The following is a 55,816-nucleotide window of genomic DNA, read 5'->3' on the forward strand; positions in this document are numbered from 1 at the left end:
ATCAAGCGCCCACACTTATCGGCTGTAAATTTTTAAAGATCGATCGCGAAAGCGCCGTTAAAACTGCTCAACTACCGGCTTCTTTCTGCGTTGCTGCGTCAGCAGCAGAGAAACGAGATTATGAAGAATCTTTTCCGCCTCGTCAACCCCTTTTTTTCGCTCACCGCTTGAAAAAGCTTGCTGACTCCTGCGTCCGCCGGTTTCCGCGGCGGCCCTCGCTGCCCTGACGTCGGAGACATCGAACTGCGAAGGGGGCGAATCTTATCGCCCCCGCCGGCACTGTGCAAGGGGGTGGCGAAAATAATTTCGATCGCCGCTCGCGGCGATCGAATCTCCCGGGCATTTACTTGTTCTTGAACACGGGCTTGCGCTTCTCGACGAACGCAGCCATCCCTTCCTTTTGGTCTTCCGAAGCGAAGAGCGAATGGAATAGACGGCGCTCGAAGTGCACGCCTTCAGCAAGCGTCGTCTCGTAGGCGCGGTTCACCGACTCCTTCGCCATCATCACAGCGGGCAACGAGAATTCGCAGATGGTCGTAGCCGCCGCCACCGTTTCGTTCAGCAATTCCGCAGCCGGAATCACGCGCGATACGAGACCGGCGCGCTCCGCCTCCTCCGCACCCATCATCCGGGCAGTCAGGCACAGGTCCATCGCCTTCGCTTTGGACACCGCGCGCGGCAGACGCTGCGTACCGCCCGCCCCCGGAATCACGCCCAGCTTGATCTCCGGCTGGCCGAACTTCGCCGTATCGGCCGCGAAGATCATGTCGCACATCATGGCTAGTTCGCAGCCACCGCCGAGCGCGAAGCCCGCGACCGCCGCGATGATCGGCTTGCGAATCGAGCGGATCGTTTCCCAGTTGCGCGTGATGTAGTCGCCTTTGTACACATCCATGAAGGTGTAGCTCGCCATCATCCCGATGTCAGCGCCCGCGGCGAACGCCTTTTCGCTACCCGTGATGACGATCGCGCCAACGCCCTCATCGGCGTCGAACGCCTTGAGTGCCGCGCCCAGTTCGTCCATGAGCGCATCGTTTAGCGCGTTGAGCGCTTTTGGCCGGTTCAGCGTGATCAATCCGACCTTGCCACGCGTCTCGACCAGGATGTTTTCGTACCCCATAACTCCTCCTTCCATCAAAAGAAAGTCCCCGAAAAAATTTTTTACGCCGAACTTTGACTAATGCTAACATTGGCCAACCAACCGGTCGGTCAATTAATTGGCGCGGGCCCTGTCCAACCTCTCAATCAACGTTGAGCCATGACACATTCGCTGTTTGCCAAGCATGAGGGCGCGCTTCAAAAAGCGCTTGCCGCCATCGAGACCCGCGGCTACTGGAGCCCGTTCGCCGAAATGCCCAGCCCCAAAGTGTACGGGGAAACCGCCAGCGCAGATGGCGAAGGCGCGTTCAAGGCCCACCTGAATCGCGCCTTCGAACTCGACCAGCCGTCGACGGCCGAAACCGTCGGCAGCGAGGCCTCGCCGTTCGGCTTCGCGCTCGGCGCGCGCTATCCGAAGTCGACGGCCGACCAGTTGATCGAAGCCGCGCAGCAAGCCCAGCGCGACTGGCGCGCAGCCGGCCCGCAGGCATGGGCGGGCGTGAGCCTCGAAATCCTCGAGCGCCTGAACCGCGCGAGCTTCGAGATCGCCTTCAGCGTGATGCACACGACCGGCCAGGCATTCATGATGGCCTTCCAGGCCGGCGGCCCGCACGCTCAGGATCGCGCGCTCGAAGCCGTCGCCTACGCCTACGACCAGCTGCGCCGCATTCCCGCCGACGCGCACTGGGAAAAGCCGCAGGGCAAGAACCCGCCCCTCGCGATGCAAAAGCGCTTCACGATCGTGCCGCGCGGCACCGGCCTCGTGCTCGGCTGCTGCACGTTCCCGACCTGGAACGGCTACCCCGGCCTCTTTGCCGATCTGGCGACGGGCAACACGGTCATCGTCAAGCCGCACCCGGGCGCGATCCTGCCGCTCGCGATCACCGTGCGCATTGCGCGTGAGGTGCTGCGCGAAGCCGGCTTCGATCCGAACGTCGTGACGCTGCTCGCCACCGACCCCAACGACGGCGCACTCGTGCAGCAGCTCGCACTGCGCCCCGAGATCAAGCTGATCGACTTCACGGGCAGCACGCAAAACGGCGACTGGCTCGAGCGCAATGCGCATCAGGCGCAGGTCTACACGGAAAAGGCCGGCGTGAACCAGATCGTGATCGACTCCGCGGACGACCTGAAGGCCGTCGCCCGCAACATCGCGTTCTCGCTCTCGCTTTACTCGGGCCAGATGTGCACGGCGCCGCAGAACATCTATGTGCCGCGCGACGGCATCCGCACCGCTGAAGGCCAGCTGAGCTTCGAGGCCGTCGCCCAGGCGATTGCCGGCGCCGTGCAGAAGTTCGTCGCCGATCCGGTGCGCGCCGTCGAAGTGCTAGGCGCGATCCAGAACGAAGGCGTGACGGCTCGCATCGACGAAGCCCGCAAGCTCGGTACCGTGCTCTCCGACAGCCAGACGCTCGAACACCCGCAGTTCGCCGGCGCACGCGTGCGCACGCCGCTCGTGCTCTCGCTCGACGCAGCGCGCGACGCCGCCCAGTTCACGCGCGAATGGTTCGGCCCGATCTCGTTCGTGATCGCCACGGATTCGACTGCGCAGTCGCTCAAGCTGGCCGGCGAGACCGCGCGCGACCACGGCGCGCTCACACTTTCCGTCTACAGCACGGACGACGCCGTGATCGAAGCCGCACATGAAGCCGCCATCACCGGCGGCGTGGCGCTCTCGATCAACCTCACGGGCGGCGTGTTCGTGAACCAGTCGGCTGCATTCTCGGACTTCCACGGCACCGGCGCGAACCCCGCGGCGAACGCCGCGCTCGCCGACGCCGCCTTCGTGGCGAACCGCTTCCGCGTGGTTCAGAGCCGCGTTCACGTCGAACCGAAAGCGGCCCCCGCCGTCGCCAGCTGATCGGCCCACGCCGCTCAGCCGAATGGCGCCCGATTGCCCATCCCTCTAGCACGCAAGGCGTGAGCGCACTTCTGCGCTCGCGCCCCAGGAACCCGAGATGACCGAAGCCTATATCTGCGACGCGATTCGCACCCCGTTCGGCCGCTATGGCGGCGCCCTCAAGGACGTCCGCGCGGACGACCTCGCCGCGGTGCCGATCCGCGCCCTCGTCGAGCGCAATCCCGGCGTGGACTGGAGCGCGCTCGACGACGTGCTCTACGGCTGCGCCAACCAGGCCGGCGAAGACAACCGCAACGTCGCGCGCATGGCCGCGCTGCTCGCGGGCCTGCCGACCGACGCGCCGGGCGGCACGCTCAACCGCCTGTGCGGCTCGGGCCTCGACGCTGTCGGCAGCGCGGCGCGCGCGATCAAGGCGGGCGAAGCGCGCCTCATGATCGCGGGCGGCGTGGAAAGCATGACGCGCGCGCCGTTCGTCATGGGCAAGGCGGCTTCGGCGTTTTCGCGCGAAGCGGCCATCTACGACACGACCATCGGCTGGCGTTTCGTCAACAAGCTGATGAAGCAGCAGTACGGTGTCGATTCGATGCCGGAGACGGCGGAAAACGTCGCGGAAGAATTCGGCATCAATCGCGCCGATCAGGACGCGTTCGCGTTGCGCAGCCAGCAGAAAGCGGCCCGCGCGCAGAAGGACGGCACGCTCGCGCAGGAAATCGTCGCGGTCGAGATCGCGCAAAAGAAGGGCGACCCCGTGCGTGTGACGCTCGACGAGCACCCGCGCGAAACTTCGCTCGAATCGCTCGGCAAGCTCAAGGGCGTCGTGAAGCCGGACGGCACGGTCACGGCGGGCAACGCCTCGGGCGTCAACGACGGCGCCTGCGCCCTGCTGCTCGCCAACGAGGAGGCCGCCAAACAGTTTGGCCTGCGTCGCCGCGCGCGCGTGCTCGGCATGGCGACCGCCGGCGTCGCGCCGCGCATCATGGGGATCGGCCCGGCGCCCGCTACGCAAAAACTGCTCAAGCAGCTCGGCATGACGCTGGACCAGTTCGACGTGATCGAACTCAATGAGGCGTTCGCCTCGCAAGGCCTCGCCGTGCTGCGCGCACTCGGCATTGCCGACGACGATCCGCGCGTGAACCCGAATGGCGGCGCGATTGCACTGGGCCACCCGCTCGGCGCTTCGGGCGCACGTCTCGTGACGACGGCGCTCCATCAGCTGGAGCGCACGAACGGACGCTTCGCACTTTGTACGATGTGCATCGGCGTCGGCCAGGGCATCGCCCTCGCGATCGAACGCATCGAGCCATAACGCGCGCAGTATCGACCGGCCGCCGGGCGATGCATTCGGCGGTCTCAGACAGCTTTGCATGGGACCAGGAGACAACCGATGCCCTACGATGCGATCCGCGTCGAAATCGACGCATCCACCCGCGTGGCCACGATCACGCTGAACCGCCCGGACAAGCTCAACAGCTTTACGCGCGCCATGCACCGCGAGCTCGTCGCAGCGCTCGACGAGGTCGCCGCGGCCGGCGCGCGCGCCCTTGTGCTGACGGGCGCGGGCCGCGGCTTCTGCGCGGGCCAGGATCTCGCCGATCTCGACTTCACGCCGGGTGCGATGACCGATCTCGGCGACCTCATCGATGAGCATTTCAATCCGCTGATCAAGCGCCTGCAGGCGCTGCCGATGCCCGTGATCGCCGCCGTCAACGGCACTGCGGCCGGCGCCGGCGCCAATCTCGCCCTCGCCTGCGACCTCGTGCTTGCAGCGCGTTCCGCAAGCTTCATCCAGGCGTTCGTGAAGATCGGCCTCGTACCCGATTCCGGCGGCACGTGGTTCCTGCCCAAACGCGTGGGCTTGGCGCGCGCGCTCGGACTCGCCATGACCGGCGAAAAACTCAGCGCGGAAAAGGCGGAAAGCTGGGGCGTCGTCTGGCAAGTGACCGACGACGCGGAACTTGCGCAAACGGCCGGCGCGCTCGCCGCTCGCCTCGCGCAGCAACCGACGCGCGCCATCGTCGCCACGCGCGAAGCGCTGCGCGCATCGGCCACGAACACGCTCGACCAGCAACTGGATCTCGAACGCGACCTGCAGCGCGAGCTGGGCGCGTCGCATGACTACTCAGAAGGCGTGCAAGCCTTCATCGAAAAACGCGCACCGCACTTCGAGGGCCGCTGAGATGTCCACGCAAGCCTCGCAACTGCCTGACGACGACGGCCTGTCGCCCGACGAACTCGCTCGCGCCGCCGCGCAGGCGATGTACGAAGCCGACGGCTGCACGCGCGCGCTCGGCATGGAACTCCTCGAAGTGCGCGCCGGTTACGCGCGCCTGTCCATGGCCGTGCGGCCCGAGTTTCTCAACGGCCATCAGACCTGCCACGGCGGGATGATTTTCTCGCTCGCGGATTCGGCGTTCGCCTTCGCGTGCAATTCGTACAACATCAACACCGTCGCGGCCGGCTGCTCGATCGAGTTCCTGCGTCCGGTGCTGCGCGACGAGGTGTTGACCGCCGAAGCCGTCGAACAGGTGCTATCGGGACGCAACGGGGTCTACGACATCCGCGTGACGAATCGGGCAGACGAGACCGTCGCGCTTTTCCGAGGCAAGTCCGCGCAGATTCGCGGCAATGTCATTCCAGTCGCAACGTGAAGCGGGTTTCCCCTTCTCGATTCCCTACGCGTCACGAGTAAAGTTCTTAGATCCAGGAGACACCCATGAGTACCACGCTGCCGCTCGAACCCATCGAAAAGGCGAGCCGCGACGAGCTTGCTGCGCTGCAGCTCGAGCGCCTGAAATGGTCGCTGAACCACGCTTACGAGAATTCGCCGGTCTATCGCCGCAAATTCGACGAAGCCGGCGTACATCCGTCCCAGGTGCAGTCGCTCGCCGATCTCGCGCGCTTCCCGTTCACCACGAAGAAGGATCTGCGCGACAACTATCCCTTCGGCATGTTCGCAGTGCCGCAAGACCAGATTTCGCGCATCCATGCGTCGTCGGGCACGACCGGCAAGCCGACCGTGGTGGCCTACACGGCGCGCGACATCGACACGTGGGCGAACGTCGTCGCGCGTTCGGTGCGCGCAGCGGGCGCCAGGCGCGGCGACAAGGTGCACATCAGCTACGGCTACGGACTCTTTACGGGCGGCCTTGGCGCGCACTACGGCGCGGAACGTGCGGGCCTCACCGTCATTCCGTTCGGCGGGGGCCAGACCGAGAAGCAGGTCCAGTTGATCCAGGACTTCCGTCCCGACATCATCATGGTCACGCCGAGCTACATGCTCGCGATCGCCGACGAAATGGAGCGCCAGGGCATCGATCCGGCCACCTGTTCGCTGCGCATCGGCATCTTCGGCGCGGAGCCGTGGACCAACGACATGCGCCGGGCAATCGAGCAGCGCATGGGCATCACGGCCGTCGACATCTACGGTCTTTCGGAAGTGATGGGCCCGGGCGTCGCCTCGGAATGCGCGGAGACGAAAGACGGCCCGACGATCTGGGAAGATCACTTCTACCCCGAGATCATCGACCCGGAAACCGGCGAAGTGCTGCCCGACGGCGAATTGGGCGAGCTCGTCTTCACCTCGCTCACGAAGGAAGCGCTGCCCATCGTCCGTTACCGCACGCGCGACCTCACGCGTCTGTTGCCCGGTACGGCGCGCACCATGCGCCGCATGGAAAAGATCACGGGCCGTTCGGACGACATGTTGATCATCCGCGGCGTGAACGTGTTCCCCACGCAGATCGAGGAACTGCTGCTCAAGCAGCCGGCGCTCGCACCGCACTATCAGATCGTCCTGACGAAGGAAGGTCCGATGGACGTAATGTCGCTCAACTGCGAACCGTGCCCGGAAACCGCGCCCGACTACGGTGCGCTCGACGCGGCCAGCAAGGCACTCGCTTACGACATCAAGGCGCTGATCGGCGTGACGTGCAAGGTGAACGTGCTGGAAGTGAACGGCATCGAGCGCTCGGTTGGCAAAGCCCGGCGAGTCATCGACAAGCGGCCGAAGTAACCGCGGCCCGCAACGCGCAGTAAAAGAAAAAGCCGGCGCTCGCCGGCTTTTTCGCTTCACGAGTGCGGCGCAAGCGCCACCGCGATCACGAGTTCGGGAACAGCAGCCACATGCGGCCGCCCTGCTTCATCTTGCCGGCCAGGTCGCCGGCGTCGTCGCCCAAGCCCCAGAAGTAGTCTGCGCGCACGCCGCCCTTGATTGCCGTGCCCGTGTCCTGCGCGAACACGAGCCGGTTGAGCGGCGTATTCGTGAGCGGGCGCGTGGTCTGGAGAAACACCGGCGTGCCAAGCGGAATCGACGACGGATCGACGGCGATCGAGCGTTCCGGCGTGAGCGGCACGCCGAGCGCACCGATCGGACCGTCCGCGCCGCCCTGCGCGTCGCCCTCGGAGCCGCCCATCTCGCGGAAGAACACGAAGCGCGGATTGGTGTCGAGAAGCGCGTCCACGCGCGTCGGGTTCGCGCGTGCCCATGCCTTGATGCCCTGCATGGTCGCCTGCGCGGGCGTGAGTTCGCCGTGGTCGAGCAGCCAGCGCCCGATCGACTTGTACGGCTGGTTGTTGGTGCCGCCGAAGCCCACGCGCATCACGCTGCCGTCTTCCATCACGACGCGCCCGGAGCCCTGCACCTGCAGGAAGAACGCTTCGATCGGATCGTCCACCCAGACGAGTTCGTTGCCGCCCAGCGCGCCAGAACGTTCGAGCTGCGCGCGCGGCGGCATCGCGGCGCCCGGACGATAGCCGGACGGCCAGCGATACAGCGCGGTCTGGTAGATGCCGTGACGCGTGCGCGAACCGTGCAGCAGCGGCTCGTAGTAGCCGGTCACGAGGCCGTCGAGCGTGCCGTCGTTGTTGGCGAACTGATAGGGCGTGAAATACGTTTCGAAGAATGCACGTGCGCTCGAGGCGTCCAGGTCATCGAGCTGCGAGGCCGCAGTGCACGCGCGCTGCCAGCGAGGATCGCGCGCAAGACGCGTGCAGTTCGCGCGCAGCGCCGCGGTCACGCCGATCAGCGAGTCGTCCTGCCAGCCCGGCACCTGCTGCCAGGCGACCGGCGTGAGACGTTGCGCGGCGAGCTGCGAGGGCAGCGTGGGCGTGCCTTTGGGCGGCACGTTGTGCACGTAGCTCGGGCCGCCGCATGCGGCAAGCAAAGCCGCGAGCGAAGCCGCGCCCAACCAGCCGCCTAACCGCAGACCCAGGCGGCTCCCGCCACGCCGAAGCGCCGACCCCACGCAATATCGCACCTGTGTGAATCCCGGCATCACCGGGACATCGAGACCGGAATCGACGTCAAAATCACGCCTACAATACTGGCTCTCGATGGATGCCGCCATGTCAGAACTGCTCGACGAATACCCGATGCTCATGTTTGGTCTGGAAGCGCTCCTTGCGCTGTTCCTGCTGATTTTCATCGTTGTGTGGACCGCGTCGGGCAGGAAGAAGCAAGCCTCGCGCGACGATCGGCGTCAGAACTAGCAGACCCCGATTTCTCGCGGCGGTTCAATGCAACGTGCGCGGCATGCGCAGCACGAACTCGGGCACGGGCGCCTCGAAGCGCTCGGCGTCCTCGGCCACACAGAAGTACTCGCCGCGCATGGTGCCCACCGGGGTAGCGATCACGGCCCAGCTTGTGTACTCGAACTGCTCGCCCGGCTTCAGAAGCGGTTGATGGCCGACCACGCCCAGCCCCTTCACTTCCTGCACGTGATTTTCGCTGTCGGTGATCACCCAGTGGCGCGCGATCAGCTGGGCGCTTACCTGACCGGTATTGCGAATGGTCAGCGTGTACGCGAAGGCATATTGCCGGCGCTCCGGGTCCGATTCTTCGGGCAGGTAGCGCACCTGCGACGTCACGCTGAATTCGTACTGGCTCATCGTTGTTCCATTCGCTTTGGCGCGGCTGCTGAGTCCGTTGACTGAGACGCCCGCGCGGCAAGGCGCTCGCGGGCGCGCCGCGAGGCGCGGCACATGGTTTGGCATTCTGCTTGATGCAACGGGCACCCGCAACCCGGCGCCGCCCGCGGCGTCCGCCGGGAAACGCTCTGCCACTGACGGTAAAATACGGTTTTTCCGACAGTTTTCCGATTGCCGCCATGACGCAATTCCGCATCGCTCCCAGCATCCTCTCCGCCGACTTCGCGCGTCTTGGCGAAGAGGTCCGCAACGTCGTCGCTGCCGGCGCCGACTGGATCCACTTCGACGTGATGGATAACCATTACGTGCCGAACCTCACCATCGGTCCGCTGGTGTGCGAGGCGATCCGCCCGCACGTGAGCGTGCCCATCGACGTGCACCTGATGGTGCGCCCGGTCGACCGCATCGTGCCCGACTTCGCCAAGGCCGGCGCGAACCTCATCAGCTTCCACCCGGAAGGCTCGGACCATATCGACCGCACGCTCTCGCTGATCCGCGACCACGGCTGCAAGGCGGGCCTCGTGTTCAACCCGGCCACGCCGCTGAACTACCTCGACCACGTGATGGACAAGCTCGACCTCGTGCTCATCATGTCGGTGAATCCCGGCTTCGGCGGTCAGTCGTTCATTCCGGAGGCGCTCAACAAGCTGCGCGAGGCGCGCGCGAAGATCGACGCCTACACGGCCCGCACGGGCCGCGAAATCCACCTCGAAGTGGACGGCGGCGTGAAGGTCGACAACATCGCCGAAATCGCGGCGGCAGGCGCGGACACCTTCGTGGCGGGCTCGGCGATCTTCGGCAAGCCGGACTACAAGACCGTGATCGACGAGATGCGCGCGCAGCTCGCGAGCGCAGCAAGCGCTGCAAACGCAAAATGAACGCGCCCGTCAAGTTCACCGCGCCGCGCATCGAAGCGGCGCTGATCGACCTGGACGGCACGATGGTCGACACCGCCGACGACTTCGCCGCCGGCCTGAACGGCATGCTCGCGCAGCTCGATGCCGATGAAACCACGCGCGAGGAAGTGATGGGCTACGTGGGCAAGGGCTCGGAGCACCTGATCCGCAGCGTGCTCGCGCCGCGCTTTGCCGCGGACAACGTCGAGGCGCGTTTCGACGAAGCGCTCGCGCTCTACCAGGATGAGTACGCGAAGATCAACGGCCGCCACACGCATCTGTACCCGGACGTCGAAGCGGGCCTCGCGGCACTGCGCGACCAGGGCATCAAGCTCGCGTGCGTGACCAACAAGCCGCACCGCTTCGCCGTCGAGCTGTTGCAGCAATACGGCCTCGCGCAGTATTTCGACGTGGTGCTCGGCGGCGACAGCCTCGCGAAGAAGAAGCCCGACCCGCTGCCGATGCTCACCGCCTGCGAGCGCCTGGGCGTCAAGCCCGCGGCGGCGGTGGCGATCGGCGATTCGGAGAACGATGCGATCGCCGGCCGCGCGGCCGGCATGGCCACGCTCACGGTGCCCTACGGCTACAACCACGGCCAACCTGTACAAAAAATTGAATCGGATGGTATAGTTGCCTCGCTGCTCGACGCCGCCAAGGCGGTCGCAGCGCACAATGACTTGACTTAAGTTCTCAACTGAACGTCAACTATCCTCATGTTTCTGAATAAAAAACGGAGTCTGAGCACGATCGACCGGGGAGCCTGGCCCTGGCGTCGCTGGTCGCGCTAACCTCATCCGAGGTTCGCTGAAGTTGCGTATTCGTCCTTCTTCAGCACCGTTTTTTACTTCGCTGCGCACTCGCGCGTGTCTCGACTCTAAACTGTTGCGGTAACCCGTCGGCTGGTCTGGCCGTTGGCTTTCGTGGTCCTTGCGTGTCGTTTCGCCGTTCGCGGCGAGTTGCGCCGGGCGCGAGCGGCTACGCCCTACCTTCCGTCGATGTACCGCACGCCGGCCCGGCAAGCGCTTCATCATGAGCGCGATCCTGGGCCGCACGAGCGAGCGCCAGCGGCCATCAAGCACTCTAAAACAAACGCCTCGCGCTCACCGCGCGCCCCGTTTTGAGCCGCACTGGGCCCGCACCCGCCGCGACCGGCAGCACGAACAGGATCGGAACATGACCGAACTCGAATTTCAGTCCCTCGCCAACGAGGGCTACAACCGCATCCCGCTGATCGCCGAAGCGCTCGCCGATCTCGAAACGCCGCTCTCGCTGTACCTGAAGCTCGCGCAGCCCGAGCGCGGCGGCGCCAATTCTTTCCTGCTGGAGTCCGTGGTGGGCGGCGAGCGCTTCGGGCGCTACTCGTTCATCGGCCTGCCGGCGCGCTCGCTGATCCGCACGCGCAACGGCATTTCGGAGGTCGTGCGCGACGGCCAGGTGATCGAGACGCATAACGAAGATCCGCTCGAATTCATCGCGAACTACCAGGCGCGCTTCAAGGTCGCGCAGCGTCCGGGTCTGCCGCGCTTCTGCGGCGGTCTCGCGGGCTACTTCGGCTACGACGCGGTGCGCTACATCGAGAAGAAGCTCGCCGATACCTGCCCGACCGACGATCTCGGCCTGCCCGACATCCAGCTGCTGCTGACCGAAGAAGTCGCGGTCATCGACAATCTCGCGGGTAAGCTCTATCTCATCGTCTATGCCGATCCGCAAACGCCCGAGGCCTACACCAAGGCGAAGCACCGCCTGCGCGAACTCAAGCAGCGCCTGCGCACCACGGTGCAGCCGCCGGTGACTTCGGCAAGCGTGCGTACCGAAACGTTCCGCGAATTCAAGAAAGACGATTACCTCGCCGCCGTGCGCAAGGCGAAGGAATACATCGCCGCGGGCGAGCTGATGCAGGTGCAAGTGGGCCAGCGCCTCACGAAGCCGTATCGCGACAATCCGCTGTCGCTGTACCGTGCGCTGCGCTCGCTCAACCCGTCGCCGTACATGTACTACTACAACTTCGGCGAATTCCACGTGGTGGGCGCGTCGCCGGAAATTCTCGTGCGCCAGGAAAAGCGCGGCGAGGACCGCATCGTGACGATTCGCCCGCTCGCGGGCACGCGGCCGCGCGGCAACACGCCCGAGCGCGACGCCGAACTCGCGACCGAACTGCTCAACGACCCGAAGGAAATCGCCGAGCACGTCATGCTGATCGACCTCGCGCGCAACGACGTGGGCCGCATCGCCGAGATCGGTTCGGTGGCCGTCACCGACAAGATGATCATCGAGAAGTACTCGCACGTGCAGCACATCGTGAGTTCGGTGGAAGGCAAGCTCAAACCCGGCATGAACAATTTCGACGTCCTGCGCGCCACGTTCCCGGCCGGCACGCTATCGGGCGCGCCGAAGGTTCGCGCGATGGAACTGATCGACGAACTGGAGCCGGTGAAGCGCGGGCTCTACGGCGGCGCGGTCGGCTATCTCTCGTTCAACGGCGAGATGGATCTGGCCATCGCGATCCGCACCGGCCTCATCCACAACGGCAATCTGTATGTGCAGGCCGCCGCGGGCGTGGTTGCCGATTCGGTGCCCGAGTCCGAATGGCAGGAAACCGAGAACAAGGCGCGCGCCGTGCTGCGCGCCGCCGAGCAGGTGCAGGACGGCCTCGACAGCGACTTCTGAGCGGAGAAAAGACCATGTTGCTCATGATCGACAACTACGATTCGTTTACCTACAACATCGTCCAGTACTTCGGCGAGCTCGGCGAAGACGTTCACACGTACCGCAACGACGAAATCACCATCGACGAAATCGCGAAGCTCAACCCCGCGCGCATTTGCCTCTCGCCCGGGCCGAGCAATCCGCAGCACGCGGGCATCACGCTCGACGTGCTGCGCGAATTCGCAGGCAAGACGCCGATTCTCGGTGTGTGTCTCGGCCATCAGGCGATTGGCGAAGCGTTCGGCGGCCGCGTCGTGCGCGCGAAGACCATCATGCACGGCAAGGTGAGCCAGATCGAAACCGACTGCAAAGGCGTGTTCGCCGATCTGCCGAAGCACTTCAACGTCACGCGTTATCACTCGCTCGCCATCGAGCGCGAGTCGCTGCCCGACTGCCTCGAAGTGTCGGCCTGGACCGACGACGGCGAAATCATGGGCGTGCGTCACCGCGAGCTTGCGGTGGAAGGCGTGCAGTTTCATCCGGAATCGATCCTCTCGGAGCACGGCCATGCCCTCTTCGAGAATTTCCTGAAGCAAACCAAGAGCGCTTGACCCGGAGGCGACTAATCATGATTACCCCGCAGGAAGCGCTCCAGCGCACGATCGAGCATCGCGAGATTTTTCACGACGAGATGCTCCACCTCATGCGCCTCATCATGCGCGGCGAGCTTTCGCCCGTGCAATCGGCGGCCATCCTCACCGGCCTGCGCGTGAAGAAGGAAACCATCGGCGAGATCACGGCCGCCGCGACGGTCATGCGCGAGTTCGCGAATCACGTCGAGGTGAAGGACAACTCGAACTTCATCGACATCGTCGGCACCGGCGGCGATGGCTCGCATACTTTCAATATCTCCACGGCCTCGATGTTCGTGGTCGCGGCAGCGGGCGCAAAGGTCGCGAAGCACGGCAACCGGGGCGTCTCCAGCAAGTCGGGCAGCGCGGACGTGCTCGAAGCGCTCGGCGTGAACATCGACCTGCAGCCGGACCAGGTGGCCGCCTCGATCGCCGAAACGGGCATGGGCTTCATGTTCGCGCCCAACCACCATCCGGCGATGAAGAACATCGCCGCCGTGCGCCGCGAACTGGGCGTGCGCACGATCTTCAACATCCTCGGGCCGCTCACGAATCCGGCCGGCGCGCCCAATCAGTTGATGGGCGTGTTCCATCCGGACCTCGTCGGCATTCAGGTGCGCGTGATGGAGCGTCTTGGCGCTAAACACGTGTGCGTCGTCTACGGCAAGGACGGCATGGACGAAGTCTCGCTCGGTGCGGCCACGCTCGTCGGCGAACTCAAGGACGGCCAGATTCGCGAGTACGAGATCCATCCCGAAGACTTCGGCATGCAGATGGTCTCGAACCGTTCGCTCAAGGTCGAGAACGCCGAAGAATCGAAGGCGATGCTGCTCGGCGCGCTCTCGAACGAGGCTGGCACGGCGCGCGAAATCGTCGCGCTGAACGCGGGCACGGCGCTCTATTCGGCGAACTTGGTGGACTCGATCGCAGAAGGCATCACGCTTGCGCGCGAAACGCTCGCCAGCGGCCGCGCGCGCGCCAAAGTCGACGAACTGGTACGCTTCACGCAACAGTTCAAACGCTGATCCAGCACCGTTTTTTGCCTCCGAATATCATGAGTGACATCCTCGAAAAGATCATCTCGGTCAAGCGCGAGGAAGTGCGCGCCGCCGAGCAGAGCGCCCCGCTCGAAGAATTGCGTCTGCAGGCAAGCACGCGCGACCTGCGCGATTTCGTCGGCGCATTGCGTGCGAAGCATCACAACGGCCAGGCCGCCGTGATCGCCGAAGTGAAGAAGGCAAGTCCGTCGAAGGGCGTGCTGCGCGAAAACTTCCAGCCCGCCGAAATCGCGCGCTCGTACGCCGAGGGCGGCGCGGCCTGCCTCTCCGTGCTGACCGACGTACAGTTCTTCCAGGGCAGCGCCGCATACCTCGAAGCCGCGCGCGCCGCGTGCAACCTGCCGGTGCTGCGCAAGGACTTCATCGTCGATCCGTATCAGGTCGTCGAAGCCCGCGCGATGGGCGCCGACGCGATCCTGCTGATCGCCGCCGCGCTCCAGCCGGGTGAAATGCGCGATCTCGAAGCGCTTGCGCATTCGCTCGGTCTCGCGGTGCTCGTCGAAGTGCACGACCGCGCAGAACTCACGCACGCGCTCACGCTGAAGACACCGCTCATCGGCATCAACAATCGCAATCTGCGCACGTTCGAAACCACGCTGGATACGACCATCGGCATGCTCGACGACGTGCCTGAAGACCGCATCGTCGTGACCGAGTCGGGCATTCTCTCGCGTGCGGACGTCGAGAAAATGCGTGCACTATCCGTGCACACGTTCCTCGTGGGCGAGGCGTTCATGCGCGCCGAACAGCCGGGCGCGGAACTCGCTCGCATGTTCTTCTGATCGCGCAACGCCATGGGTATCGAACGCGAAATCAAGCTCGCGCTGCCGCGCGACCAGGTGGACGCGGCGCGGCGTCTCTTCGAGACGCGCGCCGGCAAGCCGGGTCGCGCCATCCGGCTCGAAAACATCTACTTCGACACGCCGGCGCTTGCGCTCGCGCGCGCAAAGAGCGCGCTGCGCCTGCGCCGCGCGCCCGAGGGCTGGCTGCAGACGTTCAAGACCGTGGGTGTGGCGCAAAACGGGCTGCACGCGCGGCACGAGTGGGAAATGCCGGTGGCGGGCGAAGCGCTCGAAATCGACCGGTTGCTGCACGAGTGCGATGAAGCCGGCGTTTCGACGGCGCTCTCGGATGCCGCCGCGAACCTGATCCCGCTCTTTCGCACCGACTTCACGCGCACGCTGTGGACGCTCGAAGTCGACGGCGCGCAGGTGGAAGCGGCCATCGATCAGGGCGAAGTCACCGCGGAAGTGAACGGCGAAACGCGGCACAAGCCGATTTGCGAAATCGAACTCGAACTGAAATCGGGCGACGAAGCGGCATTGCACACGCTCGCGGCAGAACTTGCGCAAGCGTTGCCAGGCCTCGCGCCGGACGACATCAGCAAAGCCCAGCGCGGATACAAGCTGCGCGAAGGCTGAGAACGGTGCGGCGCGGCTTCGGCGCGCCGCGCAACGCGCTCAATCACCTGTAGATAGCGGATAGCGCCGAAACAGTGCTGTTAGTTGCAACATCATCGCCGATGCCGCAAGAGGGCACCCGGCCGCGCTGGCGCCGGATTGAATCGCCGCGCAATTGCTGCGACACTTGCCGCCCATGACCTCCACGAAACGCCCGCGCGTCGCGATGCCGGTGCAAGCTTCGCTGTTCGACGACTTTCTGGCCGACGCAGCACAAGCCACGCTCGACGAGCCGCCGCTGCCCGAAATCGACCCGCGCCAGATCACGATCTTCTCGCTGTTCGGCGCCGACGAATTCCCGGCGCCCGAACGCACGCACGCCGTTATGCCCGCCCCCGCCATGCCCCACGACCCCACCGCGCCGCAGGCCGCCATCGACACCACGCGCCTCGAAGACCAGTTCGACGCGCTGCCCGCCGCCTGGCGCGAGCTGCTTGCGCCGTTCATCACGAGCGACGCCTACGCGCCGTTGTGCCGCTTCGTCGATGACGAGCGCGCCGCCGGCAAGACCGTCTATCCCGCCGACGTGTTCCGCGCGCTGCGCCTCACCTCGCCCGACGACGTGAAGGTCGTGATCCTCGGCCAGGACCCGTATCACGGCGACGATCGCGGCACGCCGCAGGCGCACGGCCTGGCGTTCTCGGTGCCGCCTTCGGTGCGCCCGCCGCCTTCGCTGCGCAACATCTTCAAGGAAATCGCGGCGAGCCTCGGCATTCAGGCGCCGACGCACGGCTGTCTCGACGCCTGGGCGCGCCAGGGCGTGCTGCTGCTCAACACGGTGCTCACCGTCGAGCGCGCGAGCGCCGCGAGCCATGCGAAGCGCGGCTGGGAGCGCTGCACCGACACGCTGATCCAGCAACTCGCCGCGCGCCACGAAAACCTCGTGTTCATGCTGTGGGGCGCGCACGCGCAGAACAAGCGCGCGTTGCTCTCGGGTGCGCATTGCGTGCTCGAAGCGCCGCATCCGTCGCCGCTTTCCGCGCATCGCGGCTTTCTCGGCTGCGGGCATTTCGCGCAGGCCAACGAGTATCTGCAGGCGCACGGCCGCCAGCCGATCGACTGGCGTTTGCCGGAGGAAGGCCTCGTGCTCGCCTGAGCCGCTTGAGCCGCTTGGGCCTCGCAACGCGACGACGCGCAATGAAAAACGCCACGAGATCGTTCTCGTGGCGTTTTTGCTTTTACAGCCGTCAAACAGGCAACAAGCGCGAACGTTACGCTGCAGCGATCGCCTCACGCGCGCCTGCGAGCGCGGCGCTTGCTGCGTCCGGGCCCATGTTCAGGCCTTCGGCGAAGATGAAGTTCACGTCGGTCATGCCGAGGAAGCCGAGGAACGACTTCAGGTACGGCGTCTGGCTGTCGTGCGCGGTGCCTTGATACTTGCCGCCGCGTGCCGAAACGACATGGACCTTCTTGCCGTTCACGAGGCCTTCGGGACCGTTCGCGGTGTAGCGGAACGTGATGCCGGCACGCGCGATCCAGTCGAAGTACGTCTTGAGCTGCGACGAGACGCCGAAGTTATACATCGGCGCACCGATCACGATGATGTCCGCTGCCTGCAGTTCCGCGATCAGCGCTTCGCTGCGTGCGGCGATGGCCTGCTGCTCCGGCGTACGCTGCTCGGCCGGCGTGAAGAACGCGCCGAGCACGGCGTCGTCGAGGTGCGGCAGCGGATCGGCTTGCAGGTTGCGCGTAACGACTTGCGCGCCCGGATTCGATTGTTGCAGCCTGGCCGTCAATTCGTTGACGAGCAGCGTCGACTGGGCGCCTTGCGAGCGGGCGGCGGAATTGATTTGCAGGATCGTGGTCATGGTGGCTCCTTCGGGTCTCAGTTGCGCAACGTTGCGCGAGTGAAGGCATTGTGTTTTTTTACCGCGCTCCGAAAAAGTAGTCCGCCGATGACGGATTGTTGCAACGATAGAACAATCGCGGGCATGAAAAAACGGCGTGGGATCCGTTACCCACGCCGCTTATGGCGCCGCGTGCCGCCGCGCCCTGTCCCAGCGGCTTACGCCGTCAGCCAGCGCTCGCGCAATGCGCGCGCGGGCGCACGCTTGTCCGAGGCGGCGAGCTTGTAGCGCGCGACCTCGGGCGCATCGAGGGTCAGACGCGCCACGCGAAGCTCGTCGCGGCGGAACGCGTGGATGTCGACCTTCGTGCCCGGCTGGTAGCGCGAGAGCAGCGCGTCGAGATTCGAACCCGTCACACGCAGGCCGTCGAGCGCTACGAGCGCGTCGCCAGCCGAAAGCCCCGCCTTCTGGGCCGCGCCGCCTTCGTAGACGACGGCAAGCGTCGCTTCGGCGCCGCCACGCAGCCGCGCGCCGAGCGACGGTTTCGCGCCGCGTTCGGGCTCCCCTTCGAGCGTCACGCCGAACGGTTCGAACAGCGCCGCGAGCGGCAGGTCGCGCGTGCCGCGCACGGCGTCGCCAAAGAGCGCGCCCAGTTCCACGCCGGTCGCCTCGGCGATCAGCGCCTCGACATCGTCCTCGCCCACGCCCACCGGCTTGCCGCGATAGAAGTCGCGCCCATAGCGCTGCCACAAGAGGCGCATGACGTCGTCGAGCGATTTGCGGCCGTTCGTCTGCGCGCGAATCGCGAGATCGAACGACAGCGCCACGAGCGAACCCTTGGTGTAGTAGCTCACGATCGCGTTCGATGCGTTCTCGTCCTGGCGGTAGTACTTCACCCACGCGTCGAACGAGCTTTCCGCGACGCTCTGCTTCAGTCGCCCCGCCCCGCGCAGCACGCCGGCGATCGTCTTGCCGAGCAGGCCGAAGTATTCGTCTGCGGAAATGAGGCCGCTACGCACGAGCATGAGGTCGTCGTAGTACGACGTGAAGCCCTCGAACAGCCACAGCAGCGACGTGTAGTCCTCGCGCGTGAGGTCGTACGGCACGAACGCCGCAGGCTTGATGCGCTTCACGTTCCACGTGTGGAAATATTCATGGCTGCACAGGCCGAGGTAGGTGCGATAGCCGTCCGACGTCTCGGGCTTGCCCTTCACCGGCAGGTCGGTGCGATTGCAGATGAGCGCCGTCGAGGCGCGATGCTCGAGGCCGCCGTAACCGTCGCTCACGGCCTGCGTCATGAACACGTAGCGCTCCATCGGCGCGCGCTTCGTGCGCGGCTCGAACAGCGCGATCTGCGCCTCGCAGATCTTCTTGAGGTCGGCGGCGAGACGCTCGATGTCGAGCGCGACCACGCGGCCCGCGATCACGATGTCGTGCGGCACGCCGTGCGCCTTGAAGCTCGCGAGCGTGAACTCGCCGAGCGTGACCGGATGATCGATCAGCTCGTCGTAATTCGTGGCCGTGTACTCGCCGAAGCCGTAACGCTTGGTGCCGCGCGCTTCCGTGAGCGCCGTGCCCACGCGCCAGTGGCGGTAGGCGTGCCCGTCCGGACGCTGAATATCGACCGCGTGCTGCGCCTCCTCATGGCCGAGCGCCGCGAGAAACACGCTCGTGCCGTTGAAGAAGCCCACCGTGTCGTCGAGATGCGCCGCGCGCACGGACAGGTCCCAGGCGTAGACCTCGTAGCGCAGCGTGAGCGCGCCCTTCACGGGCGCGGCCTGCCACGAATGCTTGTCGGTCTTCGTCACGCGCACCTTGCGGCCCGCGTCGTTGAAGGCGCGCAGCGTGACGATGTTGCGCGCGAACTCCCGCACCATGTAGCTGCCCGGAATCCACACGGGCAGCATGAAGCATTGGCCGTCCGGCGCGGGGTCTTCCACGGTGAGCGTCACCTCGAACAGATGCGCGGCGGGATTCTTCGGGACGATGGTGTATCGGATCGGCTTCATCGGCGGGATCGGTGAGAGATTCGGTCAGCAGACGCTGCAGTGCAAATTCAGTATGCCCGGCAGACAAAAACGGACAAAAAGCGCCGGGCAAAAAAGTACCGGCCGCGAAAGCGGCCGGCGGGTTCAGGCGAGGCGTCAGTGCGCGCCGTTCAGACCGCGCTCGAGCCGGTCGGCGCTGACGGCGCCCGGCAGGCGCGTGCCGTCCGCGAGGATCACGGTGGGCGTGCCGGTCACGTTCATCTTCTGGCCGAGCGCGAGATTGCTGTCGATGGCGGCCGTGTCGCACGTGCCGGCTGCCGTGGGCGCCTTGCGGTCGACCATCCACGATTCCCACGCCTTGCCACGGTCGGCCGAGCACCAGATCTGCTTGGCCTTCGCCGTCGAATCCGGCGAGAGCACCGGATACAGGAAGGTGTAGACCGTCACGTTGTCGACGGACCTGAGCGTGCTTTCGAGCTGATGGCAGTACGGGCAGTTCGGGTCGGAGAACACGGCCATCTTGCGCTTGCCGTCGCCCTTCACGACCTTGACCGCGTTCTCGAGCGGCAGCTTCGAGAAATCGACCTTGTTGATTTCGTTCAGGCGCGCCTCGGTGAGATTGCGGTGCGCCTTGGTGTCGATGAGTTCACCGGTGAGCACGTAATCGCCGCTGGCGTCGCTATAGACGATCTGCGTGCCGAGGTTGATCTCGTAAAGGCCCGGCATGGGCGCCTTGGTGATGCCCTTGATGTCGCTGGCGTCGATGCCGAGACGCGTCTGCAGCGCCGACTTGATCTTGTCGGTGGTCTGGTCGGCCTGGGCCGAGCAGCCGAGCGCCGAGGTGGCTACCGCGATCACGAGCGCGGCAAATCGAATACGCGTTTGCATGGGATGCATTCCTGATTCAGGCGCGCCGCGCAGGGGCGACGCGCGCAGAGTTCCGTTGAACGGCCGGGGCGGCATGTGCTGCGGGCGCGGCCAATATGTCCATTCTAAGCCGCACTGGCCTCGAGCAACCGAAATGCCTGCTTGCGCAGGCGAGCCCGTCGATACTAGCCGAGCGCCGAGGCCACGAGCCAGCGCTTGAGCAACGGCTGCGCCCCCACGAATGCCATGCCCGTATTGCGCACCGCGCGCGCGAGCGTGCCCGGGAACGAGAAAAGCCGCTGCAGGCCGTCGGTGGCCACGACGAGCTTCTGGATGTCCTCACGGCGGCCGCGTTCGTAGCGGCGCAGCAGCACGATGTCGCCGAGATCGCGGAATGCCTCTTTCTTCGTGACCACGTCGACGAGCGCGGCGACGTCGCGCAAACCGAGGTTCACGCCCTGGCCCGCCAGCGGGTGAATCAGATGCGCGGCGTCGCCGACCAGGGCGACGCGCGGCGCCACGAGCCGGTCGACGGTTTGCAGAGACAGCGGAAAACCGCGCGCGGGCGTGACGCATTCGAGCGCGCCCAGCTGGCTTTGCGAGACGCGCTCGACTTCGGCGGCAAGCTGCGCCGGTTCGAGCTTGAGGAGTTCTTCGGCATGTTCGGTCTGCGCCGACCAGACGAGCGATACGTGCCGATCGGGCAGCGGCAGCAAGGCGACGATCTCGCCCTCGCGGAACCACTGGTACGCCGTTTCGCCGTGTGGCTTTTCCGCGCGGAAGTTGGCGACCACGCCGGTTTGCCGGTAATCGCGCCGCTCGACCGTCGAGCCGATCTGCGCGCGCACCCACGAATGCGCGCCGTCAGCGCCGATCGCGAGGTCGGCTTCGATCGTGCGGCCATTGGCGAGGCCGATCACGGCCGCGTCGGGTTTCACGTCGAGCGTCTGCGCACGCGTGTCGATCCACGCGAGATTGGGCTGGAAGTGCAGCGCGGCGTCGAGCGCACGCTCGACGATCGACGACTCGGCAATCCAGGCCAGCTGCGCAACCGAGGCCTGATATGCCGAGAAGTGCAACTCCGCCGCGGCGTCGCCGAACACGCGCATGTCGTAGACGGGCGTGAGGCGCGCGGCGTCGGCGGCCTGCCAGACCCGCAGCCGCTCGAACAGCGCCTGCGAGCTGCGCGAAAAGGCGTACACGCGCGCGTCGAACACGGCTCCCGCAGGCAGCGGCGCGCACGGCTGCGCGAGCAGCGCCACGCGCAGGCCGCTCTGGGTCAGCGCGAGCGCCGCCGACTTGCCGACGAGGCCGCCGCCGATCACGGCGACATCAAAGGTCTGGTTGCTTGCAGTCATGCGCGCATTATAGCCGCGGGCGCTTGTGTGGCCGGGCGGGACGGGCGCGGTGTTGCGGCGCGGCAAGACGTTGCGGGAAGACGGCCCGCCAGCGCGGCGACACCCGCGGCTAACCCTCACCCGGACGAGGTTACAATTACGGTTTTCGTGACTCCCCGTCACGTCCCCCGACGTGCCACCTGCGCCGCCCCGCCCGCCGCTTCCGCTTTCGCGAGACGCCCGGCCCCGGGCCTTCGCGCGCGGCGAGCCGCACGTCACCACCCTGACATGCAGAGATTTACATGAGCCTCCAATGCGGCATCGTCGGCTTGCCTAACGTCGGCAAGTCCACCCTCTTCAACGCGCTGACCAAGGCGGGCATCGCGGCCGAGAACTACCCGTTCTGCACGATCGAGCCCAACGTCGGCGTGGTAGAAGTGCCGGATCAGCGCCTGAAGGCGCTCGCCGAAATCGTCAAGCCCGAGCGCGTCGTGCCGGCCGTGGTCGAATTCGTCGACATCGCGGGTCTGGTCGCGGGCGCGAGCAAGGGCGAAGGCCTCGGCAACCAGTTCCTCGCGAACATCCGCGAAACCGATGCGATCACGCACGTCGTGCGCTGCTTCGAAGATGAAAACGTGATCCACGTGGCGGGCAAGATCGATCCGCTCGCCGACATCGAAGTCATCAACACCGAACTGGCGCTCGCCGACCTCGCCACCGTCGAGAAGGCGCTCACGCGCTACTCGAAGGCCGCGAAATCGGGCAACGACAAGGAAGCCGCGAAGCTCGTGGCCGTGCTCGAAAAGGTGCGCGCGCAACTCGATCAGGCAAAGCCCGTGCGCGGGCTCGCACTGAGCGACGACGAGCAGGCGCTGATCAAGCCCTTCTGCCTCATCACCGCGAAGAAGACCATGTACGTCGCGAACGTGAAAGAAGACGGGTTCGAGAACAACCCGCATCTGGACGCCGTGCGCAAGTACGCCGAAGGCGAGAATTCGCCGGTCGTGGCCGTGTGCGCCGCGATCGAAGCGGAAATCGCCGACCTCGAAGACGAAGACAAGATCGCGTTCCTCGCCGATATGGGCATGGAAGAGCCGGGCCTCGACCGCGTGATCCGCGCGGGCTTCAGGCTGCTCGGCCTGCAGACCTACTTCACGGCGGGCGTGAAGGAAGTGCGCGCGTGGACGATCCATGTCGGCGATACGGCCCCGCAAGCCGCGGGCGTGATCCACACCGACTTCGAGCGCGGCTTCATCCGCGCGCAGACCATCGCGTTCGACGACTACGTCCAGTACAAGGGCGAAACCGGCGCGAAGGAAGCCGGCAAGATGCGCGCCGAAGGCAAGGAATATGTCGTGCACGACGGCGACGTAATGAACTTCCTGTTCAACGTATAAGCGACACCTTTTTCTACCCGTTTCCAAAAGACACTCTCATGGCCCAATACGTCTTCACCATGAACCGGGTCGGCAAGATCGTGCCGCCCAAGCGCCAGATCCTGAAGGACATCTCGCTGTCGTTCTTCCCCGGCGCCAAGATCGGTCTGCTCGGCCTGAACGGCTCGGGCAAGTCCACGCTCATCAAGATCATGGCCGGCGTCGACAAGGACATCGAAGGCGAAGCCACGCCGATGCCCAACCTGAACATCGGCTACCTGCCGCAGGAACCGCAGCTCGATCCGGAAAAGACCGTGCGCGAAGCGGTCGAGGAAGGTCTGGGCGACGTGTTCAACGCGCAGAAGAAGCTCGACGAGATCTATGCCGCCTACGCCGAACCGGACGCCGACTTCGACGCGCTGGCCGCCGAGCAGGCGAAGTACGAAGCGATCCTCGCGACGACCGACGGCAGCGCGGAACAGCAGATCGAAATCGCCGCCGACGCGCTGCGCCTGCCGGCCTGGGACGCGAAGATCGGCAACCTCTCGGGCGGTGAAAAGCGCCGCGTCGCGCTGTGCAAGCTGCTGCTCGAAAAGCCCGACATGCTGCTGCTCGACGAGCCGACCAACCACCTCGACGCCGAATCGGTCGAGTGGCTCGAACAGTTCCTCACGCGCTTCCCGGGCACCGTGGTCGCCGTGACCCACGACCGCTACTTCCTCGACAACGCCGCCGAGTGGATTCTCGAACTCGACCGCGGCCACGGCATTCCCTGGAAGGGCAACTACTCCAGCTGGCTCGACCAGAAGGAAGAGCGCCTGAAGCAGGAAGAAGCGTCGGAATCGGCGCGCCAGAAGGCGATCAAGAAGGAGCTGGAGTGGGTGCGCCAGAACCCGAAGGGCCGCCAGGCGAAGTCGAAGGCGCGTATCGCGCGTTTCGAGGAACTGTCGAGCTCGGAATACCAGAAGCGCAACGAAACGCAGGAAATCTTCATTCCGGCGGGCGAGCGTCTGGGCAACGAAGTCATCGAGTTCAAGAACGTCAGCAAGTCTTATGGCGACCGTCTGCTCATCGACAACCTGAGCTTCAAGATTCCCGCGGGCGCGATCGTCGGCATCATCGGGCCGAACGGCGCCGGTAAATCGACGCTGTTCCGCATGCTCACGGGCAAGGAGCAGCCGGATTCGGGCGAAATCGTGCAAGGCCCGACCGTCAAGCTCGCCTACGTCGATCAGAGCCGCGACGCGCTGGCCGCCAACAAGACCGTGTTCGAGGAAATCTCGGGCGGCGCGGACGTGCTCACGGTGGGCAAGTACGAAACGCCGTCGCGCGCGTACATCGGCCGCTTCAACTTCAAGGGCGGCGATCAGCAGAAGATCGTCGGCAACCTCTCGGGGGGTGAGCGCGGCCGTCTGCACCTGGCCAAGACGCTGATCTCGGGCGGCAACGTCCTGCTGCTCGACGAACCGTCGAACGATCTGGACGTCGAAACGCTGCGCGCGCTCGAAGACGCCCTGCTCGAATTCGCGGGCTCGGTGATGGTGATTTCGCACGATCGCTGGTTCCTCGACCGTATCGCCACGCACATCCTCGCGTTCGAAGGCGACTCGCAGGTCACGTTCTTCGACGGCAACTACCAGGAGTACGAGGCCGACAAGATCAAGCGCCTCGGTGAAGAAGCCGCACGTCCGAAGCGTCTGCGCTACAAGCCGATCAGCCGCTAGGCAGGCGCGATCGATAGCAAACAACGGCGGCCCGCGGGCCGCCGTTGTCGTTCTGGCAGGTTCAAGCACACACGGCATGGCGGTTGCTCGAAAGCCGCTACGCTTAGGCTCACTTGGGGCTTGATCAAGCCCAGCTCCCGCGAGGAATTCCGTATGGCGACGCCGCTGCGCAACCGTGTTGTCCTTATCGTGGCGATCGTCGTCGCGCTGCTCGTGCTCGCGGCGCTGGGCACGCTCTACGCGCTGCAGCGCGAGGCAAAGGCGTACGTGGAGCGCGCGCTCGCGCCCGTCGGCACGGCCGCGAGCGTGAACGTGGCGTTCAATCTCTCATCCGTCGAGCTCACCGACGTGCGCCTGAAGCCGCCCCCGAACTGGCCGACTGCCGACACGCTGCGCGCCGCCCGCATCACCATCACGCCCGACTTGCGCGCGCTGATCTCGCACCGCGTGCATATTCGCGACGTCACGGTGAGCGATTTCACGATGACGGTGCTGCGCCGGGAAAGCGGTTCGATCCTGATCCTGCCGAATCTGCGCGAAGCGATGGCGCAAAGCGCCGCGCCCTCGAACGGCGCGCAGGGCGAAAGCAGCCTGCCGCAGCAAAAGGTCATCGACCATATCGGCTTCGAGAACGGCACATTCGACTTCTACGACCGTTCGGTGAGCAATCCGCCGTGGCGCGTCACCGTGAACCGCGCGCAGGCGAGCGTCGACAATGTCCAGTTGCCGGCGCTTACGGAGCCCACCCGCGTTTCGGTCGTGGGCAATGTCGTCGGCCCGGCGCACACAGGACGCGTCACTTTCGACGGCTGGATGCAAATCGCGAACAAGGACTCGCAACTCCGCACGACGCTGCGTGGCGTGGATGTGCGCACGATCGATCCCTACCTGCTCAAAAAGGCCGGCGCGAAGGCCAATGTGACGGGCGGTACACTCGACCTCGATCTCAACTCGACCGTGCGCGGCTATCACCTGCACGCGCCGGGCATCGTCACGCTGCACAACCTGCAACTCTCGGATAGCGGCGACGCGGTGGACACCTTCCTGTCGATCCCGACGCGCGCCGCCGTGGCCGCATTGAAGGCGCACAAGGGTGAAATCACGCTGCATTTCGTGCTCGACGGCAACCTGCGCGACCCTAAATTCAAGCTGAACGAAAACCTGATGACGGAGTTGCGCGCAGGGTTTGCGCAAGCGCTCGGGGTGAGCGCGGAAGGGGTGGCGAAGGGCGCCGGGCAAACCGCAAAGGGTATCGCTGACGCGCTGCGCAGTCTGCTGCAGCCGGTGCCGGCGCCCGCTTCGAAATAGCGCGGGACGCCGGCTTTAGCCTGCCTGGATGAGCTGCTTAGACCGGCAAGCCGAGTTCGCGCAGCTTCGCGTCGGTGGTGGCGTTGCTCGTATGGTGCACGCCGTGCCAGCCGAGCGCCGTGGCTGCCTGGGCGTTGTGCGCGTTGTCGTCGATGAAAACGAGTTCCTCGGGCTTCACGCCCGGCAACTGTGCCTCGATGCGGCGGAACATCTCGTGGAAGATCGCCGGATCGGGCTTCACGAGCTTCACGTGGCCCGATACGACGATATCGCGGCAGCGCCGCAGGATGCCAAAGCGCTCCCACGCCCACGGAAACGTCTCGGCCGACCAGTTCGTGAGACCGAAGATCGGCATGCCCGCGGCCTCGAGGCGCTCGAACGTCGCGACGCCGCCGGCGAGCAAGCCGCCGATCATCTCGTGCCAGCGCTCGTAGAACGCGCGAATGAGCGCTTCATGCTCGGGAAACGCCGCGACCAGTTCCTCCGTGCCCACGGCAATGGGCTCGCCGCCGTCCTGGCGGACCACCCAGTCCATCTTGCAGACGTGCGTGAGAAACCACCGGCGCTCGTCGTCGTTGGGAATCAGCTTGCGATAGAGATACTCGGGACTCCAGTCCACGAGCACCCCGCCGAAATCGAACACCACGGCCTTGATCGTCATGCGCTTCTCGCTCCACTTGATCGTTATCCGATCGCTATCTGATCGTTGTCGGGATGCCAGGGAAATCAGATCGGCTGCGTGCGCTTTTCGAGCCACGCGAGCGCATCGCCGCTCACGTGCGGCGCCACGCGCACGCGCACCGTCTGGTGGTACGCATTGAGCCACTCGCGCTCGTCCGCACGCAGGAGCGCGAGATCGATGCATCGCGTGTCGATCGGGCAGAGCGTAAGCGTCTCGAAGCTCAGGAACTCGCCGAACCCGGTAGTTTCGGCGCGCTGGTTGAGCACGAGATTCTCGATACGCACGCCCCATTTGCCCGGCCGGTAGATGCCCGGCTCGACCGAGGTGATCATGCCTTCTTCCATGGCGGTCCAGGGCTCGGCCGGCGCGTAGTGCGAAATGACCTGCGGACCTTCGTGCACGTTCAGGAAGTAGCCCACGCCGTGACCCGTGCCGTGGCCGTAGTCCGCGCCCGCTTCCCAGATCGGCGCGCGCGCAATCGCGTCGAGCATCGGCGAGCGAATGCCGCGCGGGAATTTCGCGCGCGAGAGCGCCATCATGCCCTTGAGCACGAGCGTGAAATCGCGCTTTTGCTCCGCACTCGGCGAGCCCACGGGCACGACGCGCGTGATGTCGGTGGTGCCGTCGAGGTACTGGCCCCCCGAGTCGATGAGCAGCAGGCCATCGCCTTCGATCACGCTGTGCGACTCGGGCGTGGCGCGATAGTGCGGCATCGCGCCGTTCGCGTTGAAGCCCGCGATGGTCGCGAACGACAGCGACTTGAAGCCCGCACGGCGCGCACGCGCGGCGGAAAGCTTTTCGTCGATGGTCAGCTCGGTGATTCGCTCGTGGCCAAGCGCCGCCTCGAACCACGCGAAGAACTCGGCAAGCGCCGCACCGTCGTGCTCCATGGTCGTGCGCACGTGGTCGGCTTCGGCGGCGGTCTTGCGCGACTTGAAGAACGTGCTCGGATTGACCGATTCCACGAGCTTCACCGCCGACGACACCGCCTGCAGCAAGCCATACGTCACGCGGCGCGGATCGACGAGCAGCGCAGCCTTCGCGGGCAGCGCCGCGAGCGCGGCGGCGGCCTCGGCATACGGCGCGACGCGCACCTTGTCTTTCGCGAGCGACTGCACGAGCGCCTCGCTCACCTTGCCGTCGGCGACGAAGAGCGTCGCGTCGTCCGGCCCGATCAGCGCGTGCGCGACGAACACCGGGTTGTAATTCACGTCCGCGCCGCGCAGGTTGAAGAGCCAGGCGAGGTCGTCGAGCGTCGAGATGAAGTGCCAATGCGCGCCCTTCTCCTGCATCGCGCGGCGCACCTGATCGAGCTTGCCGGCGCGGCTCGTGTCGGCGTGCGGCGCGACGTGCTCGTACACGGGCTCGAGCGGCAGCGACGGGCGGCCTTGCCAGACATCGTCGAGCAGATCGAGGTCCGTGCGCAGCGCGACGTCACGCGCGTTGAGTGCCTCGGCCAGCGCGCGCGCCGAGGCGACCCCGAGCACCGCGCCATCGACGGCGACCGCGCCGCCCGCACTCACGTTCTGCGCGAGCCAGTCGATGTGGGGCGCGCTCTGCTGGCCGCCCATCATCTTCATGAGCTCGATGCCGGTGCCGGCCAGTTGCTGCTCGGCCTGCACCCAGTAGCGGCTGTCCACCCAGACGCCCGCGAAGTCCTTCGTCACCACGAGCGTGCCCACCGAGCCGGTGAAGCCCGACAGCCACTCGCGCCCCTGCCAGCGGCGCGGCAGGTATTCGGACAGATGGGGATCGGCGGAGGGCACGAGGGCGGCATCGACGCCCGCGCGCGTCATCGCGGCGCGCAGGGCGGCAATGCGTTCGGGAATCGAGGAGGTTTCGGGGAGTCGGGCGTTCATGTTTTCACCTGCGAAGAATTCGAAGCGGAAGATGGGGATCCAGCCAAAGGCGGCGCGTTTGAGGACCGGCTGCGCGCGACTAGCTGCGCCGGGCGCGCAATGCTACGCACACGCCCACGAAAACGAGCGCGAGCGCCGTGCAAAGCGGCCACTGGAGCAATTCGCCATCGTAGAAAAGGCCGGTCGCACTGCCCGCCGCGTTCGCGAGCGCCGCGCCGAGCGCGCCGGCCACAGCCGCCAGCGCGAGTCCGTGACGTGCGGCGCGGCGCAAGGGATGGAGCCACCACCCCGCACAGCCCACCGCCAGACCAAGAATAACGATACCGGGCCAGCCCATTAAGGACTTGTCCTATAGGTTTTCGGATAAGTCCGATAGGACCGCCGAAGCACGAGAGCTAGCATTTATAGCCTGATTAGACTCTATTGAAACTGGAAAACGGTCGGCTCGGCGCGTCCCGCGTAGCGGTTGAGTGTAGGGGGCGGGATTGCGCAAGGCAAGCGCGTCCGGGCCGCCCTAGCCGCACTCTCTCGTATGCGAATCGCCCTCGTCGAACCGGACACCCGTCAGGCCGAAACCCTCATCCGCCTGCTCATTGCGGGCGGGCACGCGTGCCACCACTTCCCGCTTGGCGCACAACTCTTCGAAACTCTCGAACAGGAAACCTTCGATCTGCTGATCACAGCATGGTGGTGCGGCGACGCCGGCGCAGACGACCTCATCCCCCAGGCGCGCAAGCTGCTGCCGGGTTTGCCCGCGATCGCGCTGATGCTCGCGCCGCATGAAAGCGAAATCGTCGCGAGTTTGCAGGCCGGCGCGGATGACTGCATCGCCAAGCCGGTGCGCGGCCCTGAAATGCTCGCGCGCATCGACGCGCTCCTGCGCCGTGCCGGCGTGCGCCGGCCGCGCAACCGCGTCCGCCACGGCTTTGGCGACTATCTTTTCGATTCCGGGCGCTACGAGGTGTCGTTTCGGGGTCACACCGTCACGCTCACGCCCAAGGAATACCGTTTCGCGCTGCTGCTCTTCACCAATGCATCGCGCCCCGTTTCGCGGGCGCGCATTCTCGAAACCGTCTGGAATCTGAACCGCGACGTTCGGTCGCGCACGCTCGACACGCACGCCTCCCGACTGCGCAGCAAATTGCAGCTCGGGCCCGAGCACGGCTGGCGTTTGACCACTTTGTACGGCTATGGCTACCAGCTCGAAAGGCTCCCCCTATCACCTACCGGAGTGTAGGACTCTGTCGGCGCGAATGTCGGAAGCGAGGAAAAGTTATAATATCCGCCTAAATCTCGCCCCCATGGTATGCAGCTTCTAACGATCGGAATCAATCACCACACCGCGCCCGTCGCCTTGCGCGAACGCGTGGCGTTTCCGCTCGAACAGATCAAGCCCGCACTCGCCCTGTTCAAGGAAGCGTGGTCCGGGAAGCGTTCGCTGAGCGCGCCGGAAGCCGCCATTCTCTCCACCTGCAACCGCACCGAGCTCTACTGCGCGACCGACGCGCACGGCTCGCGCGACCAGGCCGTGAGCTGGCTCTCCCGGTACCATGGCATCCGCGAAGAGGAACTTGCGCCGCACGTCTATACGCTGCCGCAGTCCGAAGCGGTACGTCATGCATTCCGGGTGGCTTCGGGGCTCGATTCGATGGTGCTGGGCGAGACGCAGATCGTCGGCCAGATGAAGACCGCGGTACGCACCGCGACCGAGGCCGGCGCGCTCGGCACCTATTTGAACCAGTTGTTCCAGCGCACCTTCGCCGTGGCGAAGGAAGTGCGCAGCACGACCGAAATCGGCGCGCAGTCGGTGTCGATGGCCGCCGCCGCCGTACGCCTCGCGCAGCGCATCTTCGACAAGATCGCCAACCAGCGCGTGCTCTTCATCGGCGCGGGCGAGATGATCGAGCTGTGCGCCGCGCACTTCGCCGCGCAGCAGCCGCGCGAACTCGTGATCGCAAACCGTACCGCCGAGCGCGGGCGCTATGTTGCGGAGCGCTTCGGCGGCCGTTCCATTCCGCTCTCCGATCTGCCAGCACGCATGCACGAGTTCGACATCATCGTCTCGTGCACGGCGTCCACGCTGCCCATCATCGGACTCGGCGCAGTGGAGCGCGCGGTGAAGGCGCGCCGTCACCGCCCCATTTTCATGGTCGACCTCGCGGTGCCCCGCGACATCGAGCCCGAAGTCGCCCAGCTCGAAGACGTCTTCCTCTATACCGTCGACGATCTTGGCACGATCGTGCGCGAAGGCAATGCCTCGCGCCAGGCCGCCGTCGCGCAGGCCGAGACCATCATCGAGTCGCGCGTGGCGAACTTCATGCAGTGGCTCGACTCGCGCAGCATCGTGCCGGTCATCCGCCACATGCACACCCAGGCCGACGCGCTGCGTCGCGCCGAGCTCGAACGCGCCCGCAAGATGCTTGCGCGCGGCGACGATCCGTCGGCCGTGCTCGAAGCGCTGTCGCAGGCGCTCACCAACAAGCTGATCCACGGTCCGACGCACGCGCTCAACACGTCGAGCGGCGATCAGCGCGATTCGCTCATCGAGCTGATGGGCGGCTTTTACCGCCACGGCCAGCCGGCCCGGACAGACGACGTCCCGCAGCCCGCGGCGGAGGTCGGCGCCTCGCCGCGCTCCGCCGGCTCTTCTGATTCGTCCAATTCGTCCGATTCCTCCGGTAGTTCGGACCGTTAGCGACGTTCGCGGTCGGGCGCGCGCCATGCGTGCCCTGCACGACCGGGCCGCGCGCCCGCCTCTTCTCTCTCGCAGTCCTATCCGGAGCCCGCTCCGCACCGCCCGATGAAAACGAGCATGCAATCGAAGCTCGACCAGCTGACTACGCGCCTGGCCGAGCTGAACGACCTGTTGAGCCGTCCCGACGTGACCTCGAACCGCGATCAGTACCGCAAGCTCACACGCGAGCACTCGGAACTGGGGCCCGTGGTCGAACACTACGGACAGTGGCGTCAGGCCAAAGACGACGAGGCCGCGGCGAAGGATCTGCTCTCCGACGCCTCGATGCGCGACTTCGCCGAAGAAGAGGTGAAAGCGTCGCGCGAGCGCATGGCGCAACTCCAGCACGAATTGCAGATGATGCTGCTGCCGAAGGACCCCAACGACGACCGCAACGTGTTCCTCGAAATCCGCGCGGGCACGGGCGGCGACGAGTCGGCCCTGTTCGCGGGCGACCTGCTGCGCATGTACCTGCGCTACGCGGAGCGCAACCGCTGGCAGATCGAGATGATGTCGGCGAGCGAGTCGGATCTGGGCGGCTACAAGGAAGTGATCGTGCGCATTGCGGGCGAGGCGGCGTACTCGAAGCTCAAGTTCGAGTCGGGCGGCCACCGCGTGCAACGCGTGCCCGCCACCGAAACGCAGGGCCGCATCCACACGTCGGCCTGTACGGTCGCGGTGATGCCGGAAGCCGACGAAATCGGCGAAGTCGAGATCAATCCCGCCGACCTGCGCATCGACACCTTCCGTGCCTCGGGCGCGGGCGGCCAGCACATCAACAAGACCGATTCGGCCGTGCGCGTGACGCACCTTCCGACTGGCATCGTCGTGGAGTGCCAGGACGACCGCTCGCAGCACAAGAACAAGGACCGCGCGCTCAAGGTCCTCGCGGCGCGCATCAAGGACAAGCAGTACCAGGAGCAGCACGCCAAGGAAGCGGCGACGCGCAAGAGCCTCGTAGGCTCGGGCGACCGCTCGGAGCGCATCCGCACCTACAACTTCCCGCAGGGGCGGCTCACCGATCACCGCATCAATCTCACGCTCTATCGCCTCGAAGCGATCATGGACGGCGACCTCGACGAACTGATCGGCGCGCTCGTCTCCGAGCATCAGGCAGAGCAGCTCGCGTCGCTCGGCGACGCGGATTGAGCGCGCAAGAGACATGAGCGAAGCCGTTACCGCCGAGGCGTTGCTGCGCGCCACGCCGCTGCCCGCGCTAGAAGCGCGCATTCTGCTGATGCACGTACTCGGCTGGCGCCGCACGGAACTCATCACGCGCGGCGATCAGGCGCTCGACGCGGCCCGCGTGGACGCGTACAGCGCGCTAGAAGCGCGCCGCGTACAAGGCGAGCCGATCGCGCAGCTCGTGGGGGCGCGCGAGTTCTACGGCCTCGACTTCGACGTGACGCCCGACGTGCTGATTCCGCGCCCCGATACCGAGCTGCTCGTGGAAACGGCGCTCGCGGCGCTCGAAGGCATTGCTCTGCCGCGCGTGCTCGACCTCGGCACCGGCAGCGGCGCGATTGCCGTGGCGCTCGCCTCGTCACGCCCCGATGCGCGTGTCTGGGCCGTCGATCGTTCGGCGGCCGCGCTCGAGGTGGCGGCGCGCAACGCCGCGAAGCTACTCGACGCCCAGCGTCCCGGCGGCCCGCTCGCGTTCGTGCCGGGCAGCTGGTACGACACGCTCGATGCGGCACTGCGATTCGACGCGATCGTGAGCAATCCACCGTATATCGCGAGCGGCGATCCCCATCTGGAACGAGGCGACCTGCGCTTCGAGCCGCGCGGCGCGCTCACCGACGAAGCCGACGGCCTCACCGCCCTGCGCGCGATCGTCGCGGGCGCACCTGCCCGGCTCGCGCCGGGCGGCGTGCTCTGGATGGAGCACGGCTACGACCAGGCGGCCGCCGTTCGGGCGTTGCTGGAAGACGCCGGTTTCAAGGACGTGCGCTCCGAGCGCGATCTGGCCGGCATCGAGCGCATCAGCGGGGGCCGTCTACCGTAGCCGCCCGACCAGGCACGCTCCCGGCAACGCCGGGCTTGCACGGGCGAAATCCGCTATCATTTCATCCTGCATTCCAACGTATTCAGCATCAATTCAATCGCAAGGTCAGTCATGGACACCCAACAACGCATCAAGCAGATCGTCGACGAAAACGCCGTCGTCCTCTTCATGAAGGGCAACGCGCAGTTCCCGATGTGCGGCTTCTCCGGTCGCGCGGTGCAGATCCTGAAAGCCTGCGGCGTCGATCAGTTCAAGACCGTCAACGTGCTTGAGGACGACGAAGTCCGCCAGGGCATCAAGGAATTCTCGAACTGGCCGACCATCCCGCAACTCTACGTGAAGGGTGAGTTCATCGGCGGCTCGGACATCATGATGGAGATGTACCAGAACGGCGAGCTGCAGCAGCTTTTCGCCGCGGCGTAAGCGCCAGCCACGGGGCGGCATCGGGCGCACGACGTTGCGCCTGTTCCGTCCCGAGCGCTCGGTGTGCAACGCCGGCGCTTTTTCACGAGGCGCCTTCGCCTCGACCCCGCCTCGCCTTCGCTCCGACTCCCGCCTGACGTGAATACCGCCGCCCCTGCCTCGTCCGCTATCGCACAACTGCCGCAACGCCGGCTGATCGTCGCGATCACGGGGGCCACGGGCGCGATCTACGGCGTGCGCACGCTCGACATGCTGCGACGGCTCGGCGGCGTCGAAACGCATCTGCTCGTTTCGGCGGCAGGCTGGCTCAACATCCAGCACGAACTGCAACTCAGCAAGGACGATCTGCACGCACGCGCCGATGTCGTGCATTCCGTGCGCGACGTCGGCGCGACCATCGCCTCGGGCTCGTTCGCGACCGACGGCATGATCGTCGCGCCCTGCTCGATGAAGACGCTCGCGAGCGTCGCCCACGGTCTCTCAGACAACCTGATCGCGCGCGCCGCCGACGTCACGCTGAAGGAACGCCGCCGTCTCGTGCTGCTCGTGCGCGAAACGCCGTTCAACCTCGCGCATCTGCGCAACATGACGGCCGTGACCGAAATGGGCGGCGTGATCTTCCCGCCGTTGCCGGCCTTCTACAACCAGCCGGCTTCGATCGACGAGATGATCGATCACACGGTCGCGCGCGTGCTCGATCTGTTCGCACTCGGGCCCGCGCTCTCGCCCGCCTGGCCGGGGCTGCGCGGCACCGACGAATAAGTGCCGGGCGTACATTTGCGCAGTGCGCCGATTATCAATACCGGCGACACAATCAATTCCCTTTCCCCCGGTTTAATTCGCGACGGTACGGTCTTATATTGATCGCAATACGATACTTTCGGACCGCCTTGGCGCGGTCAACCCGCGATCATGACCACCCGCACGCCTACCCTTTTCCTCTCGCACGGCGCGCCTACGCTGCCGATCGACCCGTCGCTGCCCTCTGGCGGCTTCACCGTGCTCTCGGAGCATTTGCCGCGTCCGCAGTCGGTGCTCATGCTCTCGGCCCATTGGGGCACGATGCGCCCCGTGGTCAGCACCGCCACGCAGCCTGAGACGATCCACGACTTCTACGGCTTTCCGCGCGCGCTCTACGAGATCCAGTACCCGGCGCCCGGAGCGCCCGAGATGGCGCAGCGCGCAGCGGCGCTGCTGCGCGATCAAGGCGTGCCTGTCGACGAGGAAGCGCACGGCCTCGACCATGGCGCGTGGGTGCCCATGCTGCTGATGTTCCCCGACGCGAACGTGCCCGTCGCCCAGCTTTCGATCCAGCCGCGCGCCGACGCCGCCCATCACTTCTCGCTTGGGCGTGCGCTGCGCTCGCTGCGCGACGAAGGCGTGATGGTGATCGGCTCGGGCCAGATCACCCACAACCTGCGCGAGGCGGACTTCTCGGCGCGGCCGGAAGACGCCGATCCGCGCGTGGCCGAGTTCACGCAATGGTTCGAAAATCACCTCGCCGCGCGCGACATCGACGCGTTGCTCGATTACCGCCAGCGCGCCCCGCACGCGGTGCTCATGCACCCGACCGACGAGCATCTGCTGCCCGTCTTCGCGGCACTTGGCGCCGCCGACGACGACTACACGCTCGGCGTGCAGTCGCTTGGCACCTACCAGCGCGCGCTCGCGATGACGAACTACGTATTCGGCAGCGCCGCCGTGCAATAAGGCCGCCGCGAGCCGCCACGCCGGCTCCGCTTGCGCTCCAAAAGCAAAAAAGCCCGCCTGAATCGCTTCAGGCGGGCTTTTTGTATTGCGCGACGTTTAGATGATGCTTAGTGCGCGCCGATGCCCTCGAGGACTTCGTCGTGCTCCTGGCGTTCCGCGAGGTACGGCGAGCGGTAGCCCGAATTCACGCCCCAGTAATAGAACACGAGCGAGACCAGCGCGACGACCAGCATGTCCCAGCCGTACGGAAGCAGACCGGCGCCGCCGAACTGCTTGCTGCCGACGAGCGAGAGCAGCGCCATGATCGGCAGGTATGCACACAGCCACCATGCGGCCTTCAGATCCTGGCCCCAGCCGTCAAAACCCTGCTTGCTCTGGAAGTAGAAGTACACCGGCAGCGCGACGACCATCAGCAGAATGATTTCGCCGGTCAGCGGCCACTTCGCCCAGTACAGGATCATCGATGCGCACACGAATGCGAACGGCGCGATCACTTTCATGAACGGCACGGAGAGCGGGCGCTCGATGTCCGTGGCGGCGCGCTTGAGCGCCATCAGGCTGATCGGACCCGTGAGGTACGAAATCACCGTCGCCACCGAGATCACCGCCGCGAGCGAACTCCAGCCGCGGAAGAAGAACATGAAGATGAACGACACGAGCAGGTTGAACCACATCGCGTTGCGCGGCACGCCGTAGAACGGGTGCACGTTGCCGAACATCTTCGGCATCGTGTTGTTGCGCTCCATCGCGTAGATCATGCGCGAGGTCGTCGCCATGTAGGTCGTACCGGTGCCGCTCGGGCTCACGAACGCGTCGACGTAGAGCAGGATCGCGAGCCAGTTCAGGTTCAGCGCGATCGCGAGTTCCGCGAACGGCGACTTGAAGTTGAACGTGTTCCAGCCCTTCGCGACGTCGGCCGGATTGACCGCGCCGATATAGGCGACCTGCAGCAGCACGTAGATCACGAGTGCGCAGAGAATCGAGCCGATCACTGCGAACGGCACGCTCTTCGCCGGATTGCGCGCTTCACCCGCGAGGTTGATCGGGCTCTGGAAGCCGTTGAACGCGAACACGATGCCGCTCGTGGCGACTGCCGTGAACACCGCCGACCAGCCGTACGGGGCGAACGAGGTCGTCTGGCCGAAGTTTTCCTGGTGGAAGCTACCCGCCATCAGGCCGATGATCGTCAGACCCGGGATGATGAACTTGAAGATCGTGATCGCGCTGTTGGCACGCGCGAACAGTTTCACGCCCCAATAGTTGAGCATGAAGTAGATGATCACGAGAATCGCGGAGAGCCCGAGCCCTGAATGCGTCAACGACCCGTCGACGAAGAGCGCGTGCGCCCAGGCATAGGGCCAGGTGCTCATGTACTGGATCGAGGCTTCGGCTTCGATCGGGATCACCGAGACAATGGCGATCCAGTTCGCCCACGCGCTGATGAAGCCCACCAGTGCGCCGTGCGAGTAGCGGGCGTAGCGGACCATACCGCCCGACTCCGGGAACATCGCACCGAGTTCGGCGTAGGTGAGCGCGATGGCCAGAATGACCACGGCGCCGATGATCCAGGCGCAAACCGCCGCCGGACCTGCAATTTTCGCCGCCTTCCACGCGCCGAACAGCCAGCCCGAACCGATGATCGACCCGAGGCCGGTGAACATCAGCGCGAACGGGCCGATGTTCCGTTGAATAGAACTTTTCACGTCTTCTCCTGTTTCGAGAGCAGCTCGACACCGCGTTTATCCCGTCTGTTGTGCGGGCGGGTTTGCTGCGGTTGTCGTACCTCCGCACAAAAGATTGCGCCTGTAGGCGCAACTTCTGCGCGGCGCGTAGTTTAACCGGTTGCACCATGGAAGGGCGTCGAAAACGACGGCCTAATACAAAAAAGTCATTTGCTTATCAAGCTTTGTAAGGGTTCGTTTCGACCCTGTGGCAAAAAAATACGAACTTTCCCGGGGACCTAGTTGACCTTCCTGCCATTTAGCCGTATAAAGTTCGGGCAGGATTTCAAGCGGCGAGTGTGAATTGGTCTTTCGTAGTTCGCCCATCAACGGTACTCCGGCTGGTCCCATACCCCTTCCTTGATTTTCGTGCACCTCTCGGGCTTCGGCCTTCATTCATTTTTAGGAAAGTAATATGGAAACCGGTACCGTCAAGTGGTTCAATGACGCTAAGGGCTTTGGCTTTATCACTCCGGACGGCGGCGGCGAAGACCTGTTCGCGCACTTCTCGGAAATCAAGGTTGACGGCTTCAAGACGCTGCAAGAGAACCAAAAGGTTCAATTCGAAGTGCGCACGGGCCCGAAGGGCAAGCAAGCTGCCAACATCAAGCCGGTCTAAGTACTGCGCTCATCGGTCTGCTACGGCTTTAGGATCTGAACGCAACTTCTGCGCAGTTCCTCGCTAGCAAGCTTACCGAAAAACCCCATGCTTCTTCCGGAAGGTGGGGTTTTTTCTTGCCTGGCGCTCTAGCGCGAGGTTTAGGCGCCTGGTGCGTTTAGCCGAAAAGGCGCTGCGCGTGAATGCCGAGACCCGTCGCCACGCTGGCGAGACGATCGCCGAACACGGCCTGTGACTGCGGAAACGCCTCGGCCAGCGCCTGCGTCAGGAACGCGAGGCCGGTCGAGCCGCCCGTGAAGTAAAGCGCACTCACCTGAGCCGGCGCGACCCCCGCTGCCTGCACCGTTTCGCGCGCGGCCTGCACGATACGCCGCGTCTCCTCGCGCCCCGCCTCGACGAGTTGCGTGTCGCCGAACGCAAGACGCAAGTCTGCCTCTACAGCCTCGAGGTCGATCATCGTCTCCCCGCCCGCCGAAACGCCGATCTTCGCCTCCTCCGCGCGCGCCGTGAGCGCGTGACCCAGACGCTCGTCGACCACCCGCATCAGCCGGTCGTGATGGCGCGTATCGGTGTACAGGTGGCGCATGAGCTTCAGCTCGGTCGCGCGCCTCGGTGTGTAGATCGTGTTGATGAGATGCCACGTCGCCAGATCGAAATAGATGCGGTTCGGCACCTCGCGGCCTTCGGGGTCGAGCGACTGGTAGCCCAGTTCGCGCAGGATGGTCGCGAGTTCGACGCGGCGGTCGAAGTCGGTGCCCGCCACGTGCACGCCGTGGTGCGCGAGTACGTCGTCCTTGCGTTCGAGCCGCGTCATGCGATCGGGCCCCACGCGCACGAGCGAGAAGTCCGACGTGCCGCCGCCAATGTCGGCGACGAGCACGAGCCCTTCCTCCGCGAGACGCGACTCGTAGTCGAACGCCGCCGCGATCGGCTCGTACTGGAACTCGATCTCGCGAAAGCCCACCCGGCGCGCCGCGGCTTCGAGCTGGTCCTGGGCGAGCTGATCGGCGCGCGGGTCTTCATCGACGAAGAACACCGGACGGCCCAGCACCGCGCGCGAGATCGGCGTGCCCGAGCAACGTTCGGCGCTGCGTTTCAGGTGCTCCAGAAAGATCGTGATGATCTCGGTATAGGGCATCGCGCTGCCGTCGCCGAGGTCGGTCGTGCTCTCGGCGAGCGGCGAGCCGAGGATGCTTTTCATCGAGCGCATCAGCCGGCCGTCGAAGCCGTCGATATAGGACGCGAGCGCCGCACGGCCGAATTCGCGCGTGTGTTCGTCGACGTTGAAAAACACCGCCGTGGGCAACGTGGTGTGTGCGCCTTCCACCGGCGCGAGGCGCATTGCGCCGTCGGCCGCTGCCGGGAGCGCCACCGCCGAATTGGAGGTTCCGAAGTCAATCGCGCAGAAGCTGGTCATGGCAAGAGCGCGCCGCAGCGAATGCGCGCGCAAGAGAGGAAAGGTCGGGGGGATCGGCTTTGTAGCACGAAAGCGCCGCGCGGGGCAACCGCGGGCCCACGATGCGACCCCGCAAGAAAAAACGCGCGGGCCATGCCGCGCGTTTTCGCTAAAGCTCGCAACCCCTCATAAGCGCGGGGTTTCTCCCGGCTCAGCCCTTGAACGGCTGCTTCCAGGCGTTCGCGTAGGCGATGTCGCCCATCGCCGAGCGCGTACGTTCCGCCTTTTCACGGTCGCGCAGGACAGGCTCCAGCTTCTCGGCTTCGCCGTAGTGGCCGATCGAGATGATCGAGAGCGGCTCCACGTCGTTGGGCAGCGCGAATTCCGTGCGGAACGCCTGGACGTCGAAACCGCTCATCTGGTGCGCCGCGAGACCCAGCGCATGCGCCTGGAGCACGAGCGACATGGCTGCGGCGCCCGCATCGTATTGCGCCGTGCGATTGACTTCGCCCTTCGCGTTGAGCGTGTGTGCCGTCACCGCGATCAGCACCGACGCCGGCGCGTTCCACTGCTGGTTGAACGGCACGAGCGTCGCGAATGCGCGCTTGAACGCGACTTCGTCGGCGCTGCGGTCGAACACGATAAAGCGCCACGGCTGCAGGTTGTAGCCCGAGGGCGCCCAGCGCGCCGCCTCGATCACCGCGTGCAGCGCCTCGCGGCTCACCGGCTCGCTCGAATAGGCGCGCGGGCTCCAGCGGCCGGCGATGAGTTCGTGAATGGGCACGGCTGTCGGTGCGGGTTTGTGCTTCGTCATGCCTTGTGTGTCCTTGGGGTGACGGGCGGCTTGCCCGGGGGTCATTAGAATAACCGCAGCGCGTGAAATCCGCTCAAACGCAACAGGCGACGCTGATGCGTCGCCTGTCGGCGTGCGCCGAAGTGCGAACCGGCGCTGTAAAGTCGCTATGGCCGCGTCAGGCCGTTTGCACGCCCACGGCGCGCGGCCCGCGGTTGATGCGCAGCACGAGGAACGACGCCACGAGGCACAGGCCGCCCGAAATCATCGACGCCACCGTATAGGTGCCGAGGCTCGAGCGCAGCAGGCCTGCGCCGAACGCCGCGAATGCCGCGCCGAGCTGATGGCCCGCCACGACCCAGCCGAACACGATCGGCGCGCGCTCCTTGCCGAACACATCGGTGGCGAGCCGCACGGTCGGCGGCACCGTCGCGATCCAGTCGAGGCCGTAGAACACCGCGAAAATCGGCAGCCCGAAGAAGTCGATGCCGAACGCGTGCGGCAAATAGATCAGCGAAAGTCCGCGCAGCCCGTAGTACCAGAACAGCAGCAAGCGGCTATTGAAACGGTCCGAGAGCCAGCCCGAGAGCGTCGTGCCGAACAGGTCGAAAATACCCATCGTCGCGAGCAGCGATGCACCCTGCACTTCGGTCATGCCGTAGTCGCCGCACATGGCGATGAGGTGCGTGCCCACGTAGCCATTCGTGCTGGCGCCGCAGATGAAGAAGCTGAAGAACAGCAGCCAGAAGTCGCGCGTGCGGCTTGCCGAGAAGAGCGCGTCGAACGCGATCTTCAGCGGATTCTGATGCGGCGCGGGCGGCGCGACGGGGGTGCTCTCGTCCTCGCCGAACGGGCGCAGATTCACGCTCGCGGGCCGCTCGGGCAGCAGGAACAGCACGAGCGGCAGCACCGCGGCGGCGGCCACCGCGACCACGAGCACCACCGACTGCCAGCCGTGCTTCTCCACGATCGCCGCGAGGAGCGGCAGGAACACGAGCTGGCCCGTGGCCGAACTCGCGGTGAGGATGCCCATGGCCAGCCCGCGGTGCGAGTGGAACCAGCGCGTCACGACGGTCGCCGAGAGCGAGAGCGCCGCGACGCCGGTGGCGCCGCCCACCATCACGCCCCAGATCAGGATCATCTGCCACGGATGCGTCATTAGCGCGGAAAGCGCCACGCCCGCTGCCATGGTGCCGAGCGCCGCGAGCAGTGTGGGACGCACGCCGAAGCGCTGCATGGCCGCCGCCGCGAACGGGCCCATGAGGCCGTAGAGCGCGATGTTCACCGAGATGGCGAGCGAGATCGTCGCCCGGCTCCAGCCGAACTGATGCTCGAGCGGCACCATCATCACGCTGGGCGTCGCACGCGTGCCGGCCGCCGCCAGCAACACCAGAAACACCACCGCCACGACGAGCCATCCGTAGTGGAAACGTCCGCCTATTCGCCTCGCTGCCCAGTCCATTGGTGCTCCTGTCGCGGCGCGCCGGGTTCGACATGCCGATGTTTTCGTTGGCATGACCGCTCGCCGCGACGATTCGCCATCGCTTTGATTGTTACCGATCGGTCACAAGTGTGTTGCGATAGTAGTTACCGCTCGGTAACATGTCAAGCAATCACCCTGATCGCGAGAAGCCCTCATGAAACACGAAGGCCACGAGGAAACCGCTAGCACCGCTTCCCGCACGCCCCGCCCCCGCGCGCAGACGGCTGGTGCACGCGCGCATGAGCACCTGTTGCGCGCCGCCGATGAGCTGTTCTATCGCGAAGGCGTGCGCGCGGTCGGCATCGAGGCCGTAGTCGAGCGCGCCGGCGTCAACAAGATGAGCCTGTACCGGCAGTTTTCGTCGAAGGACGATCTTGTCGTCGCCTACCTGCAGCGCTGCGACGTGCGCTTTTTCGAGCGCTTCGACGAAAGTCTCGCGAAGCATCCGGGTGAACCGGCAAAGCAGTTGGTGCAGTATTTCGAGGACCTCGCGCGCCGCGCCTCGGTGCCGGATTATCGCGGCTGTCCGTTCGTCAATGTCGCGACCGAATTTCCCGACGCCACCCACCCCGCGCGGCGCAGCGTCGACAACAACAAGACGCGCCTCATGGCGCGGCTCACCGCGCTCGCACAGGAAGCCGGAGCCAAAGACCCGGTCGCGCTCGCCGAGGAACTCGCGCTGCTCGTCGAAGGCATCTATGCCGCAAGCCAGACTTACGGCCCCGGGTGCGGCGCGATTCTCGCGGCGCCGCGCATGGCAAAGCTGTTGATCGAGGCGGCATGTCCCGGGCGCTAGCCGCCCGTAAAATGTCACGATGAACGAAACCGCTGCTCTGTCCCCCGACCACGCCGCCATTCTCGAAGCGACCCGCCACTGGCTCACGCGCGCCGTGATCGGGCTGAACCTCTGCCCATTTGCGAAAAGCGTGCACGTGAAGAACCAGATTCGCTACGTGATCAGCGAGGCGACCGATCTGGAAGGTGTCCTCACCGATCTCGAACGCGAGTTGCAAACGCTGGCACAGGCCGATGCCACCGAGATCGACACGACGCTCCTGATCCTGCCCCACACGCTTGCCGACTTCGCCGATTTCAATGACGCGACCTGGTTTGCCGAGCGCCTCGTGCAGCAGCTGCGGCTGGAAGGTACGCTTCAGGTCGCGAGCTTTCACCCGCGATTCCAGTTCGAGGGCGCCGAGTCCGACGACATCGAGAACTACACGAACCGCGCGCCTTACCCGATCCTGCATCTGCTGCGAGAAGCGAGCATCGAGCGCGCAGTCGAGGCGTTCCCCGACGCCGCCGACATCTACGAACGCAACCAGGAAACGCTGCGCAAGCTCGGCTTCGACGGTTGGCAAGACTGGATGAGCAAGCGCGACTGACGCCGCGCTGCCCGCAGGTTCAGCCTTCGATTGCCGCTTCGGCGGCCGCCTCGCCCTCGTCGGCGAAAAAGCGCTCGCGCAGGTCCGCCAGCCCGAACGTCTCGAGAATCTCGTTGAGCCGCTCCGCCGGACGGCGCCGCGGCAAATCCTTGTACTGGGCGATGATGAGTTCGTTCTTCATCGAGTGCTCCCAGCCCACCAGTTCCGTCACGCTCACCTGATAGCCGTGCGCCTCGAGTTGCAGACAGCGCAGCACGTTGGTGATCTGGCTGCCGAATTCGCGCGTATGCAGCGGATGGCGCCAGATCTCCGTGAGTGCCTGGCCGAGCGACTTGCCCTTGTTGCGGCGCAGTACTCCCGCCACCTCGGCCTGGCAGCACGGCACGACCACGATGTAGCGCGCGTGCTTCTTGAGTGCAAAGCGCAGGGCGTCGTCGGTGGCGGTGTCGCAGGCATGCAGCGCCGTCACGATATCGACCGTTGGCGGCAGCTGCGGCGAGGTGATCGAATCGGCGACCGACAGGTTCAGGAACGACATCCCGCCAAAGCCCAGCCGTTTGGCCAGTTCCTGCGAGTGCTGCACGAGCTCGTCGCGCGTCTCGATGCCATAAATGTGTGACCTGTCGCGCTGATCCTTGAAGAACAGGTCGTAGAGAATAAAGCCCAGATAGGACTTGCCCGCCCCGTGATCGACGAGGGTCACGTCGCGGCCATCCTGCTTGAGGTCCTTGAGCAGCGGCTCGATGAACTGGAACAGGTGATAGACCTGCTTCAGCTTGCGGCGGCTGTCCTGGTTCATCTTGCCGTCGCGCGTCAGGATGTGGAGCTCCTTGAGGAGTTCGACAGACTGGTTCGGACGGACTTCGTAAGTCTTGCTGGACATCGGCGTGATCGGATGAAAGGCGTGGTATGTCGCGAAACGTGCGACAGGCGACAGAAGGGTTGCAGTAATTCTGTCATTTTACGAAAAAAGCGAGTCCAGGCTGCCGAACCCATGAGAGCGGCCAGTGTCGTAATAGCGTCCCGGCACGCTGACCCACGTGCGGACAGCAGGGAGGGGTTGAATAGAAGAGACACGAGGATTTTGTCGTCCCCGATGCCCAAAAAAAGGACCAAAACGCAGCGCGACCGGCCGGCAACGAATCGACAGGCGCGCATTGGGAGGTCGCACCGGGAGTGCCGGTTGCGATGAATCAGGCTGGCGCAGTCCTCGCTGCGCAAAGAGCGCGCGACGCTGTGCGGCCTTGCATGGGGCATGCAATGAATACGATACCTGACGGAAACGCAGAGCAAAAATTCCAGGAACTGCTTACGAAACTCGTCACGGTTCCCGACTGGACGGAAAAGCAGCAACTGGAGCTGGAAATGGCGCGCGACATCTCGGTGGAGATGTTGCGGGTCGCGGAAAGCATGCGCGACGGCCCTTCGGATCTCGAGACCTGCCTGATTCTGCTGAAGTACGCGAAGGTGCTCGATTTCGTGATGTCGGCACTGGCGTCGCGCCGCGATATCAAGCCACAAACGCTGCGCGTGATTTTCAAGCTGGCAGGCCTCAAGGTCGACGAGGCCTATCCGGGCTGAAGCCGATGTAAATCTGACGCACACCCGGCGTGGCAGCCAGGCCGCCGACGCCGATACTCGATACCCGCACGGGCCGTTAGCGGCCCGGCCTCTTCTTTTTTGCCAACGCTTTTTCCGTCCGGCTCACTCTACGCGCACCTTGAGGCGCCACAGCGACGTCAGTTCGGCCGCGCGCGCACGATAGAGCGGATCGGTCGGATCCGACGCTTTCGGGTGCCGCGGGCGAATGTCCTCCCGGCCCACCACTTCGAGCCCCGCCTCCACGATCATCTCGATGAGCGATTCGCGCGTGCGCGACCCGAGATGCTCCGCGAAGTCGGACAAAATCAACCACCCCTCGCCACCCGTCTCGAGATGATCCTTGAGGCCGCCGAGAAAGCCGCGCAGCATGCGGCTCTCGGGATCGAACACGGCGTACTCGATGGGCGACGCGGGCCGCGCCGGCACCCATGGCGGATTGCAGACGATGAGCGGCGCGCGCCCCGGCGGGAACAGATCCGCCTCGACGACCTCGACCTGCGCGGCGTAGCCGAGGCGGTCAAGGTTCTCGTTCGCGCAAGCCAGCGCGCGGGCATCCTGATCAGTCGCGACCACGTTCTTCACGCCGCGCGAGGCGAGCACGGCGGCGAGCACGCCCGTGCCCGTGCCGATGTCGAAGGCCTTTTCGAGCGACGGCAGCGCCGTGCGCGCGACGAGATCGACGTATTCGCCGCGCACCGGCGAGAACACACCGTAGTACGGATGAATGCGCGCGCCGTGCAGCGCCGCGATCTCGACACCCTTCTTGCGCCATTCGTGGGCGCCGACCAGACCCAGAATTTCGCGCAGCGACGCCGCGGAAGCTTCGCCATCGGCCGCGCCCCACGCCTCTTCGCACGCGAGCCGGACGTCGGGTGCGCGGCGCAGGTTGATGCTGTAGTCGCCTTCGAGCGGAATCAGCACCATGCCGAGCGTGCGGGCACGCTGCGCCTGCGCCTGGCGATGCAGATGAAACGCTTCGAGCGGTGAAGCCGGCGCCTTGGGCGGCGCAGCCTTGCGGGGTTTGCGCTCCCCGCGGCGCGCCATGGCCTGCAGCAGCTGACGCGCGTTCTGATAGTCGCCGCGCCACAGGAGGGCGGTGCCTTCGCAGGCAAGGCGGTACGCAGCGTCCGCAGTCGTGCGATCGTCGGCGATGACCACGCGTTTGGGCGCCGGCACGCCAGCCTCGGAGCGCCAGCGCACCGTGCGCGGGCCTTCGGTGTCGGGCCAGGTAAGAGTGGGATGTTCGGTCATAGTCGGATATTCGGTGCGGCGGGCCAGTTCGTCGATTCGTACCTGGCCCGCGGGTTGGCGCCGCGGGGCGCCATCATATAGCAGAGCGACGCGGCGCGTTCCGCCACGTCGCCTTCGCAACGATGATCGCTCAGACGGGCGGGCGCGTCGACCAGGCCAGACGACGTAGGACGAAACGCGCCCGCCCGGCAGTAAAATGGGCGCCGACCGCGCCCCGTCAGGCCAGGCCCACCCGCACGAGACCATGCCAGCAACCACCCAGCAGACACGCCGCGCGCGCAAACCGCGCACGCGCCGCGCCAGCGCCGGTGCTGGGCTCGACGAAGGCTTTTACGCCGAACTGCTGCATATCGTCGGGTTGCAGGAGAGCGTTTCCGGCATGAGGCGCACCGTCGCGCGACCCGCGCCGCACGAGCGTTTGCCCGGCGCGCTGATCGAACTCGCGCTGTCACGCCTCGCCGCCTGCGACGGAGAGAGCCCAGGCGAGGGGCCGAAGGCCGACCATATGGAACTCGCGCTCCGGCTTTGCATCGCCTGGATCAGCCGCCTCGTATTTCTCAAGGTGCTCGAAACGCGTCTGCTGACGCTCCACGGCGACGATGCGGCCTACGCGTTCCTGAACGCCCAACGCATCCGCTCGTTCAGCGATCTCGACGCGCTGTGCGACACCGTCCTCGGCGCCGGTGACGACACGCCGCCAGCCCGCTTCGCTCACCTTCCCCGCTTCGACGGTTCGCGGTTCGCGCCGCAAGACCTGGACCGTAGCCTGCTCGGCATGAGCATGCTCGACGATCGCGCCACGCTGCCGCCGTACGAGGCGACCGTGCTCCCCGATGCGAGCGGCGAGCGGCACACGCTTGCCTATCTGCTCGATTTTCTCGCCACCTTCGACTTCTCCGCCGGTCTGGTGGCGCGAGAGCCAACCGTGGCGAACAGGCGTTGCCTCGATGCCTCCTCGCTCGGGCTCGTCTTCGAAAAGCTCAACGGATACCGCGACGGCGCCTGGTACACGCCCGGCAGCGTCGCGATGCAACTCGCCCGTCCCGCCATCACGCATGCGGCGCTCAATCGGCTGAATCGCGCCAAAGGCTGGCACTGCACGAACATCGATCAGCTATCCGAACTGATCGGTGAATCAAGCGGCGCATCGATCGGAAGCCGCGACGAAGCGCGCGCGATTCTGGACTCGCTGCGCATCTGCGATCCCGCCGTAGGCTCGGGGCATCTGCTCGTTTCAGCGCTCAACGAGTTGCTGGCGCTGAAAGTGCGCCTCGGCTTGCTGAACGCGCAGGACCGCGAAGCACTCAGCGCTTGCCGCATCGACGTCACCGCGGACCGGCTTTGCGTGACGCATGCGAACGGCGAACCGCTCACCCGCGAGCGCGATGGCATGAGCATCCGCAAGATCGAAGCCGCGCTCTTCAGTGTCAAGCGGGACATCGTCGAGCACTCGCTTTTCGGTGTGGATATCAACCCGGATTCGGTCGGCATGGCGCGCCTGCGGCTGTGGATCGAACTGCTCGAACACGCCGATTTCACCACTTCTCTGCCGAACCTCGAGACCAACCTCAAAGCAGGCAATGCGACGCTCAGCCGTTTCGACTTCGATACGCCGCTGCGCGGCTACGCTGAGCCAGTGGCGAACTATCGTGCCAGCGCGGCTAGACTGCGGGCGACGGCTACAGCCGCGGCGAGGCGCGCCGAAATCGCCCGATGCGCGCAACTGCGCGAAGCGTTGCGCCACGCCCTCGCGAACCACCAGGCCGACACGCCGCCCGAAAACGCCGCGGCGTTCGAATGGCGCATCGAATTCGCCGACCTCCTCACCGACGAAGGCGACTTCGAGCGCTTCGACGCCGTCATAGCGAACCCGCCCTATATCGACTCCGAGCGCATGATCAATCAGGGCCAGCGCGCGTTGCGCGAGCGGCTGGCGCAGCGCTGGCCGAGCGCGCGGGGCAACTGGGACCTCTACATCGTGTTCATCGAGCTCGGCCTCGCGCTCCTGAGGCCCGGCGGCGCGATGGCGTATCTCACGCCCGACAAGTGGCTCTCGAAGCCCTTCGGCAATGCGTTGCGCGCACGGCATCTGGACAAGATCGAACGCATCGTCAGGCTCGGCCGCGACGTATTCGAGCAGGCGCGTGTGGATTCGATCATCACGCTCTTTCGCGAGTCGGGCACGCCTGCCATCGCGACCGCGCGCATCGACCGCGAGACGCTCACCGAGCTTGCGCAAACCGACAAACGCTCGCTCGAGGCGCCATGGCCGCTCGACGCATTGCTCTCGCCGCACGCCGCGTTCGTGCAGCGGTTCGCCGGTGCGCACCCCACACTCGGTTCGCTGCTGCCCTGCGAGAACGCCTGTGCGACGTCGGACGCCTACCGGCTCGCGCCCCTCGTCGAAGCGGCCGACGGCCGATTCCAGCCGGACCAACACTACCGCGTGGTGAACACCGGCACGCTCGGGCGCTACGTCTCGCGCTGGGGCAGCAAGCCGATGACCTATCTCGGGCGACGCTACGAGGCACCCGTGGTCGAGCGCGAGCGCTTCGCGTCGACGTTCGGGAACGGCTACGGCGCGAAAGCCAACGCGAAAAAGGTGATCGTGAAAGGCCTCACACGGCTCGATGCGACGCTCGATCTCGCAGGCGACACGATCCCCGGCAAGACCACACTGATCCTGCGCTCGGACGACGAGAACCTGCTGAAGTTCGCGGCGGCGTTGCTCAACTGCCCGCTCTCGGTGTTCCTGATCCGCGCGAAGTACGGCGCGTCGAGCTACAACGGCGGCGTGGCGTTCACGACATCGATGATCGACGCCTTGCCCGTGCCGGGCGGCGCTTCGGTGCGCAGCGAAGTCGCCGACTGCGTGACCCGCTTGCTGCGCGCCGGGCAGTCCGCATGCGACGCCGCTGAAGCGGACGGCATCGCGCGCGAGATCGATCGACGCCTCTATGCGGCATTCGGCCTGTCGCAACAGGAGATCGACCTCGTGGAAGGCCGCGCCGACTCGATGGCGCGCGAAGCAAGCTGACCGCGCAACGCCGAGACGGCGTCCCGGCGAGTCGGCTAGTCTTGCTCATCCTCGCGCAGGGCAGACATCATGGAACGGCTTCGCTTCTTCAGTGCTTCCGACGAGAGCAGCGTGCTGACGCTATCGATCGCCACGACGTTGGTGATCGCCCTCATCGGCATTCTGTTCGGCCTGATCTCCGGCTCGTTTTCGATTGTGTTCGACGGAGTCTATTCGCTCGTCGACGCGAGCATGAGCGCGCTCGCACTCGCCGTCGTGCGACTGATCACCTCGTACGCGGTCAACGTCGACCTGCCGCGCAAATGGCGCGAGCGCTTCACCATGGGCTTCTGGCATCTCGAACCCATGGTGCTCGGGCTCAACAGCACGCTGCTCGTGGGCGTGGCCGTCTACGCGCTAATCAACGGCATCACCAACCTGCTCTCCGGCGGCCACGAACTGCACTTCGGTCCCGCACTCGTCTACGCCGTCCTCACCGTGAGTGCCTGCGCGGCGATGGCGGTATTCGAATCGCGCGCGAACCGCCGGATCCACTCGGATTTCGTGCGCCTCGATATCAAGTCATGGATCATGTCCGCGGGCATTACGGCGGCGCTGCTGGTCGCTTTCAGTGTCGGCTATGCAATTCAGGGAACGACATGGGAGCGCTTGACCCCCTATGTCGACCCGGCGGCGCTCGTGGTGGTGTGCGTGGTGATCATCCCGATTCCGCTCGCGGAGATCCGCCAGGCCCTGCTGGACGTGCTGCTCGTGGCGCCCCCGGATCTCAAGCAGCATGTCGATGCGGTCGCGAAACGCTTCGTCGAGCGCTACGCCTTCGAGTATTACCGGGCTTATGTCGCGAAAGTGGGCCGCTCCCGCGAGATCGAGCTGTATTTCGTCGTGCCGCCCGACATGCCGGCCAAGCGCATCGCCGAATGGGACGCGATCCGAGACGAAATTGGCCGGGCCATCGGCGGCGACGAGTCGCACCGCTGGCTCACGATCATGTTCACGAGCGATCCGCAATGGGCGGAGTGAGGAATCTGGTGCGGGCGGGTGCAGAAAGCACAAAGGGTCACGTGAATTTCACGTAACCCTTTGTCTTGACGCATTGCTTCGAATATGGTGCCGGCTGCAGGACTCGAACCCGCCACCTGATGATTACAAATCTCGCGAAAATATTAAAAACTACAAATACTTAGCGAGTTTCCACGTTTCCAAAACCAACTATAGCGCGGGCTTCTCCGCCTTAGCCGGCGGGGGGCGAAAGCGAATTGGAAACGCGGTGGACGCGTATTACTGTTCGCGGAACGCGGCGGCAACTGCCTTTCGAGTTTTACAGGCCACCACACCTGTCCGCCCAACCAAAACGACGGCGGTGGCCAAGGTCTCACAATACGTCCCCTCAGCAGATCCGCAGCCATCGCCCAGGGTATCGCCGCGAAGTGCAAAATCCCCGCTCCTTACGGGATGAGGGTTAAACTCCGCTTATCCCATATATTCGTTAGCCGCGACCGAGTCGTGCCGTCGCCCGTCCTCACAATGGAAAGAACATACAAGTACAAAGGCTTCGCGGTCACGGTCATCCTTGAACCCGTATGGGAAGCCTCTGGAAACGTCACGCTGCTACCGGCGCACGGCTACGTGCCAATCGTTCATATCAAAGCCGCAGGCGCTATTCGCCCCTTCGTGCCGCCGATACGCCTAGCTGGAGATGGTAAGCAACCCTTCCCGACGCAGGCTGAAGCGCTCATGGCAGGATTCAGTGCGGGACAGCGCCTGATCGATGATACCCTCGCGGAGTAAGCAGGTCGGAAAGACGGATTACGTGATGGCTGGTGCGACGACTGGCGCCTCCGCGTGGTAACGGCGACGCTCGCGCTGATTAGAAACGCATCACCGTGCATCAAAATGCACGATTTTTGAGGTCCCACAAGCGGCCAGATGTCCGCATCACTTGGCCCGGGGCGACGGACGGCAAGCGCATGAAAACCGCCCTATCAAGCGAAGCCCGCAGGCGGGGGGAGGACTGCGTTTTCACGCGAGGTCCGAAGCGGCCGCTCCCGGCCCTTATCAAACCTCGAGCCGCTGTGGGCGCGCGCTTAAGGCAACGCGCGAAACGATCGAAGCGCATAAAAATGGCTCAACGCCGATATCCCCTGCCGGCCATGACCGGTCCTTCGCACTCGCGTTTCGGACGTCTGCTAATGAGCGCGGAGTTGCCACTTTGCACAGCGGTGAAAATCGTGGTGTCGTTGACCACCGATGCCTAGGAGAAGCGCCCGGCGCTCGGATCGCTTTCGGAGGATAATCGGCGTCGGTAATTTAAACTTCTGCCTCGCAATGCTTTGAACCTTGGCGCCGTGCACCGCACTCGAAAAATTCCGGGGAAATAAAATGACTGACGAAAAATCATTCGATCCAAACTTGCTCGCTCTTTGCACTGCGCTCGATACGATGGTGGCGTCAATAAAAAGCGCGCCTGAACTGCGACAACTCAACGAGGCATTTGGCTGGAACGTAGCCGGAGTAAGCCGTGACGATATCGTCGCCCTGATTGCTTCCCTTTCGAACCGAATTCGAAAACAGATAAACATCGAACTCCCCGATGACGTCGCAGCGCGCATCCAGGGAATGACAAAGGGCATCAATTTCGCAATCGGAAACACCGTCCCTCAAGTGTTCAGCGGCAACGCTGTCCACGCGGTGCCCGCGTTGTTGCTCATGCTGTCGACACTGAATTCCTTGCTTACCGACGCGCTGCAGTGGCCAACGCAACCCGAGTTGTATGCAATTCCTCCTCAACTGAAACGCCGGATCAACGCTGCTGAAACGCGGGTCAGCTCAGTCGAAGACAAAACAGGCGACCTCGAAACGAAAGCAGAACAGATTCTGGCAGCGCATGCAGCGGCGGAGTCCCTTGATGTCGATCTTGCAGCGCTTCTCGAGGCGAGAGAGAAAACCAAACAATTCGAAGCTGACGCTAGGGTGGCACAGCAAGAAGCCAGCAAGGCTCTAGCCGAAATCTTGGAAGCGGCTCGAGCTATGCGACAGCATCAGGATGACGCTGCTGCAGTCGTCGAAAAATGCGAAGACGCATACCGAATTGCGACGTCCAAGGGGCTGGCCGGAGCCTTCGACGATCGAGCGAACAAGCTTAACGTATCCATTCGATGGTGGACTGGCAGCCTGATGGTCGCTCTGGTAATGGGCGCGGTCATTGGATACGAACGTGTTCGCGCTTTAAACGGGCTTCTCTCAAGCGCTACGCCCACGTGGGGAGCTATTGCTCTGCATCTCGGTGTATCGCTGGTGAGCGTCGGTGCGCCTTTTTGGTTCGCATGGCTGGCAACAAAGCAAATCGGTCAACGATTCCGATTGGCCGAGGACTACGCATTTAAGGCATCGGTGTCCAAAGCGTACGAAGGGTATCGAAAGGAAGCGGTAAGAATAGATGCAGCATTTGAAAGCCGCCTGTTTGCGTCAGCTTTATCTCGGATGGAGGAAGCGCCATTGCGTCTGCTAGCGGATGAAAAGAACCACGGTAGCCCATGGCGCGAGCTGGTTCATTCCAAGGCGTTCGAGAGAGCGGTCGAACTGGTGCCCGAACTACGGGCGAAAGTGATCGACATCGCAGGGAAGGCGAAAGCAAAAACGGAATCCACCGATGTTGAAGAGTCGATGCCCGCCGCAAAAGGATAGCTTTGCGTAAAGCCCGCTCACTATCCAAGTCATATAGCCGCTATCGGTGAGCGGGGCACGCATGGAATGCAAGCCAAATGGCCGCTCTGGAGCAACTTGCTGACGTTAGGAACATCAAGCTAAAGGGCGGCTTCGGGTCCGAATGCTGCCCCTAACATCGGGCGGCAATCGGCCAAGAAGAGACAGTCGACGACGTCACCTACATCATCGACAATCTGGGAGTGGCTCGACGTTGGCGGAATCTGCCGCGTTCGATTTGTTACTGGTCATGTATCCGCGTCCCCTGCGCCCACGTCGGCCGAGTACAGACCGCCGAGAGGCGGGCTTCCACCCGTGCCTGCGTTGGGCCCCGTATGTGTTGACTCGGCCCTTGGGGTCGCCCTCATGCTGGCTACACCTAGTCAACATAAGGACGGTGGACTTATGAGTTCTTCTAATTCGTGGCTGAATGCTTCGGAAGCAGCCAGACGGCTCGGTGTATCGATCAAGGCTCTGCGGCTATACGAGCAGCAGGGCCTGGTAAATCCTGGCCGCACACCGGCAGGATATCGTGCATATAGACCTGACGATATGGTCCGGGCTGCCGAGATTGTTGCGCTGCGTACGCTCGGACTCAGCTTGGCTCAAGTTGCGCGTGTATTGGACGGCGACCCGGCAGGTTTAAAAGCAGCGTTATCGGCCCACGAAGCGGCACTCGACAACGAAATTCATGCGCTCGTTCATAAATTGGACAAGCTTCGAAGTATCCTAGCCGATCTTGCCCACGGCCAGATGCCATCCGATGGAGAATTGACTGGATTGCTCAATCGATCGACGGAAATCAGTACGGCGTTCGAGCTCCCTTGGCCTTGGGGTGGCGAGTGGTTCGAAGTTCGCGATGTTCGTCCTTTAAACTACATCATTGGCTCGCTCGGCAGCGGAAAGACCAGGCTGGCCCACCGTCTCGCTGAGACGCTGCCAAACGCAGTCTTCGTTGGCCTGGATCGGCTCGACAACGGATGCGCCGCCGCGAAGACTCTGCTGGAAACCGATCCTGCTCTCAATTTGCGCGTCACTCAGATCCTGGCGTGGCTCGTTGACGAGGGGGCAACAAGATCTGATGCCCTGACCGCATTGCTCGTTGCTCTGGAAACCGAAGGCCCCGCGGTCCTGGTGGTCGATATGGTCGAACATGATCTCGACCAGTCATCACAGGAAGCCTTGATGGCCCACCTTCGTCAACGTGCGAAGGTCGGGGAACGGCCGCTGTTCTTGATGACGCGCTCGTCAGCAATCCTGGATCTCGCGGCAGTTGGACCGGATGAGGCCATCCTGCTTTGCCCTGCAAATCACAGTCCCCCGAGCCGCGTAGCGCCTTACCCCGGCGCGCCTGGTTACGAAGCTGTCGCAACATGCCTGGCATCCCCTGAGGTACGTGAGCGGATAGCGCGACGCCCCGAACCGGCCTGATTGCGCACCACAGCTAAAGCGGCGTTATGACGGTATCTCTCCTCGAAGTTCGCTCATCAACGCGCAGACGGAACGACCGTTTTGGCTACTGGCGAATCGCTCAAAGGAGGGCGACTTCGGTCGAGGGCGTCGGGGGCAGTCGGCCACATTCAGCCGTTCGACACTGCCACCTTGATCGTTGACAACTAGTTGGCAAGGAAGACGATGGAAGCTTGACTATGCGACTGGCAGCCAGATTTCTGTGCGCAGCGCATCGCGCGGAGTGGTCTCTGGCCTATTCAAATTGAGTTCCATCGGCGGGGCGTCCCTGAGCCGCTGGTCAGACGCAGGTAGCCAGTCACGGTATATCGACTTCCAAGTGAGATGCAGTGTGGAATAGGAGCCGATGTGAGTGAAAACGGCGTAACGACCGCTGGCGATGTGCTGCCACGACATCGAATCCGAAAGCGAGATACCGGAAGGCTGCAGGGGCCGTCCGCTCGATGCCGCCAGAGAATAGCCGAACACAAGTCCGGCAATAAAGCGACAGTGCGGATCGTCTGGGCCTTTGGGGTCGTCGGGAACCACGCTCAGATAGCTTGTTACCTGGTCGCGAAGTCCAACTCGGTTTACTGCTTTGAATAGTTCACCATAAGCCTGCTGCGCAGCACGCATCATGGTGTTGCCTACCATGCCACGCGCCGTGGCCGTAAGTGCGATGATGCCGTCAGGCAATGCTGTCATGCGAGTGACTTGCATGTCGATAGCTCCTTCAGGATTCGGTCGGAAACGATGCTCTGTTGGCGGCTGTAGAAAGTTTTCATACGCCGGTGCGCCACCGCGGCGCACTGCGCTTGGTGTGGTATCAAAATCTCGGCGCATCGCTTTTGCCAAAGCTTGTGCGGACTCGTATCCAACAGCCAACGCGATCTCTGATACGGACTCCGTGCCACTGACCAATAGCGCGAAAGCGCGCCTCAGGCGTAGCCATGTGACGTAGTTCGCGACACTGCAACCAATGTACGCGCGAAATACGCGGTGAAAGTGGTGGCGCGACAAAGCAGCGTGATCAGCAAGGATTTCAGCCGTAAGGGGTTCATCGAGATGAGCTTCGGCATAAGCCAGAGATCGAGCGATCAACCCGGAGTGGCGGTCAGTAGTCGGATGTTGATTGGTCGGACGCATGCAGCAATTGTAGAAGGACACTCCTGTCCAGCGCGTGTCCAAGAGTGCTTATTACGAATTTTCGCGTCGCGCGAACGGCCGCTTTGCGGTAAATCGGTTGGCCGTTCCGGGTCGGGTATGCCTGCTGCATGCGCTGCGGGCTGGGGGCGAGTGACGTGCTAGGTCGCGGGGCACAGTGCGGCCACAATCAGTCGTTCGACATACAGGCGCGAATCGTCGACAATCGCGCATCTCGTCGGAGGTTTGCTCGGCGCGACGCATCGGTCTCACTCAAAGCGGGAGTTCAGTGGTGGTTCTGCTAAATCTTGCGCGACTTCCATTCACGTTGCTAGATCGTGGACTGCCGGCAGCCGCGTGCATGTTCTTTTTCCTCTATTCAATCATCCTTGTGTGTGCGGCCAAAGCAATGTTCGATTTCGCGAACTTTGCCGGTGTGAGGACCCAGACGGGTACAGCTAGCGTTGTAGCAAAGCGAACTGTGCCCGAGCATTGGGAGTGGATCGGGCGCACACCTGTTCGCGTAAAAGAATATGAGACCCTTGATCTTCAGATCGGCGGCAGGCTCACGACCTACAGACCGGTGCCGTGGATTTTGGAGCGAACAACTGCGAACACGACTGAACCGGTCCAGTTCAAGGCCGGCCGACTCAATGGGAAAGTTCAGGTCGAGAAGTTCAAGTACCTTTGACATCCGGAGCCGAGCGTCGTGCTCGGCCGTGAGGCGAAACGCGGCCACATGCGGCCGCTCGACAGAAGCTGCTAGATTGCTGACAATCCTGAGACGGCAGGTAGGTGATTCACTCCGAGTAGGCCCAAAAACCTAATGGAAGGCCGAAGGACATTTCAACTCAAACTT

51 protein-coding genes and 1 pseudogene are annotated in these 55,816 nt (G+C 64.6%); 35 read left to right on the forward strand and 17 right to left on the reverse strand.

From position 1 onward, the window contains the following. A partial coding sequence (locus AB4Y36_RS37555) for a hypothetical protein (RefSeq protein ID WP_368685620.1) occupies positions 1–227 on the forward strand: 227 nt, incomplete at its 5' end. Positions 228–343: 116 nt separating this feature from the next. Here the strand turns inward: AB4Y36_RS37555 and AB4Y36_RS37560 are convergent. Continuing rightward, positions 344–1,120 (reverse strand): enoyl-CoA hydratase, encoded by a 777-nt coding sequence (locus AB4Y36_RS37560; protein WP_368685621.1) that lies wholly within the window; start codon positions 1,118–1,120, stop codon positions 344–346. Between the two features lie 138 nt (positions 1,121–1,258). Here AB4Y36_RS37560 and paaN point away from each other — a divergent pair, with 138 nt between their 5' ends. From paaN to paaK, 5 genes are all read left to right on the forward strand, one after another. Next, positions 1,259–2,959: a phenylacetic acid degradation protein PaaN gene (gene paaN, locus AB4Y36_RS37565; protein WP_368685622.1), complete on the forward strand. Its 1,701-nt coding sequence runs from the start codon at positions 1,259–1,261 to the stop codon at positions 2,957–2,959. Positions 2,960–3,056: 97 nt separating this feature from the next. Beyond that, entirely contained in the window at positions 3,057–4,265 is a 1,209-nt protein-coding gene (pcaF, locus tag AB4Y36_RS37570) for a 3-oxoadipyl-CoA thiolase (protein ID WP_368685623.1), read from the forward strand. Positions 4,266–4,343: 78 nt separating this feature from the next. Further along, entirely contained in the window at positions 4,344–5,135 is a 792-nt protein-coding gene (gene paaG / locus AB4Y36_RS37575; protein ID WP_368685624.1) for a 2-(1,2-epoxy-1,2-dihydrophenyl)acetyl-CoA isomerase PaaG, read from the forward strand. A 1-nt stretch (position 5,136) separates the two neighbouring features. Continuing rightward, positions 5,137–5,607 carry a hydroxyphenylacetyl-CoA thioesterase PaaI gene (gene paaI, locus AB4Y36_RS37580; RefSeq protein WP_368685625.1) on the forward strand — a complete coding sequence of 157 codons (471 nt, stop codon included), beginning with the start codon at positions 5,137–5,139 and terminating at the stop codon, positions 5,605–5,607. A 65-nt stretch (positions 5,608–5,672) separates the two neighbouring features. Then, positions 5,673–6,971 (forward strand): phenylacetate--CoA ligase PaaK, encoded by a 1,299-nt coding sequence (gene paaK, locus AB4Y36_RS37585; protein ID WP_069269166.1) that lies wholly within the window; start codon positions 5,673–5,675, stop codon positions 6,969–6,971. A gap of 85 nt (positions 6,972–7,056) precedes the next feature. On the opposite strand, the gene AB4Y36_RS37590 is transcribed toward paaK, so the two are convergent. After that, positions 7,057–8,337 (reverse strand): murein transglycosylase A, encoded by a 1,281-nt coding sequence (locus AB4Y36_RS37590; RefSeq protein WP_256095087.1) that lies wholly within the window; start codon positions 8,335–8,337, stop codon positions 7,057–7,059. On the opposite strand from AB4Y36_RS37590, the gene AB4Y36_RS37595 reads away from it, so the two are divergent. Beyond that, the gene (locus tag AB4Y36_RS37595) at positions 8,303–8,446 is read left to right on the forward strand and encodes a hypothetical protein (protein WP_233271586.1); all 144 of its coding nucleotides are present in this window, start codon (positions 8,303–8,305) and stop codon (positions 8,444–8,446) included. The genes AB4Y36_RS37590 and AB4Y36_RS37595 overlap by 35 nt on opposite strands. 24 nt (positions 8,447–8,470) lie before the next feature. Here the strand turns inward: AB4Y36_RS37595 and apaG are convergent, their stop codons facing one another. Beyond that, positions 8,471–8,845, reverse strand: a complete 375-nt coding sequence (apaG, locus tag AB4Y36_RS37600; RefSeq protein ID WP_028208771.1) for a Co2+/Mg2+ efflux protein ApaG — start codon at positions 8,843–8,845, stop codon at positions 8,471–8,473. A 218-nt stretch (positions 8,846–9,063) separates the two neighbouring features. On the opposite strand from apaG, the gene rpe reads away from it, so the two are divergent. From rpe to AB4Y36_RS37640, 8 genes are all read left to right on the forward strand, one after another. Continuing rightward, positions 9,064–9,762 (forward strand): ribulose-phosphate 3-epimerase, encoded by a 699-nt coding sequence (gene rpe / locus AB4Y36_RS37605; RefSeq protein WP_368606811.1) that lies wholly within the window; start codon positions 9,064–9,066, stop codon positions 9,760–9,762. Continuing rightward, positions 9,759–10,466: a phosphoglycolate phosphatase gene (locus tag AB4Y36_RS37610; RefSeq protein ID WP_069269168.1), complete on the forward strand. Its 708-nt coding sequence runs from the start codon at positions 9,759–9,761 to the stop codon at positions 10,464–10,466. The genes rpe and AB4Y36_RS37610 overlap by 4 nt, the downstream gene beginning before the upstream one ends. Positions 10,467–10,953: 487 nt before the next feature. After that, the gene (gene trpE, locus AB4Y36_RS37615) at positions 10,954–12,447 is read left to right on the forward strand and encodes an anthranilate synthase component I (RefSeq protein ID WP_069269169.1); all 1,494 of its coding nucleotides are present in this window, start codon (positions 10,954–10,956) and stop codon (positions 12,445–12,447) included. A 14-nt stretch (positions 12,448–12,461) separates the two neighbouring features. Beyond that, positions 12,462–13,037, forward strand: coding sequence for an aminodeoxychorismate/anthranilate synthase component II (locus AB4Y36_RS37620; protein ID WP_069269170.1), 576 nt, complete (start codon positions 12,462–12,464; stop codon positions 13,035–13,037). Positions 13,038–13,051: 14 nt separating this feature from the next. Further along, positions 13,052–14,083, forward strand: coding sequence for an anthranilate phosphoribosyltransferase (gene trpD / locus AB4Y36_RS37625; protein WP_342949886.1), 1,032 nt, complete (start codon positions 13,052–13,054; stop codon positions 14,081–14,083). A gap of 29 nt (positions 14,084–14,112) precedes the next feature. After that, a complete protein-coding gene (gene trpC / locus AB4Y36_RS37630) occupies positions 14,113–14,898 on the forward strand; it encodes an indole-3-glycerol phosphate synthase TrpC (protein WP_368685626.1) in 786 nt (261 codons plus the stop codon). A 12-nt stretch (positions 14,899–14,910) separates the two neighbouring features. Then, on the forward strand, positions 14,911–15,537 hold the full coding sequence (locus AB4Y36_RS37635; protein WP_368685627.1) for a CYTH domain-containing protein: 627 nt from the start codon (positions 14,911–14,913) through the stop codon (positions 15,535–15,537). Between the two features lie 175 nt (positions 15,538–15,712). Next, complete coding sequence (locus AB4Y36_RS37640; protein ID WP_368606808.1) at positions 15,713–16,672, forward strand: uracil-DNA glycosylase; 960 nt, start codon at positions 15,713–15,715, stop codon at positions 16,670–16,672. 115 nt (positions 16,673–16,787) lie between these two features. Here AB4Y36_RS37640 and AB4Y36_RS37645 read toward each other — a convergent pair whose 3' ends face one another. The 4 genes from AB4Y36_RS37645 to AB4Y36_RS37660 form a co-directional block, all read right to left on the reverse strand. Then, positions 16,788–17,384: an FMN-dependent NADH-azoreductase gene (locus AB4Y36_RS37645; RefSeq protein WP_069269174.1), complete on the reverse strand. Its 597-nt coding sequence runs from the start codon at positions 17,382–17,384 to the stop codon at positions 16,788–16,790. 197 nt (positions 17,385–17,581) lie between these two features. After that, positions 17,582–19,372, reverse strand: a complete 1,791-nt coding sequence (locus AB4Y36_RS37650) for a M61 family metallopeptidase (protein WP_368685628.1) — start codon at positions 19,370–19,372, stop codon at positions 17,582–17,584. Between the two features lie 135 nt (positions 19,373–19,507). After that, positions 19,508–20,239 carry a DsbC family protein gene (locus AB4Y36_RS37655; protein WP_069269176.1) on the reverse strand — a complete coding sequence of 244 codons (732 nt, stop codon included), beginning with the start codon at positions 20,237–20,239 and terminating at the stop codon, positions 19,508–19,510. 164 nt (positions 20,240–20,403) lie between these two features. Further along, positions 20,404–21,576, reverse strand: a complete 1,173-nt coding sequence (locus tag AB4Y36_RS37660; protein ID WP_069269189.1) for a UbiH/UbiF family hydroxylase — start codon at positions 21,574–21,576, stop codon at positions 20,404–20,406. Between the two features lie 281 nt (positions 21,577–21,857). Here AB4Y36_RS37660 and ychF point away from each other — a divergent pair, with 281 nt between their 5' ends. The 3 genes from ychF (at position 21,858) to AB4Y36_RS37675 (ending at position 25,963) form a co-directional block, all read left to right on the forward strand. Further along, positions 21,858–22,952 (forward strand): redox-regulated ATPase YchF, encoded by a 1,095-nt coding sequence (gene ychF, locus AB4Y36_RS37665; protein ID WP_368685629.1) that lies wholly within the window; start codon positions 21,858–21,860, stop codon positions 22,950–22,952. A gap of 38 nt (positions 22,953–22,990) precedes the next feature. Continuing rightward, the gene (ettA, locus tag AB4Y36_RS37670) at positions 22,991–24,655 is read left to right on the forward strand and encodes an energy-dependent translational throttle protein EttA (protein WP_133190145.1); all 1,665 of its coding nucleotides are present in this window, start codon (positions 22,991–22,993) and stop codon (positions 24,653–24,655) included. Between the two features lie 153 nt (positions 24,656–24,808). Beyond that, the gene (locus AB4Y36_RS37675; protein ID WP_368661858.1) at positions 24,809–25,963 is read left to right on the forward strand and encodes a DUF748 domain-containing protein; all 1,155 of its coding nucleotides are present in this window, start codon (positions 24,809–24,811) and stop codon (positions 25,961–25,963) included. Between the two features lie 37 nt (positions 25,964–26,000). Here AB4Y36_RS37675 and AB4Y36_RS37680 read toward each other — a convergent pair whose 3' ends face one another. From AB4Y36_RS37680 to AB4Y36_RS37690, 3 genes are all read right to left on the reverse strand, one after another. Then, the gene (locus AB4Y36_RS37680; RefSeq protein ID WP_368685630.1) at positions 26,001–26,624 is read right to left on the reverse strand and encodes an HAD family hydrolase; all 624 of its coding nucleotides are present in this window, start codon (positions 26,622–26,624) and stop codon (positions 26,001–26,003) included. Between the two features lie 65 nt (positions 26,625–26,689). Further along, positions 26,690–28,504 carry an aminopeptidase P family protein gene (locus AB4Y36_RS37685; RefSeq protein ID WP_368685631.1) on the reverse strand — a complete coding sequence of 605 codons (1,815 nt, stop codon included), beginning with the start codon at positions 28,502–28,504 and terminating at the stop codon, positions 26,690–26,692. Between the two features lie 79 nt (positions 28,505–28,583). Then, positions 28,584–28,841, reverse strand: coding sequence for a hypothetical protein (locus AB4Y36_RS37690; RefSeq protein ID WP_069269182.1), 258 nt, complete (start codon positions 28,839–28,841; stop codon positions 28,584–28,586). A gap of 195 nt (positions 28,842–29,036) precedes the next feature. Between AB4Y36_RS37690 and AB4Y36_RS37695 the strand changes: the two genes are divergently transcribed. From AB4Y36_RS37695 to AB4Y36_RS37725, 7 genes and pseudogenes are all read left to right on the forward strand, one after another. Next, on the forward strand, positions 29,037–29,741 hold the full coding sequence (locus tag AB4Y36_RS37695; protein ID WP_368685632.1) for a response regulator transcription factor: 705 nt from the start codon (positions 29,037–29,039) through the stop codon (positions 29,739–29,741). A gap of 69 nt (positions 29,742–29,810) precedes the next feature. Further along, positions 29,811–31,076: pseudogene (hemA, locus tag AB4Y36_RS37700) on the forward strand (glutamyl-tRNA reductase); the annotation flags it as partial. Positions 31,077–31,304: 228 nt separating this feature from the next. Next, complete coding sequence (gene prfA / locus AB4Y36_RS37705; protein WP_069269184.1) at positions 31,305–32,387, forward strand: peptide chain release factor 1; 1,083 nt, start codon at positions 31,305–31,307, stop codon at positions 32,385–32,387. 13 nt (positions 32,388–32,400) lie between these two features. Further along, the gene (prmC, locus tag AB4Y36_RS37710; protein WP_368606802.1) at positions 32,401–33,243 is read left to right on the forward strand and encodes a peptide chain release factor N(5)-glutamine methyltransferase; all 843 of its coding nucleotides are present in this window, start codon (positions 32,401–32,403) and stop codon (positions 33,241–33,243) included. Positions 33,244–33,354: 111 nt separating this feature from the next. Further along, positions 33,355–33,666: a Grx4 family monothiol glutaredoxin gene (gene grxD / locus AB4Y36_RS37715; protein WP_028214777.1), complete on the forward strand. Its 312-nt coding sequence runs from the start codon at positions 33,355–33,357 to the stop codon at positions 33,664–33,666. A 138-nt stretch (positions 33,667–33,804) separates the two neighbouring features. Continuing rightward, positions 33,805–34,428 carry a UbiX family flavin prenyltransferase gene (locus tag AB4Y36_RS37720; protein WP_368606801.1) on the forward strand — a complete coding sequence of 208 codons (624 nt, stop codon included), beginning with the start codon at positions 33,805–33,807 and terminating at the stop codon, positions 34,426–34,428. 150 nt (positions 34,429–34,578) lie between these two features. After that, positions 34,579–35,376, forward strand: coding sequence for a class III extradiol ring-cleavage dioxygenase (locus AB4Y36_RS37725; protein WP_342949865.1), 798 nt, complete (start codon positions 34,579–34,581; stop codon positions 35,374–35,376). A gap of 107 nt (positions 35,377–35,483) precedes the next feature. On the opposite strand, the gene AB4Y36_RS37730 is transcribed toward AB4Y36_RS37725, so the two are convergent. Then, a complete protein-coding gene (locus tag AB4Y36_RS37730; RefSeq protein WP_342949864.1) occupies positions 35,484–37,079 on the reverse strand; it encodes an APC family permease in 1,596 nt (531 codons plus the stop codon). A gap of 433 nt (positions 37,080–37,512) precedes the next feature. On the opposite strand from AB4Y36_RS37730, the gene AB4Y36_RS37735 reads away from it, so the two are divergent. Continuing rightward, a complete protein-coding gene (locus AB4Y36_RS37735; protein WP_027797379.1) occupies positions 37,513–37,716 on the forward strand; it encodes a cold-shock protein in 204 nt (67 codons plus the stop codon). Between the two features lie 157 nt (positions 37,717–37,873). Here the strand turns inward: AB4Y36_RS37735 and AB4Y36_RS37740 are convergent, their stop codons facing one another. From AB4Y36_RS37740 to AB4Y36_RS37750, 3 genes are all read right to left on the reverse strand, one after another. Further along, the gene (locus tag AB4Y36_RS37740) at positions 37,874–39,133 is read right to left on the reverse strand and encodes an Hsp70 family protein (protein ID WP_069268277.1); all 1,260 of its coding nucleotides are present in this window, start codon (positions 39,131–39,133) and stop codon (positions 37,874–37,876) included. Positions 39,134–39,323: 190 nt separating this feature from the next. After that, on the reverse strand, positions 39,324–39,926 hold the full coding sequence (locus AB4Y36_RS37745; protein WP_069268276.1) for a nitroreductase family protein: 603 nt from the start codon (positions 39,924–39,926) through the stop codon (positions 39,324–39,326). Between the two features lie 157 nt (positions 39,927–40,083). Further along, positions 40,084–41,367: an MFS transporter gene (locus tag AB4Y36_RS37750; protein WP_069268275.1), complete on the reverse strand. Its 1,284-nt coding sequence runs from the start codon at positions 41,365–41,367 to the stop codon at positions 40,084–40,086. Between the two features lie 175 nt (positions 41,368–41,542). Between AB4Y36_RS37750 and AB4Y36_RS37755 the strand changes: the two genes are divergently transcribed. Both AB4Y36_RS37755 and AB4Y36_RS37760 read left to right on the forward strand, forming a co-directional pair. Then, complete coding sequence (locus tag AB4Y36_RS37755) at positions 41,543–42,184, forward strand: TetR/AcrR family transcriptional regulator (RefSeq protein ID WP_069268274.1); 642 nt, start codon at positions 41,543–41,545, stop codon at positions 42,182–42,184. A 19-nt stretch (positions 42,185–42,203) separates the two neighbouring features. Then, positions 42,204–42,773 (forward strand): DUF1415 domain-containing protein, encoded by a 570-nt coding sequence (locus AB4Y36_RS37760; RefSeq protein WP_368685633.1) that lies wholly within the window; start codon positions 42,204–42,206, stop codon positions 42,771–42,773. Between the two features lie 19 nt (positions 42,774–42,792). Here AB4Y36_RS37760 and AB4Y36_RS37765 read toward each other — a convergent pair whose 3' ends face one another. Beyond that, positions 42,793–43,656, reverse strand: coding sequence for an SAM-dependent methyltransferase (locus tag AB4Y36_RS37765; protein WP_342949861.1), 864 nt, complete (start codon positions 43,654–43,656; stop codon positions 42,793–42,795). A 377-nt stretch (positions 43,657–44,033) separates the two neighbouring features. Between AB4Y36_RS37765 and AB4Y36_RS37770 the strand changes: the two genes are divergently transcribed. Next, complete coding sequence (locus AB4Y36_RS37770; protein WP_028206633.1) at positions 44,034–44,354, forward strand: hypothetical protein; 321 nt, start codon at positions 44,034–44,036, stop codon at positions 44,352–44,354. A gap of 123 nt (positions 44,355–44,477) precedes the next feature. On the opposite strand, the gene AB4Y36_RS37775 is transcribed toward AB4Y36_RS37770, so the two are convergent. Beyond that, positions 44,478–45,626 (reverse strand): methyltransferase, encoded by a 1,149-nt coding sequence (locus AB4Y36_RS37775; RefSeq protein WP_368685634.1) that lies wholly within the window; start codon positions 45,624–45,626, stop codon positions 44,478–44,480. Between the two features lie 244 nt (positions 45,627–45,870). On the opposite strand from AB4Y36_RS37775, the gene AB4Y36_RS37780 reads away from it, so the two are divergent. The 5 genes from AB4Y36_RS37780 to AB4Y36_RS37800 all read left to right on the forward strand — a co-directional run bounded on the left by AB4Y36_RS37780 (position 45,871) and on the right by AB4Y36_RS37800 (position 53,796). Continuing rightward, positions 45,871–48,663 carry an N-6 DNA methylase gene (locus AB4Y36_RS37780; protein WP_368685635.1) on the forward strand — a complete coding sequence of 931 codons (2,793 nt, stop codon included), beginning with the start codon at positions 45,871–45,873 and terminating at the stop codon, positions 48,661–48,663. 69 nt (positions 48,664–48,732) lie between these two features. Next, positions 48,733–49,683 (forward strand): cation diffusion facilitator family transporter, encoded by a 951-nt coding sequence (locus AB4Y36_RS37785; protein WP_368685636.1) that lies wholly within the window; start codon positions 48,733–48,735, stop codon positions 49,681–49,683. A 504-nt stretch (positions 49,684–50,187) separates the two neighbouring features. Beyond that, on the forward strand, positions 50,188–50,451 hold the full coding sequence (locus tag AB4Y36_RS37790; RefSeq protein ID WP_368685637.1) for a hypothetical protein: 264 nt from the start codon (positions 50,188–50,190) through the stop codon (positions 50,449–50,451). A 591-nt stretch (positions 50,452–51,042) separates the two neighbouring features. After that, positions 51,043–52,347 (forward strand): hypothetical protein, encoded by a 1,305-nt coding sequence (locus tag AB4Y36_RS37795; protein ID WP_368685638.1) that lies wholly within the window; start codon positions 51,043–51,045, stop codon positions 52,345–52,347. 423 nt (positions 52,348–52,770) lie between these two features. Then, positions 52,771–53,796, forward strand: a complete 1,026-nt coding sequence (locus AB4Y36_RS37800) for a MerR family transcriptional regulator (protein ID WP_368685641.1) — start codon at positions 52,771–52,773, stop codon at positions 53,794–53,796. A 216-nt stretch (positions 53,797–54,012) separates the two neighbouring features. On the opposite strand, the gene AB4Y36_RS37805 is transcribed toward AB4Y36_RS37800, so the two are convergent. Then, positions 54,013–54,960, reverse strand: a complete 948-nt coding sequence (locus AB4Y36_RS37805) for a GyrI-like domain-containing protein (protein ID WP_368685639.1) — start codon at positions 54,958–54,960, stop codon at positions 54,013–54,015. A 358-nt stretch (positions 54,961–55,318) separates the two neighbouring features. Here AB4Y36_RS37805 and AB4Y36_RS37810 point away from each other — a divergent pair, with 358 nt between their 5' ends. Beyond that, the gene (locus tag AB4Y36_RS37810; RefSeq protein WP_368685640.1) at positions 55,319–55,648 is read left to right on the forward strand and encodes a hypothetical protein; all 330 of its coding nucleotides are present in this window, start codon (positions 55,319–55,321) and stop codon (positions 55,646–55,648) included. Positions 55,649–55,816 lie beyond the last annotated feature (168 nt).

Source organism: Paraburkholderia sp. BR10936 (assembly GCF_040965735.1).
Lineage (GTDB): Bacteria > Pseudomonadota > Gammaproteobacteria > Burkholderiales > Burkholderiaceae > Paraburkholderia > Paraburkholderia nodosa_A.

What these genes read in the sequence shown, in the direction of transcription:
- prmC (WP_368606802.1), top strand. Translation starts at nt 32,401, where the DNA reads ATGAGCGAAGCCGTTACCGCCGAGGCGTTGCTGCGCGCCACGCCGCTG.
- AB4Y36_RS37645 (WP_069269174.1), bottom strand. Translation starts at nt 17,384, where the DNA reads ATGACCACGATCCTGCAAATCAATTCCGCCGCCCGCTCGCAAGGCGCC.
- AB4Y36_RS37740 (WP_069268277.1), bottom strand. Translation starts at nt 39,133, where the DNA reads ATGACCAGCTTCTGCGCGATTGACTTCGGAACCTCCAATTCGGCGGTG.
- AB4Y36_RS37810 (WP_368685640.1), top strand. Translation starts at nt 55,319, where the DNA reads ATGTTCTTTTTCCTCTATTCAATCATCCTTGTGTGTGCGGCCAAAGCA.
- pcaF (WP_368685623.1), top strand. Translation starts at nt 3,057, where the DNA reads ATGACCGAAGCCTATATCTGCGACGCGATTCGCACCCCGTTCGGCCGC.
- AB4Y36_RS37765 (WP_342949861.1), bottom strand. Translation starts at nt 43,656, where the DNA reads ATGTCCAGCAAGACTTACGAAGTCCGTCCGAACCAGTCTGTCGAACTC.
- AB4Y36_RS37635 (WP_368685627.1), top strand. Translation starts at nt 14,911, where the DNA reads ATGGGTATCGAACGCGAAATCAAGCTCGCGCTGCCGCGCGACCAGGTG.
- trpE (WP_069269169.1), top strand. Translation starts at nt 10,954, where the DNA reads ATGACCGAACTCGAATTTCAGTCCCTCGCCAACGAGGGCTACAACCGC.
- AB4Y36_RS37800 (WP_368685641.1), top strand. Translation starts at nt 52,771, where the DNA reads ATGAGTTCTTCTAATTCGTGGCTGAATGCTTCGGAAGCAGCCAGACGG.
- rpe (WP_368606811.1), top strand. Translation starts at nt 9,064, where the DNA reads ATGACGCAATTCCGCATCGCTCCCAGCATCCTCTCCGCCGACTTCGCG.
- AB4Y36_RS37560 (WP_368685621.1), bottom strand. Translation starts at nt 1,120, where the DNA reads ATGGGGTACGAAAACATCCTGGTCGAGACGCGTGGCAAGGTCGGATTG.
- paaK (WP_069269166.1), top strand. Translation starts at nt 5,673, where the DNA reads ATGAGTACCACGCTGCCGCTCGAACCCATCGAAAAGGCGAGCCGCGAC.
- AB4Y36_RS37750 (WP_069268275.1), bottom strand. Translation starts at nt 41,367, where the DNA reads ATGGACTGGGCAGCGAGGCGAATAGGCGGACGTTTCCACTACGGATGG.
- AB4Y36_RS37610 (WP_069269168.1), top strand. Translation starts at nt 9,759, where the DNA reads ATGAACGCGCCCGTCAAGTTCACCGCGCCGCGCATCGAAGCGGCGCTG.
- AB4Y36_RS37785 (WP_368685636.1), top strand. Translation starts at nt 48,733, where the DNA reads ATGGAACGGCTTCGCTTCTTCAGTGCTTCCGACGAGAGCAGCGTGCTG.
- paaG (WP_368685624.1), top strand. Translation starts at nt 4,344, where the DNA reads ATGCCCTACGATGCGATCCGCGTCGAAATCGACGCATCCACCCGCGTG.
- AB4Y36_RS37760 (WP_368685633.1), top strand. Translation starts at nt 42,204, where the DNA reads ATGAACGAAACCGCTGCTCTGTCCCCCGACCACGCCGCCATTCTCGAA.
- prfA (WP_069269184.1), top strand. Translation starts at nt 31,305, where the DNA reads ATGAAAACGAGCATGCAATCGAAGCTCGACCAGCTGACTACGCGCCTG.
- AB4Y36_RS37780 (WP_368685635.1), top strand. Translation starts at nt 45,871, where the DNA reads ATGCCAGCAACCACCCAGCAGACACGCCGCGCGCGCAAACCGCGCACG.
- AB4Y36_RS37640 (WP_368606808.1), top strand. Translation starts at nt 15,713, where the DNA reads ATGACCTCCACGAAACGCCCGCGCGTCGCGATGCCGGTGCAAGCTTCG.
- paaN (WP_368685622.1), top strand. Translation starts at nt 1,259, where the DNA reads ATGACACATTCGCTGTTTGCCAAGCATGAGGGCGCGCTTCAAAAAGCG.
- AB4Y36_RS37795 (WP_368685638.1), top strand. Translation starts at nt 51,043, where the DNA reads ATGACTGACGAAAAATCATTCGATCCAAACTTGCTCGCTCTTTGCACT.
- AB4Y36_RS37695 (WP_368685632.1), top strand. Translation starts at nt 29,037, where the DNA reads ATGCGAATCGCCCTCGTCGAACCGGACACCCGTCAGGCCGAAACCCTC.
- ettA (WP_133190145.1), top strand. Translation starts at nt 22,991, where the DNA reads ATGGCCCAATACGTCTTCACCATGAACCGGGTCGGCAAGATCGTGCCG.
- AB4Y36_RS37620 (WP_069269170.1), top strand. Translation starts at nt 12,462, where the DNA reads ATGTTGCTCATGATCGACAACTACGATTCGTTTACCTACAACATCGTC.
- AB4Y36_RS37725 (WP_342949865.1), top strand. Translation starts at nt 34,579, where the DNA reads ATGACCACCCGCACGCCTACCCTTTTCCTCTCGCACGGCGCGCCTACG.
- AB4Y36_RS37680 (WP_368685630.1), bottom strand. Translation starts at nt 26,624, where the DNA reads ATGACGATCAAGGCCGTGGTGTTCGATTTCGGCGGGGTGCTCGTGGAC.
- AB4Y36_RS37690 (WP_069269182.1), bottom strand. Translation starts at nt 28,841, where the DNA reads ATGGGCTGGCCCGGTATCGTTATTCTTGGTCTGGCGGTGGGCTGTGCG.
- paaI (WP_368685625.1), top strand. Translation starts at nt 5,137, where the DNA reads ATGTCCACGCAAGCCTCGCAACTGCCTGACGACGACGGCCTGTCGCCC.
- AB4Y36_RS37755 (WP_069268274.1), top strand. Translation starts at nt 41,543, where the DNA reads ATGAAACACGAAGGCCACGAGGAAACCGCTAGCACCGCTTCCCGCACG.
- AB4Y36_RS37590 (WP_256095087.1), bottom strand. Translation starts at nt 8,337, where the DNA reads ATGAGCATCGGGTATTCGTCGAGCAGTTCTGACATGGCGGCATCCATC.
- ychF (WP_368685629.1), top strand. Translation starts at nt 21,858, where the DNA reads ATGAGCCTCCAATGCGGCATCGTCGGCTTGCCTAACGTCGGCAAGTCC.
- trpC (WP_368685626.1), top strand. Translation starts at nt 14,113, where the DNA reads ATGAGTGACATCCTCGAAAAGATCATCTCGGTCAAGCGCGAGGAAGTG.
- AB4Y36_RS37805 (WP_368685639.1), bottom strand. Translation starts at nt 54,960, where the DNA reads ATGCGTCCGACCAATCAACATCCGACTACTGACCGCCACTCCGGGTTG.
- AB4Y36_RS37745 (WP_069268276.1), bottom strand. Translation starts at nt 39,926, where the DNA reads ATGACGAAGCACAAACCCGCACCGACAGCCGTGCCCATTCACGAACTC.
- AB4Y36_RS37655 (WP_069269176.1), bottom strand. Translation starts at nt 20,239, where the DNA reads ATGCAAACGCGTATTCGATTTGCCGCGCTCGTGATCGCGGTAGCCACC.
- apaG (WP_028208771.1), bottom strand. Translation starts at nt 8,845, where the DNA reads ATGAGCCAGTACGAATTCAGCGTGACGTCGCAGGTGCGCTACCTGCCC.
- AB4Y36_RS37735 (WP_027797379.1), top strand. Translation starts at nt 37,513, where the DNA reads ATGGAAACCGGTACCGTCAAGTGGTTCAATGACGCTAAGGGCTTTGGC.
- AB4Y36_RS37790 (WP_368685637.1), top strand. Translation starts at nt 50,188, where the DNA reads ATGGAAAGAACATACAAGTACAAAGGCTTCGCGGTCACGGTCATCCTT.
- AB4Y36_RS37660 (WP_069269189.1), bottom strand. Translation starts at nt 21,576, where the DNA reads ATGACTGCAAGCAACCAGACCTTTGATGTCGCCGTGATCGGCGGCGGC.
- AB4Y36_RS37770 (WP_028206633.1), top strand. Translation starts at nt 44,034, where the DNA reads ATGAATACGATACCTGACGGAAACGCAGAGCAAAAATTCCAGGAACTG.
- AB4Y36_RS37685 (WP_368685631.1), bottom strand. Translation starts at nt 28,504, where the DNA reads ATGAACGCCCGACTCCCCGAAACCTCCTCGATTCCCGAACGCATTGCC.
- grxD (WP_028214777.1), top strand. Translation starts at nt 33,355, where the DNA reads ATGGACACCCAACAACGCATCAAGCAGATCGTCGACGAAAACGCCGTC.
- AB4Y36_RS37650 (WP_368685628.1), bottom strand. Translation starts at nt 19,372, where the DNA reads ATGAAGCCGATCCGATACACCATCGTCCCGAAGAATCCCGCCGCGCAT.
- AB4Y36_RS37775 (WP_368685634.1), bottom strand. Translation starts at nt 45,626, where the DNA reads ATGACCGAACATCCCACTCTTACCTGGCCCGACACCGAAGGCCCGCGC.
- AB4Y36_RS37675 (WP_368661858.1), top strand. Translation starts at nt 24,809, where the DNA reads ATGGCGACGCCGCTGCGCAACCGTGTTGTCCTTATCGTGGCGATCGTC.
- AB4Y36_RS37595 (WP_233271586.1), top strand. Translation starts at nt 8,303, where the DNA reads ATGTCAGAACTGCTCGACGAATACCCGATGCTCATGTTTGGTCTGGAA.